Origin of the sequence: Parabacteroides acidifaciens (assembly GCF_003363715.1) — a bacterium.
GTDB lineage: Bacteria > Bacteroidota > Bacteroidia > Bacteroidales > Tannerellaceae > Parabacteroides > Parabacteroides acidifaciens.
The window spans coordinates 57,672-109,593 of the sequence record NZ_QREV01000011.1 but is presented as its reverse complement, the minus strand read 5'-3'; the positions used below and the strand labels follow the sequence as shown (position 1 = coordinate 109,593).

Genomic DNA, 51,922 nt, shown 5'->3' with positions numbered 1-51,922 from the left:
TGTCGGATCTGTCATGAGACAAATGTAAGCATTGTAAGGAAAATGTAAAAGAACTACCCCCAAGAAATATCGGGTGAACCTAAAAATCCGCTGAACGCGTGAAACACTCTGTAAACAAAAAAAGCAATTACAAATTATGTAATTGCTTAGTTTTTCAACGTGGTCCCACTTGGGCTTGAACCAAGGACTCCCTGATTATGAGTCAGGTGCTCTAACCAACTGAGCTATAGGACCTGTTCAGAGCGGTGCTCTGAAATCGGGTGCAATATTACGACTTATAATCGAGATATGCAAGTGTTAACGGGGAAAACTTACTTTTCAGCAGCTTCTTCAGCGCCGAATTCCATCAGGTAAGCCTTGATGAAATCGTCGATTTTACCATCCATCACACCGTTGACATCGGATGTCTGGTAGTTGGTACGATGGTCTTTCACGCGGCGGTCGTCGAAGACATAACTGCGGATCTGCGATCCCCATTCGATCTTCTTCTTGCCGGCTTCCACCTTCGCCTGCTCTTCCATGCGGTGCTGCAATTCTTTGTCATACAAGATTGAACGCAACTGTCGCATGGCATTCTCGCGGTTCTTAGGCTGATCGCGCGTCTCTGTGTTCTCGATCAGAATCTCTTCTTCTTCGCCCGTATAGGGGTCTTTGAACTGATAACGCAGACGTACACCGGATTCCACCTTGTTGACGTTCTGGCCACCGGCACCACCCGAACGGAATGTATCCCAAGAGATAGCAGCCTGATCGATCTTCACTTCAATCGTGTCGTCGACCAACGGGGTTACGAATACAGATGCAAACGAGGTCATTCGCTTACCCTGCGCGTTATAAGGAGAAACACGAACCAGACGGTGCACGCCGTTCTCCCCTTTCAAGTACCCGTAAGCATAATCGCCTTCGATATTGAGAGTTGCCGTTTTGATTCCGGCTTCATCCCCTTCCTGATAGTTGGCAACAGAAATCTTATAGCCGTTCGACTCCGCCCAGCGTGTGTACATACGAAGCAACATCGAAGCCCAGTCCTGGCTTTCCGTACCGCCGGCACCGGAGTTGATCTTCAAAACGCAGCTCATCTGGTCGGCTTCCTGGCGCAACATATTGCGAAATTCCAGGCTTTCCACCAACTGGATTGCTTTGCTGTAGGCCTCATCGACCTCTTCTTCGCTGACAATCCCTTCTTTTACATAATCATAAGCCAACTGCAACTCTTCCGCTGCAGCATTAACCTCGTTGTAAAGCTCAATCCACTTTTTCAGCTCTTTTACTTTCTTCATCTGGACTTCGGCACGTTTGGCGTCTTCCCAGAAACCGGGGTCATGGGTGCGTAATTCTTCTTCTTCTAACTGGATGGTCTTACCATCTATGTCAAAGATACCCCCTCAGCGCTTGCTCGCGCTCCAACACGTTGTGTAGTTGGTCTGATGTGATCATAATCTTTTATCCTTTATTTTGTAATTGGCGACAAAGATACTAAATTATTCCGCATACATCGCTTCGATCTGTTCCGCATATTTCTGCAGGACAACCGGACGGCGCAATTTAAGCGTATCCGTCAGCTCGCAGCCCATCATAAACGGTTCAGGCAACAAGGTGAACCGCTTGATCTTCTCGTAGGAGGCTAAGTTCTTCTGATGTTCCTCCACATGCGTCTCTATCAGACGGAGAATTTCTTTATGGTTTACCAGCTCTTCACGGCTATTAAAGGTTAGCCCCTTCTCCCCGGCATACTCTTCCAGCAATGAATAGGCCGGCACGATCAAAGCGCTGACAAACTTGCGCTGGTCGCCGATAACGGCAATCTGCTCGATAAAGTTATCTCCGCTCATCGCCATCTCGATTGCCTGCGGAGCAATGTATTTACCGTTTGAGGTCTTATATAAGTCCTTGATACGTTCCGTAAAGAACAGCGTATTTCCTTCTAACCGTCCGGCATCTCCGGTACGGAAGAAACCATCTTCGGTAAATGCTTTTTTATTTTCAGCCGGTTTATTATAGTAGCCGGACATCACCGTCTTGCCTTTTACTAAAATCTCACTGTTCTCCGGATCGATCCTCACCTGTACATCCGGCATTACCTCGCCGATAGAGCCGAACTGGAATCCGATCTCCGGATAGAAGCAAACGGTCGCCGTTGTCTCGCTCAATCCATAACCGTAAGCAATCGGGATATTGACCGATTGCAGAAATTCATTGATCGTATCAGAAAGAGGTGCACCCGCCACCGGGAAAAGGCGCCCACGTTCGATACCCAAGACCTTTTTCAGAAGCATAAAGACTGTCCGGTTATAAAACTCAAACTTCAACTTTAATCCGCAAGGAGCCGGAATGCCTTTATTCTTATATTCCAGATTATACCGGCGTCCTGTCTCGATAGCATCCAGGAAAATCTTTTTCATGGCCGGAGAAGACGAATTGATCTTGTCATGCACACCGGCATATACTTTCTCCCAAAAGCGGGGAACATTACACATCAATGTAGGATGCACCTCCGGCAATGTCTTTTGAATCATCTTCGGGTCCTGGTTAATGGCAATCGCCACCCCTTTATGCAGGCAATAGTAAGACCACGCTTTCTCGAAAATATGAGTCAACGGAAGGAAGCACATCGAAAGATCCTTGTCCGTAACCATCGGCAGACGGATATCGTGAATACGCATCGCTTCCAGGTAATTGGAATGATGGAGCATGACGCCTTTCGACTCTCCGGTCGTACCGGAAGTATATATAATAGTTGCCAAGTCCTCCGGAACAGCCTCGTTCATACGGATTTTCACAGTTGTTTCGACATGTGCATTGTCACCCAACCGCAGGAAATCATCAAAATAAATGGAAGTCTTGTCCTCCGGATTCAATTTGACAGCGGGATCAAATATGATCAGACGCTTCAGGAATTGCGAGTCTTTTTGCACCTTAAATGCATTGTTATACTGCAACTGTTCACCGACAAACAGAGTGTGTATGCCGGCATCATTAATTATGTATTCGATTTGTCCCGGAGAATTTGTCGCATACATTGGGATCGAAACCACCCGGTTCGCATAGGCGCCAAAATCAGTGTATAAGCATTGCGGCATATTCTGCGAATAAACCCCGATGTTTTCCTGTACTTCTATTCCAAACTCAGCCATGGCCTTGGCCGTAAGCATTACTTTGTCTGAAAACTCCCTCCAAGATATTTTCAACCATTTCCCGGTCGCATTATCACGATGTTTTAATGCTGTACGGGAACCATATTTCTCCGCTTGACGATGGATCAACTCGGCATAGTGGTAGTAAATCATGATTCTTTGTTTTGATTTGATGCTGCAAAAGTACTCTTTTCTGTTCTATTTACTATGAGAGAGGGCTGTTTTTTACACAAAATCGCCTGATTTGTGCAATAGCAATGTTAAATTAGGATAAACATAGTAGTATGTATTGCATAGTACATAGGCAATACATATATTTGCAACATAAAACAATATAACATGAATGCAGAGAACGTAAAATCACAAATGAGAAAGGGAACACTGGAATACTGTATTCTATTGCTCCTCAAAAAAGAGCCGGCGTACACCTCTGACATTATCCAGAAGTTACAGGAAGCTAAATTGATTGTAGTGGAAGGTACTCTATATCCCCTGTTGACGAGATTAAAAAACAGCGAATTGTTAAGTTACCAGTGGATAGAATCTACTCAAGGGCCGCCTCGCAAATATTACCAGCTCACACCGAAAGGGGAAGAATTCCTCGGAGAACTGGAAATTTCGTGGCAGGAATTGAACGACACAATAAACCACATCAGAAATAATTAAAATCAGACAACAATGAAGAAGACACTTACAGTTAATTTGGGAGGAACAGTATTCCACATTGACGAAGATGCATATCAACTGCTCGATAAATATCTGGCAAACCTCCGCATCCATTTCCGCAAAGAAGAAGGATCGGAAGAGATTATGAACGATTTTGAAATGCGCATATCCGAATTATTCAACGAACGGGTACGTTTGGGGCATGAAGTCATCACAATCGAACACGTCGAGGAAGTAATCAAGCGCATGGGGAAACCGGAAGAGCTGTTTGGCGGCGAGGACGAAAAGGAATACGTCCGGGAAGAGTCCAAAGCACACACCTTCCAGGAAGAAGAAACAACCGGAGGAAGAAAAAAACTGATGCGTGACCCGGACAACCGTGTATTGGGCGGGGTCGCCAGCGGTATTGCAGCTTATATGGGTTGGGATATAACAGCCATACGTCTGATTATGATCGTCTTGCTCTTTATCCCATATGCACCGATTGTCATCCTCTACCTTATATTATGGTTGGTGATGCCGCTTGCACGGACCGCAGCCGATAAACTGATGATGCGCGGGAAAAGCGTGACTCTCGAAAATATAGGCAAAACAGTGACCGACGGATTTGAGAAAGTATCCAGTAATGTGAACGATTATATGAGTTCGGACAAGCCAAGAAGCTTTTTGCAACAATTGGCAGACCTGTTTGTCAATGTAGTCGGCTTTATCCTTAAATTCTTCGCCATATTGATCGGAATTATCCTCTTACCGCCTTTGTTACTTGTTGCCTTTATACTGGTAATCGTTACATTTGCTCTTATTGCGGGAGGAACCGGTGTTCTTTACCACCTCTCTCCGTTCGGGGCCGACCTGCTGGCAGGGACGCCTATTCCATTGGCAATCATGGGGTGCATCGGATTCATCTTACTCATTGGCATTCCAATCTTTGCTTTGGTATATGCAATCTGTATGCAATTGTTCAAAGCAAAGCCATTGCCTAACACAGCTAAATGGACGCTTCTGATCCTGTGGATAATATCTGTTGCACTTAGTGTCATTTATTTCTATCAGACCGGAATAAACGGATGGAGCACATTACCTTGGTACAATTTCTTCAACATCTAATAAAACAACTGATATGAAAAAAGCATATTTATTCATCATATACATAGTAACCTATATCGCAATGGCGGGACTTTTATGCTCTTGCCATATGAACAAGGTTCATGGGGACGGTAACATCGTGAGCCAGGAGATTTCGATCAAGGACTATATAGGACTTCACATCGGAGGAGAGAATATTGATCTCACTTATATACAATCCAATGACGCTCCCTATCTAAAAATAGAAACGGACCGGAACATCATGGACATTCTGAAAGCAGAGGTGGACGACAATGTATTAGTTATACGCCCCAGAAAAAAACATACATGGATCAACCCTACCCGGTTTGTCGTAACAACTAACTCAACCGCCTTAAGGGATATCAAGATGGCAGGCGGAGGCAAATGTAATCTGGGTAAAGGTCTCACTAACGACCGGTTAGGAATTAGTTTAGCCGGAGGCGGAACCATTAAGGCAGATTCCATCACCGTCAACCGTTTGAAATGTGAAATCGCCGGGAGCGGGAAAATCAGCCTAAGTGGAGAAGCTGAGAATATGGACATAAAAAGTGCCGGAAGTTGCAGAATCAAGGCGTTCGACTTACAGACAGACAACTTGACTTGTAAAACAGCCGGAAGTTGCGAGATAGAGATAACAGCCAATAAGGAAATTTCCGCTAAAATAGCCGGAAGTGGAGAGATCCGATACAAAGGTAGCCCGAACATAAGAGGGAAAAGTATTGTCGGAAGTGGTTCCATAACCCAAGTTGAATAGAAGAATGATTGTGTGTTTAAAAAAAGAAGGCCGTCCTTTCACAAGGATGGCCTTTCTTCTAAGGTTAACAAATTTATGAGTAAAAACCACTAATGAATCTTTATAAAAAAACCGCTTCCTCCTTCACAATATTGTCATTATGAGGGAGAAGCGGTCACAAATATACATAAAGTTTTCTATTGTAAAAGACTTCGTCCTATTTATTTAAAGGCATTTCTTATCCGTGTGGCGGTGTCTGCGAGCACGTCCTGCGTAACCTCCATTTTCTTTCCGCCAAAATACATATCAGACTCTTTTTGAATCGGAATTAAGTGAATATGCGCATGAGGCACTTCCAATCCCATCACAGCCAAACCGACCCGTTTGCAGGGGATAGCCGCTTCTTGTGCACGAGCCACACGTTTAGCAAATGCCATCATACGCCCGAGCATAGGATCATCTATGTCAAAAATATAATCGACCTCTTTCTTCGGGATCACCAGCGTATGGCCCGTAGCCACCGGATTGATGTCCAGGAAGGCGAAAAACTCTTCGTCTTCCGCTACCTTATGGCAGGGAATCTCGCCTGCCACAATTCTGCTGAATATTGATGCCATACTATATGATATTAAATAGATATATCCATAATCTCAAAACTCATCACACCGGACGGCACCTTGATCTCCACAATGTCACCAACCTTCTTACCCATCAGTCCCTGTGCAATCGGAGTACTGACTGCGATCTTTCCCTCTTTCAGGTTCGCTTCCGAATCAGAGACCAATGTATATGTCATAACTGCGTTATTCTTGATATTCTTAATCTTGACCTTGTTCAGAATCTGGACTTCGTCTGTCTGCACACGGGTTTCGTCTATCAGGCGGGCATTAGAGATCAGTCCTTTCAACTGAGCAAGTTTCGCCTCCATGATACCTTGCGCTTCTTTTGCAGCGTCATATTCTGCATTTTCAGACAAATCGCCTTTGTCACGGGCTTCTGCAATCTGGGCAGATATTTCCGGACGCTTCACGGTTTCCAGATAATTGATTTCAGCTAAAATCTTATCATAACCATCTTTCGTCATATAGCTTACTGCCATACTAAATCCTCCTATTACTTTAAAATGTTATTATTGATTACCGCACAATAAAAAAAGAATCCCGACCAACTGCTTGGCCGGAACTCCTCTTTCTCTTATTTTCAGACTTTGCAAAGATAAAAGATCTTTTTAAGATCGGCAATCTTTGCAAAATGCTTTATAACATATAAATCTGAATGTTAGCTGTCATACATTAAAGTACAGCTTTCACATCCGCTTCCAGTTTTTTCACGTCTTCAACACGCTTAACCAGGTTTCCTTTACGGTCAAGGATGAAGAGAGCAGGCAACTGCTTCACATTGTACAAACCTGCCACTTGAGAATAAACAGACTGCGGATCACGAACAGAAATCCAGGGCAAATTAGACGCTCCGTTCCTCCAGAAATGAGAATCACTATCCAGGGATACCTGGTAAATCTCAAGTCCCTGACCATGATATTTCGTATATAATTCACCCAATGCCATATTCAAAGCCGGTGACCATTCCGTCTGATAAGCCGTAAAGTTTATCAGGACAACCTTGCCGGGAGCAACGTCGGAGAGTTTCACCACTTCACCCCGAACATCGGGCAATTCGATATCCAAGAATGATATTTCTTTGGTTTCCACATTACTATAATCGACCGGACGTTGGGCGCGGAGCACCTTCATCGACTGCAAAGTCAGGTTATATAAATGTTTGGAACGCGGACTTTCCGGATAATAATGATCGTAGCTGGTGGCAACAGCGCCATATGCTTTCACATCGTTTCGATCATACAAGTCAAAGAACAACAAACCATCGATCTGCTGGAACAAGGCGAAATAAGCGGCCGTAGACATCGGCGCCGCATAGATATACTTACGGGCAATTTCCTTATAAGCATCGGCAGCAGCCAACACTTTGGAACGATAAGTCGTATCCGAAATCATCTTATCTTCATAGTCCTTACGCAAACGGCTGATAGCCTGGTTCGCATCCAATTGCGCCAACGTAATCGCTTTAATGGCTTTTGAATTTTCAGAACCTTCCACGGAATAAGAGGTTGCAAAAGCACCGGCATCTGCAAGAATAGAAACCGTCTCCGTCGAATCTATAGAGAAATTTATCTTCTGGTTATTCAAGCGCAGACGATAAAAATCCGGATATTCAGGACGTTTCTCCGTAAACTTGAACTTCCCTCCGGAAGCCAACTTGATGGAGTCGAGCGTCACGACATTCGAAATTCCTACGTTTTCTAAATACATAAGCTGACCGTCCGCTCCTGAAACAACGCCCTTCACCGTAAATTCGGAAGAGTTGTTACAAGCCGAGAATAAGAACATACACAGTCCTAATGTAGCCAACAATCGTGTGGATATTTGTTTCTTCATTTCTTTACTTCTTGTTTTAATCCGCTGCAAATATACATTAATTTACAATTGTGACACTATTATTCGCTAAATCTTCCCGCTATTTTTCAAAAAAAGAACTTTTCTCATGTTTTTTATTTTCATTTTCACACGTTTACAGATAAACTTTCATTACATTTGCACCAATTTTTACAGATAGAAAAATAAGAAAAAGATTATGCTTAATCCAATTAACAAGACGATCGAATTGGCTGATGGAAGAACCATCACCATCGAAACCGGGAAATTGGCAAAACAGGCGGACGGTTCTGTTACCGTGCGTATGGGCAACACAGTGTTGCTGGCTACTGTTTGCGCCGCTAAAGATGCAAACCCGGGTGTTGACTTCATGCCGTTACAAGTAGAGTACAAAGAAAAATTCTCGGCATTTGGCCGTTTTCCGGGAGGCTTTACAAAAAGAGAAGGTAAAGCTTCTGACTACGAAATCCTGACCTCTCGTTTGGTTGACCGTGCCCTCCGCCCTCTTTTCCCTGACAATTACCACGCAGAAGTATACGTAAACGTTATATTATTCTCTGCAGACGGTGAAGATATGCCGGATGCACTGGCCGGTTTGGCAGCATCTGCCGCATTAGCCGTATCGGATATTCCTTTCAACGGACCGATTTCCGAATGTCGCGTTGCCCGTATCGATGGTAAATATGTAGTTAACCCCACGTTCTCTGAATTGGAAAAAGCAGATATCGATATCATGGTGGGCGCTACTATCGACAACATCATGATGGTGGAAGGCGAAATGGACGAAGTTCAGGAATCCGAAATGCTGGAAGCTATCAAAGTCGCACACGAAGCTATCAAAGTACAGTGCCAGGCACAGCTTGAACTGTCTGAAGCCTGCGGCAAGATGGTAAAACGCGAATACTGCCACGAAGTAAACGATGACGAACTGCGCAAGGATGTACACGAAAAATGTTATGCAAAAGCTTATGCTGTTGCCACTTCCGGAACAGACAAACATCAGCGTGCCGAAGCATTCGAAGCAGTTGTTGAAGAATATAAAGCCCAGTTCTCTGAAGAAGAACTGACTGACGAAAAGGCTGAAATGATCGGCCGTTACTATCACGATGTAGAAAAAGAAGCCATGCGCCGTGCCATCCTCGACGAAGGAAAGCGTCTGGATGGTCGTAAGACAACTGAAATCCGTCCGATCTGGATCGAGACAGACTGCCTGCCCGGCCCTCATGGTTCTGCCATCTTTACACGTGGTGAAACACAATCATTGTCTACCGTTACATTAGGAACGAAGTCTGATGAAAAGATGATCGACGATGTTCTGAATCACGGCAAAGAACGTTTCCTGTTGCACTACAACTTCCCTCCGTTCTCCACTGGCGAAGCAAAAGCATCCCGTGGTGTTGGCCGTCGTGAAATCGGTCACGGAAACCTGGCACACCGCGCTCTGAAACGCATGATCCCGACAGACTATCCTTACGTAGTACGTGTAATCTCCGACATCCTGGAGTCTAACGGCTCTTCTTCAATGGCAACCGTATGCGCCGGTACTCTCGCATTGAGAGATGCAGGTGTTCCGATGAAGAAACCGGTATCCGGTATCGCAATGGGTCTGATTTCCGAAAACAAAGGTCAGAACTACGCGATCCTGTCCGACATCCTGGGCGACGAAGACCACTTGGGTGACATGGACTTCAAGGTAACGGGGACAAAAGACGGTATCACGGCTACCCAGATGGATATCAAGGTAGACGGCCTTTCATACGAAATCCTTGAAAATGCACTGGCCCAGGCAAAAGAAGGCCGTATGCACATCTTGGGCAAGATTATGGAAGCACAGCCTGAAGCTCGCGAAGAATTGAAACCGCATGCTCCGAGAATCGAAACAATGGTTATCGGTAAAGAATTCATCGGTGCTGTTATCGGCCCGGGTGGAAAGATCATCCAGGGTATCCAGGAAAAGACTGGTGCTACAATCACGATTGAAGAAGAAGACGGAGTTGGCAAAATTGAAATCTCCGGAACAAATAAAGATACGATCGATGCTGCAATCCGCGCAATCAAAGGTATCGTAGCAGTACCGGAAGTAGGCGAAGTCTACGAAGGCAAGATCTCATCTGTTATGCCTTACGGTGCATTCGTTGAATTCATGCCGGGCAAAGACGGTTTGCTGCACATTTCCGAAATCGACTGGAAACGTCTGGAAACAGTTGAACAGGCTGGTTTAAAAGAAGGCGATACAATTTCCGTTAAGTTGGTAGATATCGACCAGAAGACCGGAAAATTCAAACTTTCCCGCAAGGTATTGCTGCCGAAGCCGGAAGGTTACGAAGAACGCCCGCCGAGACCGGAAAGAGGCGATCGCGGACCGCGCCAGGATCGTGGTGACCGTGGTGGTGATCGTGGACCCCGCCAGGATCGCGGAGATCGCGGACCGCGCCGGGAATACAGAGACTAAGATAGTTTTCCGATAAAATAAAAGCCTGTCCTCTTATGAGCGACAGGCTTTTTTATGCATCTATAATAGATTCTTACTTTCCGCAAGTGCAACGCGGCTTGATCTGTTTGAAGAAATCATTGCCCTTGTTATCGACCAGGATAAATGCAGGGAAGTCTTCCACTTCGATCTTCCAGATGGCTTCCATACCCAATTCAGGATATTCCACACATTCGATGCTCTTGATATTGTTCTGTGCCAGGATAGCAGCAGGACCACCGATACTTCCTAAATAGAAACCGCCATATTTCTGGCAAGCATCCGTCACCTGCTGGCTACGGTTACCCTTTGCCAACATAACCATGCTACCACCGTGGCTCTGGAACAGGCCGACATACGAGTCCATACGACCGGCAGTCGTCGGGCCCATCGAGCCGCAAGCCATACCAGCCGGAGTCTTAGCCGGACCAGCGTAATAGATAGGATGATCCTTGATATACTGTGGCAGGTCTTCACCACGATCCAAACGTTCTTTCAACTTGGCATGGGCAATGTCGCGACCTACAATGATCGTACCGTTCAATGACAGACGGGTTGCAACCGGATATTTATCCAATTCTTTCAGGATATCAGCCATCGGCTGGTTCAGATTGATCTTAACAGCATCGCCTTCACCTGCCTGGCGCAATTCTTCAGGAATCAGTTCACCGGGATGGCTGTCTAACTTTTCAATCCAGATACCGTCTTTGTTGATCTTACATTTCACGTTACGGTCTGCCGAACAACTTACACCCAGACCAACCGGACAGGAAGCGCCGTGACGGGGCAGGCGGACGATACGGATATCGTGAGCCAGATATTTACCACCGAACTGTGCACCCAAACCGATCTTGTGAACTTCCGCCAAAACCTCTTTTTCCAGTTCGATATCGCGGAAAGCGCGTCCATATTCGTTACCCGTAGTCGGCAGGCTGTCATAATAATGAGTAGAAGCCAATTTCACGGTCAACAGGTTCTTTTCGGCAGAAGTACCGCCGATAACCACTGCGATATGATAAGGAGGACAGGCAGCCGTACCCAACGTCTTGATCTTTTCGATGATGAACGGAACCAAAGTACCCGGATTCAGGATCGCTTTTGTTTCCTGATACAGATACGTCTTGTTAGCGGAACCACCGCCTTTCGTTACACACAGGAAGTGGTATTCCATGCCTTCAGTAGCCTCGATATCGATCTGGGCCGGCAGGTTACACTTCGTGTTCACTTCGTCGTACATATTCAGCGGAGCATTCTGCGAGTAGCGCAGGTTCTCTTCCGTATATGTTTTATAAACGCCCAATGACAGCGCCTCTTCATCGCAATAACCGGTCCATACCTGTTGTCCTTTTTCACCATGAATAATAGCCGTACCGGTATCCTGGCAGAAAGGAAGTACACCTTTAGCAGAAACTTCAGCGTTACGCAGGAAAGTCAACGCTACATACTTATCGTTATCACTTGCTTCCGGATCGCTCAGAATCTTTGCAACCTGTTCGTTGTGTGAACGGCGAAGCATGAAAGAGACATCACGGAAAGCAGCGTTAGCCATTGCCGTAAGACCTTCTTTAGCTACTTTCAGAACCGGCGTTCCTTCAAATTCGGAAACCGAAACATAATCTTTTGTAAGCAGATAATACTCTGTTGTATCCGGGCCCAATGGGAATGGAGCCTGATACTTGAAAGGAGTTGTTGCCATAGCGTTTGTATTTTAATTTATAATATTGGTTTTAGAATCATATCCTTGAACGGACTGGCAAACTTAATTAAAAATCACGAGATTCGGCAGTCGTTTACCTTTATAAAATCAGCATATCCGGTTTATTTTAATATACTTTGCATATCGGAGAGCACAATATGCCAAGAAACGAATCTAAAAAATCAGGTTATCCGTCAAGACATTCATGTAAACCTGCTGCGTTATGCCGTCATAGTCTTTAAGCTGTCCGACCAAGACCAGTTCTGCACCTTTCATCCAGGGCTGGAAAGGGATCTCTTTCCGGTAGGCAATCTCACGAAGCCGGGTCGGTTTGTTTTTAATGACCAGATAAGCGCCGTCATCGGCAACTGTTTTTCCTTTAAAGGCAAGCGTCCTCTCATACATTTTCTGCTTGTTGGCACCGTTCACCACTATCGGTTGGAGCATCAACGAATCGCGTCCATCCCGAAGCATCGGCACCAAGGCCAAGCTCTGATAGCGTCCAACGGGCAATCCCGACAAGTCGATTTCCAAATCCAACAAAAGGTTATCCCCCTGCTGCTCGACGCAATTTTCTTTTACATAGATCATTCCCCGATAATCGGAAGACAACTCCTGCGCCCGGCAGAACAAGACGGCAAAAAGGGAAATCAATATATATAGAGTAGTTCTCATAAGGCTCTTATTTAATAATATAGATAATACTTACCCCCAACTTGGTCGGTCCGAAATAGTTGTTTCGATAACTACCTTCCGACTCCTGGTTTGAAGGGAAAGGTGTTTTGTCATATTTGAACCGGACATATCCGACGCCGGCTGTAAATTCGATATTCCAATGAGGAGAAAGATACAGCTGGTAACCATACGAAAGGCCGCCTCCGTAGGCATTACCATCATAAGCATAGCCGGATTTCATCACATTCAAGAGTGTTTTGCCGGCCACATCATAATCGGCATACAGCCCATGAACACCAAAGAAATGCCCGTTAAACCGTTCGTGCAACCAATAACGCACCTCCGGCTGCACCAGCCAGTGCTTAATGGATTTATCCTCCGAAAAAGTCCAAGGATTATAATTGCCCGATATATCCAGTGAAAAATGTTTATTAAATGCAACCTCTGCCCCTAAATTGAAAGTGGTGGTCGCATCATACAGTAAATTTGTCTTAACAGCAACCACCTGCGACCGGGCACAGAGAGCGCAACACAAACAAAGAAAAACAAAGTATAGCCTCTTCATAGACATATTCTCGTTGATTTACCAATCGTATTAAGAAACAAAGATATGTAAAATCTATTTGTATATAAACACATTTGATATTAAATACACATACCAAACGGATTAATTGTATATCTTTGTCGAAAATAATTTATTCAGTATTGGGGGCATATGAAATTTAAACTTATCGCACTATTTATCACCCTTTGTCTGGGATTTACCGGTTGTTCGGATGACGAAACTCCGGAACCCCGTCCAACACGTACCATTTTAGTTTATATGATGGCAAACAACAGCCTCGACAGTTATGCCGCTAAAAACATTGCAAGCATGGTAGAGGGAGCAACTGCTAAAAACCTCAACGGAGGTAATCTGATCGTTTACTATGCCCCGAAGGGATCGAATCCGGAACTTCTCCAAATCAAGGAAGAGAACGGCATTGTAAATAAATTCCACATCAAAGACTACGAAAAGCAAAACTCGGCGGATCCGTCCGTGATGCTAAGCGTGATCAAAGAAGTGATATCCCTATATCCGGCAGACAGCTATGGCTTGGATTTATGGAGCCACGGGACAGCCTGGCTTCCTTCCGACTACCAGAATATGCTGAAAGCATTTGGCCAGGACGGCAGCAACTGGTTGGAGATAGACGATCTGGCAAAAGGTTTGCCGGATCATGTATTTGACTTCATTCTGTTCGATGCCTGCTATATGGCAAGCGTGGAGTGCACCTATGAGCTTAGAAATAAAGCGGATTATATTTTGGCTTCGCCTACCGAAACGATGGCAGACGGATGGCCTTATGCCCAGATGATGCCACAATTGTTTGCCACAGACTTGCAACTGGAAAAGGTCGGCGAGACATTCTACAACTACTATCTCAATGACTCTTATCCATACGCAACCGTGTCGCTGACAAAGACAAGCGAACTGGAGAATCTGAAAAACGCCGTGCACGACATATTAGCCGACAAGACGGAAAGCGACATCTATGGCATTAACCTTTCCGAGATGCAACAGTTGGAATATTTGTACCGCAGTCCGGGAATGTTATATGATATGGCTGATTATATAAAACAATTGGCAACAGCCGAGCAATACAGCAATTTCACCGATTGTCTGGAAAAAGCTGTTTTATATAAAGCCCATACTCCAAAGGCGTATTATGCCTACGGCTATCCCTCTAACGCCTTACCGGTAAACAGTTATTGCGGCCTGACCGTTTTCGTCCCGCAACCCAAACAGTCCTTCTCTAAGATATTCGACTGGTACAAGGAACGGGTAAGTTGGTATAAGGCGGTTTATGAATAAATCGACAAATTATCACCGTATCAGGAACGCTTTCTTATAGCGTTTCACGACTCCGTCCGGGTGATAGATTTCGGCATAAAAGATATAGATGCCTGGTGGTAGTGCGCTGCCACTGTTGGCAATGCCGCTCCAAGTCAGTTCGCCGGACGTGCCTAACAGTTGATGGTTGGCAATCTCGGCAACACGTATGCCAGATGTGTTGAAAACAAATGCACGACAGTTATAACCCGGGCGATCGAGCAGGTAGGATATGCGGTAACTGCCGGATTCCTCTATCCAGACAGGCGGTTCTATCCCGGTTGAACCTTCGGAAGAAGGATTCCCATATTGGGAGTTCTGATAGCCGGGAGTGCCGAAACCAGCCGTTTCGGAAGCAGAGGTCCAGTTGGACGGATTTTGTGTGGCGGCATCCGGATCGATGCGTTCCAAAGCAACACCCTTCCGGTTCTTAACAGAAGAGGCATGCCATTTGGAGGAATAAGAAACTTCGTCTATCACTTCTCCATCTGCGGTACGAAACAATACTAAAGTAGAAGCCGTATTGGCAAGAATCGGCAATTTGGATAGCTGATGAAGTGCAGACGGTTCAGCGATCTCGTAAAAAGAGGAAACACTTTCCACATCTTTTGTCAGCAAAATATAACTTTTAGCTTCCAGCTTCCGGACAATAGCGGCCAAAGGATAACGCGTACTAAGCGTCCCGTCCGATTTACGGACCGCAAGGGAAAGAGTTGACACAGACAGGGGCTTGCCGGAACGGTTATACAATTCCAGATATTCGCTGCCTCCGGCATAAGGATCTGGCAGCAGTTCATTAAAGACAATCTCACCGGGCAGGATGGGATCTGTAACTACGGGAGTATCCGGTTTATCGGGTTCTTCCGGTTTATCCGGGTCCACAGGCGGTTCCTCTTCGTCCGAAGACGGGGAGGAGTTGACAGAACCGGGCGTTCCGCCGCGAGGATCAGTAGACAGATGCCAACCGGAGGCAGAACGCTCCCAGGATTTACCGGCTGTGGCTTTGGCATAGGTTACTTCATCGATCACATTTCCTGAAGCATCCCATAATTGCAAGTCCTTACCAGCATTAGCCAATTGTGAAGGGAAATCATCCATCGGAACAGCTATGCCTTGATTATCAACTTTCATATCTCTTCCCGATCTGTATAAAACCATATAACCTGCCACTGGAATACTGACATTTCCTATCGACTTTGGCTTTTCCTTACCATATATAAGTTGCCAACCTTTAAGCGACAGCTCTTTCCCTGACATATTATACAACTCTATATATTCCGTTTTTGCTAAATCTTTCAGTCCGTTCGGGTCTGCCATGATTTCGTTAATCAAGATTGTTCCGGGTTTACCCGGTTCCGGCTTTTCCTCTCCATAAGCAGAGATGAACGTTGTATCGCCCTTACACTCATTACCGGACTTATCAAATATTCCGGAATAATATAAAGTATAAGTTTGACCTTTCAACAAAGCTTCCTTCCATACGGCCTTCAGTATTTTACTATCCTCTGAGATATAAACTTCATCAGCATCGCCTACTTCCGATAAAGTAATTTGATATTGGACAGGATCTACAGGATCATGGAATATCAAAAGAAGTTCAGTCGCATTTTCTTGCTCCAAATCCGGCAAAGAAGGAGTCTTTATATCTTCATCCGGTTGATCCGGTTCTTCCGGTCCTTCTTCCGGCTCGAGAGGAGTCGGAGTTATTTGGTCGGAAACGATGATATTATCAAAAGAAGTGATCATATTGTCGGCTGAAGCAGCCTGATATCGGCATTGCAGGTTTAAAGTCCCAGCCTTCCGAATCCCCGATGAAATGATTTTGTATTCCCCCTCTTTATAAAAGCAATCTTCATCCTCCAAACGCGTATATAACGTTAATTTTGAGTTGTTCTCCAAAGTCAATTTTACCCGGACCGAGTTAGTTCCCTTCTTTAACAGATACATCCTGCCTTTTATTTTCCTTTGTGGAGTTTTGGCAGAAAGAGGCCATGAATACAAAGACACATTTCCATCATTATGGCCAACTTGTACGAAATAGGCAATATCCGTAGGCGCTCCCGTCGCATATGCAAAGACCCTTACATTATTATTACTCGTCGGCTTATAAGAAAAATAGACATCAAACATCCATTCCATATTATCCGCATACGGAATATCCAGCATGGCCGTATGAACACCCTTAGCCCTCCGGCTTGCGTCGAACACTAAACGTCCGTCTTTTACAAAGAATCCGGCAGAGTCCACATACCAAGGATTAGCCGAATCAATCTCCGGCCCGTCAAACATCTCATTTACCTGTGAACTTACACAAAAAGGAAGTAATACGAAGAGAAAAAGAATAAATTGTTTCATAGTCTTACAGTTTTGTTTATAATTTGTATATCTTTGCACCCCAAAGCGTTGTAGCATTGGAAGCACTGTGCTTTCATACACGCTGTAAAGTTATACTATTTTTTCGATAAACAAATTAATTAGTGCTCAAAATGAAAGTAGCAATTGTAGGAGTAAGTGGAGCCGTAGGACAAGAATTCCTGCGTGTACTCGACGAGAGAAACTTCCCGATGGATGAGCTGGTGCTTTTTGGCTCATCTCGCAGTGCCGGACGTGTTTATACCTTCCGTGGTAAACAGATTACCGTCAAGGAGCTTAAGCATAACGACGACTTTAAGGGAATCGATGTTGCTTTTGTTTCGGCCGGTGGCGGTACTTCTGTCGAGTTCGCAGAAACCATTACAAAACATGGAACTGTGATGATCGATAATTCCAGCGCATTCCGCATGGATAACGACGTACCTTTGGTAGTTCCCGAAGTAAACCCGGAAGATGCACTGAATCGTCCGCGCGGTATCATTGCCAATCCGAACTGTACTACCATCCAGATGGTCGTTGCATTGAAGGCAATCGAGGGCCTGTCGCACATTAAGCGTGTACACGTATCGACCTATCAGGCAGCCAGCGGTGCCGGCGCGACAGCTATGGCTGAACTGGTAAAACAATATGAACAGCTGTTGAAAGGCGAAGAACCGACAGTGGAAAAGTTCGCTTACCAACTGGCTTACAACGTGATTCCTCACGTAGACGTATTTACGGATAACGGCTACACCAAGGAAGAAATGAAGATGTACAACGAAACACGCAAGATCATGCACTCCGACATCGAAGTGAGCGCTACTTGTGTCCGCGTCCCGGTTATGCGTGCCCACAGCGAAGCAACCTGGGTAGAAACAGAACGTCCCGTAAGCGTGGAAGAAGCCCGCAAGGCTTTTGCCGAAGCCGAAGGCGTTATCCTGCAGGACGAACCAGCAAAGAAAGACTATCCGATGCCGTTGTTCATCGCCGGAAAAGACCCTGTTTACGTTGGCCGCATCCGCAAAGACATTACGAATCCGAACGGTCTGACTTTCTGGACGGTAAGCGACCAGATCAAGAAAGGCGCCGCTTTGAACGCCGTACAGATTGCTGAATACCTGTTGAAGGTGAAGAATATCGGATAAGATAATCCGCTTTATAATAAAAAGGCGGTGTTGAAACATTCTTGTCCCCGCGCTTGACGCGGGGCCGCAAAAGAACAAGCTTTATTCATATCGCCGGTTCTAATGCGATCCCGCGTCAAACGCGGGAACGAGGCACTTTCGACACCGCCTTTTTTATTGCACGCCGGCTGATGCGGCCCTTATGCCTTCCGGGTCATGTTCTTCCTATATTCAGCAGGCGTAATTCCGTATCGATCACGGAAAACACGATGGAAAGTCCGGACATTACTAAAACCGGAATCATCGGAAACAGCCTGGATTGTATAATTCGCCTCATCCCGCAACAAGAGAACGGAATAATCGATCCGCTTATTATTGATATACCCGTTGAAGTTTGTACCAGCATACGTTTGTATAAATTGCGCAAACGAGTTCTTGAGAATGCCGAAACGCTTAATCAGCGCATCCCGGTTGATATCCGGATCCAAGAACATTTTCTCACTATCGATCGTCATATCCATCAACTCGAAAAGTTTCCGCTCAGATTCAGACGTGTCGGCGGGCAGCTCCTCAGAATCAAATGTGCCGGCGGGCAACTCTTCGGATGCAAACGTGGCAGCCGAATCCAGCATAGCCTTCTTTGCCCGGTGCAATTCTTCCTGGTAATCCAGCATTTCGTCAATCTGTTGCACCAATATCCGGTTCTTCCTTCGCGTAGCACGCAGACTATGGACAATAAAAGAGATGACGGCCAGCGACAGGAAAAGTACAACCAAGGAAGCAATCAGGAAGATGCGTTCCCGGTACAGCTTATCAGCCTGTATCCGTATCTGCTCATTCTTTTCATTTGTTTCATAGAGGGTTGACAGCTCCAGAGCCGCATTGGCTTTGTCCCTGCTGTTCAGGCTATCGGTCACGGCAAGCATCTGCTTACGGGTTTCGGCCAGCGCCTTATAGTCTCCCAGTCCGGCCAGTGCCCTTTCCTCATATTCAAGGGCATAACGCAAATATTCGAAGCTGATCGTTTCACCATTGTCGACATAGCGTTGCTTCTCCTTTCCGATATACTGAAGCGCTTCCTTATACTGTCCGCTATTAAGCAAATATTCAATCCGGATGGGTTCTCCTTCGATTGAAGAAGCATAATTTGTTTCGAGATATTTCAAATAATACTTCCGGGCTGTTTCCTGTTCCCCATTCTGTGCATAAATGCAGGCAAACGCAGCATACTCACTGGCATAGCGCAGATCGCAAAGCCCATCCGGCAAGTCCGGCATTTTCTTCAGCTTATCCATCAGCCGTTCATATTCCGGAAGCAGACCGATCGCAGCCTCATACTTCCCATCTTCCTGGTAAGCCGAAATCAACGTCCCGTATGAATAAAGAAGATCGTCTACATCGTGCCAGTCGCGGGTGGAAGCAACGACTTTCTTCTGTATCTCGATCGCCTGCAGAAAATAGGTTTCAGCCTCCGCCTTCAATCCCATTTTCCTTTTAGCCTCTCCATGCATAAGCATCATATTGGCCTCTCCGCTTTTGTCGCCGATCTCCCGTGCCGACTTTGTCCCCTCTACAACATACCGGATGCAAGCTTCATAATCACTAAGCTGCAAGCAGGCATTAGACATCATATCGAGCAGGCTATATTTCCACATAGGGTCATTCTGGATGAAATCGCTGTGGTATGCTTTATTGGCATAATCGAGTGCAATCCGGTATTGCTCCATACCGTTGTGATAGACCAGGCAACGCAGATAGTCAATCCGGTAAGGCGGCATCTTTTTCAGCTGCTCGGCCTCATCCAGCAAAGCGAGTGCCCGTTTGGGTTCATTGAGACAGATACTCTCGATATATTCATCCGTAAACAGACTGTCCGGGCTGTTCGAAGCGCCAAGGCTGCTCATTTGAATAAGAGAAAAGAATACAAATAAAATACATTGTTTCATCTTCATCTTAGGTTAGTGTTATGTATAGGATTTATTTAAGTTCTCCCAATCCTTCCTCCAGCGTATGCGGAGCATATGCCAGTTCGCGTATGGCTTTTTCGATACTTAATCCGCTATTGCGCGGACGCGGTGTCGCCTCGTTCATCTCTTCCGTCGTAACCGGACGGATCAGAGTGCGGTCCAATCCGAAGTAATCGGCTACACGATAAGCCATTTCAGCAATCGAGAGCCGTTCTCCGCCACAGATATGATAAATGCCGTTATTGCCGGTATGCATCAGCCGCTCCACGCCGTCCACAATATCCGCCACCCAAGTCGGCGTACGGTATTGGTCGGAAACGACCCGTATCTCCTGCCCTGCCTCCAGGCGGTTCTTGACCAGTTGCAGGATATTCCCGTGCTGTCCGGGCAACGCCTTTCCATAGACGACAACCACACGGACGACTGCATAATTACGGCTTATCCCGGCAACTGCCTGTTCTCCCTGATACTTGGTCAGTCCATAATAGTTGACCGGAGCAGGAATATCTTCCTCCGTATAAAGCCGGTCGCTTTTCCCGTCGAACACGAAATCGGTCGACAGATGAATCAGGCGGCTTCCCAGATGTTCACAACAATGCGCCAGGTTCCCGACCGCCGAAACATTGGTCGCATAAGCCTCTTCGCGATGTTGCTCGCAGTAATCGGGGACAGAAAGGGCTGAACAGTTGACCACCACATCCGGACAGACATGGTCGAGCAAAGCCTTGACAGCGGGATAGTCGTTTATATCCACCCGGACAAACGTATGCTTTCCTTCCGGCCGGATATCCGGATGAAAGGAACAGCCAACCACCTCATAGGCTTCATTCCCTGAAAAGCAATCCAGGATTCTCCGCCCGGTAAAGCCGTTTGCTCCGACAACCAATATCTTTTTCATCAGAATGTATAAATCATGACACCCAAGACGCGGTGGTTCGTCACCGAATGGGTATTCTCTATTTTACCGTTCTTCGCATTCATATCGCCATACCAGGCAAGCGACGGGCTGTATTCCAGCCCTAACTTCCAGTGAGGCAGATTGTATGAGAGTTGCAGATTGGTTGTAAACACCTGGTCTACATCCAGTCCAACACCGTAAGTCGGCCCGGCGATCGTCTTCCCCGTTCCCAAGTTCTTCAGATAGCCGACAAAAAGTCCCGGCTTCCACTTCTTGCCGTACACCACATTCAGCCAGGTCATGGAATGGCGGTAAGGCGTATATTCCTGTTCACCCGTCCGCGGGTCTATCGATGTCACGGCATAGCCGCCTAACATACAAGCCTGTGTCAGGTTCGACGCCAGCAAAGTCTTGCCGGAAACCAACCAGTCCTGCGTCGTATATTTGGCATGGGCTTCAAAAGACAAGGCGGTCACCCGCTCGCTTACCTTATATATATGGTCGCCTACCGTTGTCTGCTGACGCGGTTTCAAAGACAGCACTTCCATACCGACACCGGCGATCAGTCCGTCCGCTTTATAATCGGCCGAAACATAGATTTCCGGAATGCAGCTGTTCTTTATATATTCCTCACTCTTCCCGTTCGGCCCGGCAGAGAGATATTGCAACTGCCATATCGCTGCCCCGGTCAGCTGTAAGCCTTTACCGGACGTGTACCGGTAACGAATCATCGGGCTACGGTTAAACGGTTGGAAAGGCGCCCCAGTCGACAGGTTCAGCATCTGCGGAAAGACATCTCCGAACAGCGGATGCCAGGTCTGCCCGATCAACACTGCCGACTTCCCCCAATCCAGGTTGACGTAGGCATGCCGGATACGCAGAACCGCCCAGTTACTACCCGAACCGCGAAAATCCGCCTCTAACTTGGCCGTAGCCACAGCCTTCCCGATATTCGGCCCTTTCAAGTCCACACCCAAACGGGAATACAGCAAATAGAAACTGCCGTTTGCCGTAGCATTCAAGTCCTTCCCATCCGCATCCGGATTCTTGTCTTTCGGATACAGATGGAACAATCCATCCACGATTTCACTGTTAGCACGCGAATTATAAAACAAATCTCCGCGCACTTGCCCGTAAAACTTATAAGAGAAATCCTTCTTCTGAGCATATCCGGCCACCGTCACGCACAAGGCCGCAAAAAGTAGTAAATATCTTTTCATTTCTTTTTGTTCGAATCGCCTACAAAGGTAAGGAAGATTCGGTCTTTTCACAAAAATAAAATCACTCTATTCGAAACTAAAGTGTCTGCGGTCGAAACTAAAGTTTCAAGGCAGGAAACTAAATTTTCGTCCCGTGAAACTTTTGTTCCATAGGCATGAAACTTTAGTTTCAAAGGGAAGAACTGTTTGAAACTAAAGTTCCAGCACATCATGACATGTGAAACTTTTATAACAGGAAAATGAGCAAGAACAGATTTGAACAGTTTTTACGCAGATAGAGCAGGGAACGGTACAGCAGATTCTCGACTGTGCGGACAGACAGGTCGAGGCGTTCCGCTATCTCAGCCGCTTTCAGCCCTTCGAGATAAGACATCCGGAAAACTTCCCGGCTTCTTTCGGGCAACTCGGCAACCTTTTTCATCAACAAGTCCAAGAGGTCCTGCCGCATGAAAAGTTCGTCGGAAGCCTCAAAGAAATCGAGTTCTTCCAGTTTGAGCTGGAGGGCGCGATGGTCGATGATATCCTGCTCCATACTCACACGGCGGAGATGATCCAGGCAGGCATTCCGGACGGAGACATAAAGCACGCGCTTCAAATCGTTCTCCGGCAGACGGAATACCTGCTTGTCCCACAGTTTCAGGAACACGTCATGAACAACATCTTCTGCAAAAAAGCCGGAAACAAACTTTTCTGCAAAACGCATCAACATCGGAGCATACTCCATATAGATGTGCTGATACTGATCCATGTTCTGAGACGCGTCACCCATACTTGCAAATATAGACAAAAACCTTTAATTATTCGTTAACAGACACCTCGTGTATGCCTGGCTGATCGAATTTTACAGATTCCACCTTTCCGGTAACAGCATTCATGCATTGAATCACATCCCCTTCTGTATTCTGCACTTTTACAGTCCAGCCGTTGCCATTTCTTTCGATAGACAAGACATCGGTCGTATTGGATGCCGGCATGACTGCCAATCCTTCAGAACAGTGGATTGTCTCAATATGATAACGGCGGACGGAAACAGGGAATTTCCTGCCATTATAGACAAAGGTAGCCGGACGCTGATCCCGGTCGCTCGACCAATCGGCATTCAGCAAATAAATAGTACGGTGGCCGGGACTGTCCCAAGCGGTAAAACCGACGGAAGGAGATGCTTCCATCCAGCCTTTGTCCGCCTCTTCGCCGGCGGTTTTTCCAGCAATCTCTTTCATGGCTGCGACATAACCGGCTTGCAGGTTCGTTTCGGCCGGATAGGCTTTCTGCGGGAAATAGACAATCTTGCCCAGACCGTAAGCGATCTCTGTTTTTGCGGTCAACTGTTGATAGTTGTCACCCAACATCTCGCGGATTACGGCATCATCGGCCGGGAAGCGGACAGGCTGGTCCGGTTGCAGTTCGGCATTCAGATGGGCAGCCGACAGCAGAAGTGTCCCGCCATTGAAGACAAAGTCCCGGATACGCAGGAAATCGCCCGCGTCATAACTGTTCCATCCTAAGAATACCAGCGCCTTATACCGGTTCATCACATCCTGCGGAGCCTCGACGGGCAACAGGTCGACCGTTCCGTAAGGCGTAGAAGTGAACCAACCTTCCGGGCCGCATCCGTCCACGATATTATCCGGATAAAAGACACGGAGCAGGTCGAAGCTTTCACAGGCCTTATCGAACTTCCATTTGTCACCTTTCTGCGACCACAAACTACCGCGCCCGAAAGATTTCCAGGCATCATTGCGCCCCTGGATCACGGCTATGTTACTTTTCAGATCGCCGCGACGGGAATGTGTTTCCACGAAGTTCAGCATCTGATGCTGGGCGAACAGATGCTCCTTGCCGGAAACCGAATAGCGGTCGTTCATGTATTCATCCGTCCACAGCGCCTCTTCCGTATTCATGTGGGAAGAGCCATGCATATAGGCAACAGCCAGCGACATATACAAACGCAGGGAATGCTTCGGATCGGTAAACGGTCCCGAGCCCCATTGCATGGCGTGAAGCGTGCCGTAAAGCGGACGGCTGTATGCACGCGACGCTCCGCGCAACGAAGAGAGGATGATTTCTTCCGGCCCGTACATCTGCTCGGCTCCCAACCAGTTATAGCCGGCCTGATACAGATAGCGAAACAAGGTGGACGGCCCTGTATGGCGGGTGCTTTCTCCTTTCGAATAGCGGAAATTGGAAACGAGTTTGCGGGCGCCGTCGGCCATATCCGTCACGCCTTCCGGATCATAATGGATAAAGATTCCGTGATCGGTATAAATCGGGCGGTGCTTGGCAAAGATCCCGCCGTAAGGGCGGTTGCGGGCTGCCATGTCGGAGAACACTCCCTGATAGAGGAAATGTTGCCAGTAATAATATCCGCCGTCATTCTCATGCGCCTGTTTGCCGCGAAACATCGGAGAGGCGAGGGTTTCCAACGACGGGTTGATCCGGCTGCCTGCGAGTGTACGGCCTTCCACTTGCCAGGCATATGGTATTTTCAGTTGATCCAGCAGCTTGGTATAATGCCCGATCACAGCAGGGTCTGCAATCCGGAAGCCGCTCCATTGGTAAGAAGGGCGGAACTGGTACCAGTTGCCGATCCGGTTGGAGATATACCACTTAAAGAAATAATCGTACGGCGTATATTGCTTGTCGATATAGATTTCATCGCCGGACGAGAGATAAATCTGCTCTGCCTCCTTATCGATCACCTGGCGCACTTCCGCCTGCTCCGTACGGCTGCCGTCGTCAAACACTAACGGGACGGCATGGCCGGCTTCACCGGCACGCAATTCGACGACATGCAAGCCGGGCTCTTCAAACATACATTCCTGTTCGGCCGGCGTAACCGCACCGGCGGCTTTTACTTTCAGGCAGACATTCGGCTTGTTGGTTTCCACCAAAATACCGAAAGAGGCATTCTTCGTCACATATTCGGGCACGGAAATCACTTCGTAGTCGCGGGCAGTCTCTTCGATAATCTCCAACCCGCGCAGTTCATACGCATAGGCGGCACGGTGAGGTTCTTTCAAGAGCGTCAGCCTGATCTCGCCATTCCCTTGCACAGAGGCGGGCAGCGGAATATAGAAGTCTGCAACATCGGAGGCGCGGTCGAAGATATTCCCTTGAAAAACAGTCTTGCCATCAAATTCAAGCTTCCACATCGGCCAACTTCGGGTTGCCAGGTTGCAACCGATCCAGTAATTATAATTGTCCGTCTTCTGAGCGAACTTGGTAAAAGGAATCGAACAAACCACCTTCTTGTTTTGCGTCAGACGGGGCGCTTCCACCCAGCATTCGCCACTGAAACGGGTGCCGCCAACACGGAGGAAAGCACAGGCTACATTCTCCGGCAAGGAGAAGGTCTGCGACACCGCCTGATATTTTCCCGTACCGGCCGGAACCGGCATATAAAGCAAAGAGTCCGGCTTGTCGTAAATATCGTCGGCAGCCCGTCCCGGCTTCCGGTAGAACAACTCGATCGCGACGCCGAAATCACCGTCCGGAGAGAGGGTCAGGTCTTGTTTCTTTACAACCGGAAGCGTAACTGTCAGCTCGCCCGGTTGCAACAATTCGCCGGAAATACGGTAATAGGCATGACGCTCGAAAGGATCGTTTTCACCTTTGAAGTAGAGTGAATAGCGGTCTTTCTTCCGGATAATGGAATCGAGATTGTCATCGATATAGAACTCGGACCTGCGGAACATCTCTTCCCCTCTGCTTTGAAAGGGTGCAGGCATCTGAACACCGCCGATCACGCGCAGGAACTTCCGCACAGGGATTCCGGATTGACCGAAAGATACAGGCTCGGAGAGGCTTTGCCCGGGTTGAAGAAGGTATGCTTTTTCTCCTCCGGAAGGGGTGAAAATGACTGTTCTTGTCTCTTTCCAGGAAGAAACAGCATACACCTGAAGCACGGAAAGGGCTATCAGGCATAAAAGGATACATGTTTTTTTCATACTGACTTAATGGTGATGTTTTTCGTTTAAACTACTTCCCAAAAGTACGATTTATTTCCGTATTATTATAACTCATAGTTTTTATGTACTTTTGTGCATCCTAATTAGAAGTATTAAGGCTGCAGAGATGATAGTTGTTAGAGACACGGAGATATTGAAAGGTAAAAGACTGGTAGCGACTATCGGTTTTTTTGACGGGGTTCATTTGGGACACTGTTTTCTGATTCATGAACTGAAGCAGGTGGCTGAAGCCGCCGGATTGCCTTCCGCCGTCATCACGTTCCCCGAACATCCGCGTGCAGTCTTGCATTCGGACTATCAGCCGAAGCTACTCAATTCGTTCGAAGAGAAGCTGAAACACCTTGATTCCACGGGGATCGACTACTGCATCGTACTGGATTTCACCCTCGCACTGTCGCGCCTGAGTGCCAAAGAGTTTATAATGTCCGTACTGGCAAACCAATTGCAGGTCGGCACGTTGCTGATCGGCTACGACCACCGCTTCGGACATAACCGGGAAGATGGCTTCGAGCAATATGTCGCTTACGGGGAAGCTTGCGGCATCCGGGTCGTAAAAGCCTCACAATACAGCGAAGGGGAAGCGGCAGTCAGTTCTTCCGAAATACGCCGGCTTCTTACGGAATGCAAGGTGGAAGAGGCAGCCCGCCTGCTGGGTTATCCGTACCAGTTGAAGGGGCGCATCGTCAGCGGTTACAAAGTAGGCCGCAAATTAGGCTTTCCGACTGCCAACATACAAGTGGACGAGCCGTTCAAGATCATTCCGGGGATCGGTGTCTATGCGGTCCGGGTCTACCTGAACGGACTGCGTTACAAAGGCATGCTCTACATCGGCAACCGCCCGACATTGGACAACGGAGACAACATCACGTTAGAAGTAAACATCCTGAACTTCTCCGGCGATATCTACAATAACGAAATAACTGTCCAGTTCATCAACCACGTACGAGGCGACATCAAATTCAACTCCCTCGACGAACTGATCGCTCAGTTAGGAAGGGACCGGGAGACGGTGGATAAAATATTAACTCATTAAACAAAGGAGAGCTGTCTATGGACGATCTTAAAAATGATATTGAACAAAAATTCATTGAAGATATAAAGTCTTTATTGGCTCATGCACGTTCCGGTATAGCGAAACAAATCAATGTGACTATGGTTGCGACCTATTATGAAATAGGTAAACGTATTGTAGAACAGGAACAGAACGGACATACAACAGCGAAATATGGGGATTATTTATTATCCAAGCTCTCTGAATCACTATCAAAAAGTTTTGGTAAAGGTTTTTCAAAAAGAAATTTAGAATTAATCCGCCAGTTCTATCTGACTTATAAGAATGCGAAATCAGTGATTTCGCATTCTTTAAGCTGGACACACTATATCCGCCTTATGCGCATAGAAGACGAGGCAGAACGGAATTTTTACGAAATAGAATGTCAAAATAACGGATGGAGTGTCAGAGAACTGAACCGCCAATTCGATTCTGCATTATATCAACGGCTTGTATTAAGCCGGGATAAAGAAAAAGTAATCGAGTTGTCGGAAAAAGGACAAATCATCGAAAAACCAGAAGATGCTTTAAAAGACCCTTACATATTAGAATTTACAGGATTACCAGAATCACCATCATACAGCGAGACTGAACTTGAAGAGGCCTTGATAGACAAGTTACAAAACTTTCTGCTGGAGCTTGGCAAAGGTTTTGCTTTTGTAGGTCGTCAAGTGCGATTCACATTCGAAGAAGAGCACTTTAGGGTCGATTTGGTATTCTATAATCGTTTACTACGATGCTTCGTGCTAATCGATTTGAAAATAGGCCAACTAAAGCATCAGGATTTAGGGCAAATGCAGATGTATGTACATTATTATGACCGCTTTGTCAAATTAGATGAAGAAAATAAAACTATTGGAATTATACTCTGCAGAGATAAAAAAGACACATTGGTTGAGATTACTTTACCTGAAAATAATAATCAAATCTTTGCCAGTCGTTACCGTACTGTACTACCCAGCAAAGAAGAATTGGCTCAACTTATAGAAAGTAAAAATAACTGATAAACACATATTATGTACTACGATGCAATTGACATATTGAAAGGGATGATTGCCCGGCCTTCTTTCAGCAGGGAAGAGACGGATGTTGCTGATTTCTTGCAACAGACCTGGGAAAAGGCAGGGCATAAGGTGAACCGCAAAGGGAATAACCTGTGGCTGACTGCTCCCGGATTCGATCTGGACAAACCGACTTTGCTGCTTAATTCCCATATCGATACCGTCAAACCGGCTTCCGGATGGACGAAGGACCCGTTCACGCCAGAAGAAACGGAGGACGACCGCCTGTACGGACTTGGCAGTAACGATGCCGGAGCAAGCGTCGTATCACTGTATGAAGCGTTCAGGGCATTGTCGGAAAAGGAACAGCCTTACAACCTGATCTTCTTAGCTTCCTGCGAAGAAGAGGTTTCGGGAAAGAACGGACTGGAGAGTGCGCTTGCTAACCTGCCTCCTATCTCTTTTGCCGTTGTCGGCGAACCGACAGGGATGCAACCGGCTGTGGCGGAAAAAGGGCTGATGGTGCTGGACTGTGTCAGTACCGGCAAGTCCGGACATGCCGCCCGCAACGAAGGTATCAACGCCATCACACTCGCCATGAAAGACATCGAATGGTTCAACACATACCAATTCCCGGAAAAGAGCGACTTCCTCGGCCCGGTAAAGATGAGTGTGACAATTATACATGCCGGCACGCAGCACAACGTCGTTCCCGACCGCTGCGAATTTACCGTCGACATCCGCACGAATGAGTTCTACCCGAACGAGAAACTGTTCGAGCTTATCAAGCCGCAAGTCGGCTGTGAGATAAAAGCCCGCAGCTTCCGTCTCAACTCCACCCGTACGGACTTGCAACACCCTTTTGTGCAACGCGCCATTGTGATGGGAAAAGAGCCTTTCGGCTCTCCGACACTAAGCGACCAGGCGTTGATGCCTTTCCCTTCCGTCAAGATAGGGCCGGGAAACTCCGCCCGTTCACACGCCGCCGACGAATATATCGGCCTGATGGAAATCAGGGAAGCCATAGACACGTATATCAAACTGCTTAATCAATTAAAAATTGAAAGTTGAAAACTGAAAATAAACAAGTCTCCTCGTTGCTTATTCCTCTTTCTTTTCAAACTTTCAACTTTTAATTTTCAACTTTCAACTAATATGAAGGATCTCTTTGGAACCATCGGAACCCGTTACCTGATTGCTATCCTGAATCTGGCTTTGATCTTCGTCAATGCCAAGGTGCTGGGAGTGGAAGGTGTCGGACTGGTCGGACTGATCCTGGCGGCAGTAAGCATCTCGACGATGTTTTGCGGGATACTTGCAGGCAACACGATTGTCTATTTCATGAACCGCTATTCCCTGCAAGCCGTCTTCCTGCCTTCCTATTGCTGGACACCAGTCGGGGCAGGAATCGCCTGTTGCGGCATGGCTGTTGCAGGACTACTGCCCGAAGGGTATGCCGCTGATATTTATATTCTTTCCATCCTTACCTCGCTGGTTGCCGCCAACTCCCGTTTTCTGCTCGGGAAGAATCATATAAAAGGATTCAATCTCACTTTCATCCTGCAGGGAGGACTTCTTTTCTTTGTCCTGCTACTCCTCTACTACGGATTAAAGATACAGGATGTTTCCGCTTATCTCTGGGGAATGTATCTCACGAACGGGATTGCCTTCCTTGTCAGCCTTCTGTTGCTGCTTCCTTTCCTCAAACAGAAAAAGGAAGATCCCAGAAAAGGACGTTCGCTTACGGCACTGCTGAAAGAGATGTTTGCTTATGGTCTATGGGGAAGCGCTGACAATATCGCTGAAATCCTGACAACACGCCTTAACTACTTCCTGATCAAACGCTTTGCCGGGTTAGGTAGCGTCGGGTTGCTGGATGCCGGAACCAAGGTTTCGGAAAGCGTCTGGCACATCAACCGCAGCATCGGTTATATTGAATACAGCCGTGTCGCCCAGGCAAACGATCTTGCCGAACAGAAACAGATTACATTGCGCTTCTTCAAGCTCACATTCTGTGTCGTAACATTTGCCACAGGCTGCATCCTCCTGATACCGGAATGGGTGTACACGGATTACCTTTTCAGTGCGGAATTTGCCGGAATACGGAAAGTCATAACCGGGCTTGCAGCTGGAATCATCGCCCTGGCCTGCAACAGCATCCTGAGCCAATACTTCATCGGAAGCGGGAAGATACGTTACAGCGCCGGAAGCTCGTTTGTCGGTTTACTCGGTCTGCTCGTTTCGGGCTACCTGCTTATCCCGGTTTACGGGGTAGTCGGTTCCGCCGTCAGTTCAAGCATTGCCTTCTGCGCCATGTTGACATTCTCTGTCGCTATCTTCTGTCGCAAAACGGATACGCGGTTGAAGGAGTTTCTTATTAACAAGGAAGATATAAGATTTGTGCTACAGAAACTTAAGCAAAAGTAGTCCCTATGTCATTGCGGGCTTGCCCCGCAACCTCATACTAAACTAATACAACAATCAGGATGAGATGGCGGGTGCAGTCATCCCGGACTTGATCCGGGACCGCCAAGACACAGACACTATCAAGATGTATTTGAAGACTACATATCAATCCAGCCAAGGAGCAGGATTGAGTTTCGTTTTTTCCTTCCAAAGCTGGAAATGGAGGATCGTTGCGTTGCCGTCTTCGGTATCGGTAAAGATCTTGCCGATGGCCTGCCGGGTGCTGACCTTATCGCCAGCCTTTACATACACCTGGCTCAGGTTGCTATAAACAGTCAGATAGTTACCATGCCGGATAATGACCGAATTATTATAGCCCGGCACCACGAATACACGCGTCACTTCACCATTAAACACCGCACGGGCATCTGCACCCGGAGAGGTCTGGATGTCGATACCGCTGTTATTCGTACGGACATATTTCAATTCCTGGTGTTGCTGTTCGCCAAAGGTAGCCACAATCGTATGGCGGCCGGAGACGGGATAAGGCAGGCGCCCTTTATTGCCGGCAAAGTTGTCGGACAGTTGTTTCTCGGCTTTCGTCATGGCATATCCGCCCTTCGTATCGGCAACACGCTCTTCGCGCACCGGCTCTGTTTCGGGTTTTGTATCCGGGACTTTCTTACCTGAAGCAGCTGCTTTTTCACGCGCCAGCCGATCCCGTTCGGCACGGGCGGCACGCTCGCGGGCTGCTTTGGCTTCGGCCTCGGCACGGGCTATTTCGGCGGCAATCTGCTTTTCGATCTGGCGGTTCAGGGCATCGGCCTGTTGTTTCTTCTTCTTCAGGTCGGCTTGCAATTGCTTTTGTTTCTTGTTGAGTTGCTGCACTTCGGCCTTCTGGCTGGACTCTTCCGTCTGCAACTTGCGGCTTTCGTCTTCACGTGCACTCAACAAAGCATTCTTTTCGGAACGGGTCTTTTCCAGTTCCTTCTGCTTATAAGCGATTTCCTTCTGTTTGTCGATTATCTCGGAAGCCTGCCTCTTCTGCCAGTCGGCATACTCACGCAGGTAACGCATGCGGCGGAGGGATTGCGCAAAATTGTCGGCCGAAAGGATAAACAGCAGCTTATCTTGCGAACTGCGCCGTTTATACATGCTTTGCACCGATTTCCCGTAATTCTGCCGTTTACCGCCCAACTCCTTTTCCAACTGCGAGATCTCGCGGCGTGAGGCGGCAATCTGTTTGTCGATCTCGCCGATCTCCTGGTTCAGCAGGCTGATCACCTGTTTGCGGGAAAGGATTTGTTTGGAGAGCAGGTTTAGGCGGTTCAACGAGTTACGCGCCGTCTGCCGCGCTTCGTCTAAAAGCTGGTTGGTCATCTCGATCTCGGCAAGCGCAGCCTTACGTTGCTTTTCAAGTTCACGAACCCTTGCGGAGTTCTGTGCACAAGCAGCGCTTACCGACAAGACGAATATGACGAACCAGAGAAATCTCATTTACATTTTAGTATTACTCAATGACTTGATAATCTGTGCCAACGTAATCCGATTATATTTGGCCGGTATGGAGAAGTCCATCTTTACCGGGACATTTGTCTGCACACGCGAGAAATGCATGGTAATGCCGCCTTGTGAAGCGCCTTCCTTCAGCACCTGCACATCCATCTTCATCGGGAACGGTTGGCCGTCCGCCATACGGAAATCGGTATAATTCCATTGCAGGGCGTAACGGTCGGAAGGATCAGAAATACCGGTGGAAAGTATCTTCTCTTCCCCGTCCGCCATAAAGGTGTACAGCAACCCCATGACATCCTTGACCTGTATCTCGGCTGCCGGACCGTCCTGCTTCAATTTGAAGCGGCTATACTGTTTCGGACTGATCGTCTGTTGTCCGGGCAGGAACAACTGGTTGGTGAAAAGAGCCTGGAGATTATAGAAGTTGAAATCGATCGGCATCTGTCCTTTCAGGTTGGCATAGTTGTCGGCTACATAACGCTTATTCATCCGGTCGATCACCTTCACACTGTCCACACTGATCTCGGCACGAAAGACTTCGATCCCTAAAAACGGCTGTACGGAGAGCTGGAAAGCACTGTCTTTCACCATCTTCAGGTCGACACGCGAACTCATGCTGTTTCCCGGCAAGTTCAAATCCACATTCAAGCGGGCAGTCAACGTCTCATAGCGGAATGCCTGTTCCTGCACCAGCTCGAAAAATTCGTTGTGCGCTTTCGCCCCGCCGGCTTCGACGGTCCCTACTTTTTTAGTCGTCTTACAACCCGTCAGAAGCAGAGCTGTAAAAAGGACGAATGCAAGGGCAAGATGAGTCTTATTCATTCGGAACCTCCTCTTCTATATAAGTTTCTTCCGCAATCTTGCGGTCCAGCACGTCGCTTACTTTTCCCATCTCTTTGGCTTTCTTCCACTGCTCGAGGGCCTTTTCCTTATCGCCGCTCATAAAGAGGATGTCGCCGTAGTGGTCTATCAGTTCCGTACTTTTAGTCGTATCGTTAGCCAGCGCATTCTCGATATAGATTTTCGCCAGCGTATAATTGCCCTGTACAAAGAATATCCAGGCATAAGTATCGAGATAAGTCGAGTTGTTCGGTTCCAGTTTCACCGCCAACGCACTCATTCGTTCCGCCTTTTTCAGGTCTTTCTTTTCCAAAGAGAGGAAATAGGCGTAGTTGTTGAGGACGACTACATTCTTATCATTGTATTTCAGAGCGTCATCATAGGCTTTATAGGCTTCCGGCATATTCTTGATCTGATAGTAGATATCGCCGATCTGCCCATAGAAATCAGACTTCAGGCCCACGTTTGTTTCCGGGATAATATCCAGTCCCGCCCTGTAAGTGTCGAGCGCATCCTGGTATTTCTCCTGTTGGAAATAAGCGATTCCGAGGTAGAAATAATATTCCGGAGCATCCGGGAAGAGTTCCTGGCAGCGGGTGCAGATACGGATCACTTCAGGAATATCCTCCGATTTCAACGCCAGATTCAGGAGCTGCTGCCAGGCTGTGGCATCCGACGGCTCCATCTCGGTAATCAGCTGGAACTGGAAACGGGCTTCGTCGTTCTTCCCCTGTGCGATAAGCAAGCTGCCGTACATCTGTTTCAGGTCAATATCTTCGGGATGCTGTTCTAACAAGGTCTGGAACAGGGCGTTCGCACTTTCCGTTCCTTTCTTGGTCTGTTGCAGTTTGAGGATATAGCGGGAAAGGATGCCGACTTTCGTTTCGACGTCCAACTTATCGTTTACCAGCGCATTGCGTATCTGTGTCTCGGCAGCGTCCTTATCGCCCACCACCTCGTAGTAGTTTGCCATCGAGACGATGTAATAGGGACTTTCCGGATCGATAGCGTGCGCCTTTTTGTAATATTCCAACGCTTTAATAGTGTCGTTCTTTTCCAGGTGCAAATCTCCCAAAATGATCTGGTAACGGGATTCCATCGGGAACTTGGCGGCCAGCTTTTCCACCTCTTTGAAGGCGTTGCCGGTTTGCTCCAAAGCATTATAGAGCTTGTATTTCTGCATCGAAAGCGCTTCACTCATACCGATCGACGACTCGAGCGCATCATAGGCATCGATTGCCTCGCCCAACTCGCCTTCCTGCGTGAGTGCATCCGCTAAGTAGTAGTTCAGTTCCGGCTTCCCGGGATAATCCTTTACCAGCTTCTTATACTCTTCAGCTGCTTCGCCGAACATGCCGAGATTACGGCTCATTGTTGCCAGCGCCAGGCGGTAAGTGAAGTTATCGGAACTGTAGGCGACCGCCTTCCGCAGCATATCCAACGACTTCTCCGGACGGTTCAGCTGGGCATAAAAGGAAGATAGTTCGTATAACACGGCCGAAGCGGTCGAGTCGATTGCCAGACAATGGTTAAAAGCATCGTAGGCGGCATCGAACTTTCCTGCCGTCTTCAAGTTTAGTCCTTCATAAAAGAAGTAGTCGAATTTCCGCTGGTCAGCCGCACTGATCCGGGCTGCCTTTTGCGGTGCCTCCGTCGCGGAGTCCTGCGCCATCAGCGGCCGGATGCCTACTGCCAGCAAGATAAAAAGAGATATCGTAATCAGCTGTCTTAGCATCGCTTTTTTAATTTTTAATTCTCAATTCTCAATTATTTCCCCGTGTGTCCGAATCCACCCGCTCCCCGTTCAGTGTCGTCCAGCGCTTCGACGGGTTGCCAGGCCACCTGGCTATGGGTTGTGATAACCATCTGGCAGATACGTTCGCCGTCATTGATGGTGAATGGGTCGGAGGAGAGATTAATCAGGATAATACCGATCTCGCCGCGATAGTCGGCATCGATTGTGCCCGGCGTGTTCAGCAGTGTAATACCATGCTTCAATGCCAAGCCGCTGCGGGGGCGCATTTGGGCTTCGTATCCTTCCGGCAGTGCGATATACAATCCGGTCGGGATCAATTTACGTTCAAGCGGTTTCAACACAACCGGTTCTGTCAGGTTTGCACGGATATCCATTCCGGCCGAGAGCGGAGTTGCATACTGTGGCAACGGATGGTGTGACTTATTTATAATTTTTACTTCCATAAACTCTTTTATTTCCGGGCAAATTTACACAAATATCCCTGATTACCATTCCTAACGGCTTTCATTATTCTTTAAATAATGCTTATCGTTCGTTACCGGGTTAGTCAAGATCGCCTGTAAAATGGTTTTGCAGTACTTCATGGGAGTATAGTGCCGTACAAGAAGGAACAACCCGGCAGATAGAATGAATCATGCGGCACGTGTGGTTCCTCAACACCTGCCCGCTATTCATGTCACAACTGTGAAACAAAAGAAACCCAGCTGTAACACAGAAGGAGGACAGTTGTGACATGAAAAGAATACGGTTGTGACATGCAATAGAAGACCGGAGAAAAGATTGAAAGATTCGGGAGGCAAATTAATTTACCCAATCCCCATTCTCCTTGATCAACTGGATCAGGCGTTCCACCGCTTCCTCTTCCGGGATATTTTTCAGGACACATTCTTTGCCTTTGTAGAGGCTGATGCGGTTCTTGCCGGCACCGACATAGCCGTAATCGGCATCCGCCATCTCGCCGGGACCGTTCACGATGCAGCCCATAATACCGATCTTCAGGCCTTTCAGGTGAGAAGTGGCCTCTTTGATTCGGGCGATTGTCGTTTGCAAGTCGTACAGCGTACGGCCGCAACTCGGACAGGAGATATACTCAGTCTTGCTGATACGGGTACGTGTTGCTTGCAGGATGCCGAACATACAGCTGTCCGTCGTCATGGCTTCGCAGCCTTCGTTGTGCAACATGATACCGTCGCCGAAACCATCCAGAAGCAGCGTTCCGAAATCGGCCGCCGACTTCAGTTGCAACGCTTCGACATCCGTCTCCCTGTAATCGCGATGAAGGATGACAGGCACGTCGCAGCCGGCTGCCAACAAACGGTGCATGGCGGCACGCTGCGCACCGACACCGTTCCGGTGGTATGTGCTCAAAACTACAATTACGGATTTATCCTGTTTCAGGACTTCGATCACCCGGTCGGTCAGATCACTATATGTCAAACGGATAAACTTCAGCGGAGTGGAATAGTTCTTCAACTCTTCGACTTCCGAAGCGATGAAGAAAGGATATGCATTCGGACGTTCTTTCCAGAAATGGGCATCCACCAGGAGGCGGAAGCTGTCGGGCAGGTTGTCCGGGTCTTCCTTACCGATATATATATAGTCAGGCAGAGACGCATAGTCAAATTCAAAATCACCGTTACTGCGATCGGAGATGACAACAGGCGGGAAGTTCCCTCCGATCCCTTCCGTCGCACGGCTACTGCGGCGATCGGCATAGACCGGATCATAGCCGGAAGCAGGGGAAGCCTCAATCGGCTCATGCCCCTCGCGTTCGAGGATATAATCGACTAACTTGCGGGCTACCGGAATCTCGGCTTCCGGGTCTTCACTCAAGGATACGCGGATCGTATCGCCTATCCCGTCGGAAAGCAAGGTTCCGATACCGACAGCGCTCTTGATACGTCCGTCTTCGCCGTCACCGGCTTCCGTCACGCCGAGGTGCAAGGGATAATGCATATCTTCGGCTTCCATTGTCCGGACCAGCAGGCGGACGGTTTTCACCATGACAACCGTGTTGGAGGCTTTAATGGAAATCACCACGTCGGGGAAGTTCTCATCCCGGCAGATACGCAAGAATTCCATACAGGAGGCAACCATGCCTTCGGGAGTATCGCCGTACCGGCTCATAATGCGGTCGGACAGCGAACCATGATTCACGCCAATGCGGATGGCGGTTCCGTGTGCTTTACAGATGTTAAGGAATGGCACGAAACGGTCGCGTATCTTCTGCAACTCTGCAGCATATTCCTCATCGGTATATTCCAGCAGGTCGAATGTCTTTACCTTGTCGACATAGTTTCCGGGATTGATACGGACTTTCTCCACTTCTTCGGCTGCGGCATCGGCTGCACGCGGATTGAAATGGATGTCGGCTACCAGCGGAGTGGTGTATCCGGCTTCATTCAGTTGCTTGCGTATCACGCCCAAGTTGCGGGCTTCGCGTTCTCCCTGGGCGGTAAAACGCACATACTCCGATCCGGCCTCGATCATGCGGATGGCCTGGCGTACGGCGGCATCGGTATCCATCGTAGAAACGTTTGCCATAGACTGGATACGAATCGGATTGTCACCCCCGAGCGGGGTGTTACCGATATGAACGACTGAGGATTTACGACGACTGTAGTTAAAAAAATGTTCCATTCTTTCAATTGACAATTGAAAATGGACAATTGACAATTGGAAAGAGACAAGAAACGCAAAGCGTTAAGATATCGCTTGTCGCAATTGTCAATTGCCAATTGTCAATTGTCAATTAATTAGTTTTATACTTAAAAGAAACCTTCGCCAGCTCTTCGTTGGCTTTCACGATTTTCTTTTTCAAGTTTTCCTTGTAAGCGGCCAGCTTGCCTTCGAGCTGTTCGTCTCCAACGGCAAGCATCTGGACTGCCAGGATACCGGCATTCAGGGCACCGTTGATACCGACAGTGGCAACTGGGATTCCCGGAGGCATCTGTACGATAGCCAACAAAGCGTCCATTCCGTCCAGCGTCGAATTGATAGGCACACCAATTACGGGCACAGTCGTCATGGAAGCAATCACACCACACAGGTGGGCAGCCATTCCGGCAGCCGCAATAATCACTTTGATACCGCGTCCTTTGGCTCCTTTGGCAAAAGCCTCTACTTCAGCGGGTGTGCGATGGGCAGACAAGGCGTGCATCTCGAACGGGATTTCCATCTCGTCGAGCAGTTTGGCTGCTTTTTCCATTACGGGCAGATCCGAAGTACTGCCCATGATAATGCTTACTACAGGTGTCATTTTGCGATCAGTTGTTCATATTCGGCAGCAGACATCAGCGCGTCCAGTTCGGAAGGATCAGAGATCGATATCTTGATCAGCCATCCGTTGCCATAAACATCTTCATTCACCAATTCGGGTTTGTCGTCCAGCTCGGCGTTTGCTTCGATCACTTCACCGCTAACCGGCATAAACAAATCGGATACAGTCTTCACAGCCTCGATAGTACCGAAAACTTCTTCTTTTTCAACTGTTTCTCCTTCTGTTGTAATATCGACGAAAACGATTTCGCCAAGTTCGCCTTGTGCATAATCAGTAATACCGACATAAGCTACATTGCCTTCTACACGGATCCATTCATGATCTTTTGTGTACTTTAAATCTGCAGGAAAATTCATAATCTTAGTGTTTTTATTAGATGAATAAATAGATATAACTTAAAAATGATGCAACAAAGGTACATATAAATCCGAGACAAAACCCGGCATATACCTGCATAGGCGTATGTCTTTTCAAAAAGATGCGCGAAGTGCCGACCAGTCCGGCAATCACGATCACGACAATAAAGGCCCAATAAGGGTTTATCAGGTGGATACGCGCCACTCCCATAATGCCGCCCAGTAGGCCGCCGATACCGATCGCATGGGCGCTGATCTTCCAGAAAAAGTTAATCAGCAATGCCAATATCAACGATACGCAAGCCCCTAAAAGTAAGGATATAAACCAGAACGGCAACATCATCTTATACATGTAGAAGGCGCAGACCATGATCGAAGTGATAAAGATCAGGTAAGGCACCACGCGTTCGTGGCGGTCGGACAGCTCCATATCGACTGCCGCCCCGTTTTTCACCATCAGAAAGATGAAAGCTCCGGGTATGACCGCCGTCGACAGGAAAGCACCGCCGGCCAGCAACAGCTTCATTGTCGGCGGATAGATCGCCAGATAGGTGAAAGACAGTGCCAGCACGACACCATACGTCACCATCAGCAACGGATGAAACATCCCGGATATGATATTTGCAAATAACTTCATAACGCTTCAAATTTATATTTCTTTTCTGAGCCGTGCAACCGGAATGCCCAATTGTTCGCGGTATTTGGCTACCGTACGGCGGGCGATGATGTAACCTTTTTCCTTCAGGATGGAGGCCAGTTCCTCGTCGGTAAGCGGCTTGCGCTTATCTTCGCCGTCGATATGCTCTTTCATAATCTTTTTCACCTCGCGGGTGGATATTTCTTCGCCACTGTCGGTCTGCATCGATTCGGAAAAGAAGTATTTCAGCGGATAGATACCAAAATTCGTCTGCACGTACTTACTGTTGCTCACACGCGAGATGGTCGAAATATCATATCCGGCCCGTTCCGCCACATCTTTGAGGATCATCGGACGCAGGGTCGCTTCGTCGCCGGTCAGGAAGAAGTCGCGTTGCAGGAGAATGATTGTCTCCATCGTGCGCTGCAAGGTTTCCTGGCGTTGGCGGATGGCATCGATAAACCATTGGGCGGAGTCGAGTTTCTGCTTTACGAACTGGACAGCCTCCTTCATCTTGGATGTCTGGTTTGCCTTGTTGCCGGCATAGTCCTGGAACATCTCGGCATATTCGCGGCTGATGCGCATATCGGGAATCCCCCGGTTATTCATGCTCAGGATCAGTTCACCATTGACAGCTTCCACCACAAAGTCGGGAATCACCTGGCTCAAAGCTGTCTCCATAGAACCGCCCCAACTACCGCAAGGTTTAGGATCGAGGGTTGTTATTTCGTGAATGGCTCGTTTCAGGGCAGCTTCGTCTATATCCAATCCGCGGATAATCTTATCGTAATGCTTACGGGTAAACTCATCAAAATAGTCGGTCAGCATACGGATTGCCAATTCCGTATCGGGCGTTTTCTCGCGACGGGCCAGTTGTAGCAAAAGGCATTCCTGCAAGTTGCGGGCAGCCACGCCTGCCGGATCGAAATCCTGTATAATGGTCAGGACTTCGCCGATCTCTTCTTCTGTCACGTCCTGGCCCGCCTGGAATACCAGATCATCTGCAATGGCAGACAGGTCACGGCGCAGATATCCGTCGTCGTCTATGTTTCCGATAATATATTCGCCGATCTTTATCTGTTTCTCCGGCAAATCGCGCAAGCCAAGCTGCTGGAGCAGATATTCATTGAGGGACTCGCTGACTGAAAAGGGTACGTCTTCTTTCCGTTCGACACGCTCGCTCAATTCGCGGAGTTTGTAATCGGGAATATCGTCTTCACTCATATAATCGCCTAAAGAGAGGTCGGTATCACTCTCCGTTCCTCCATCCATATCGTTAGATGCCAACTCATCACCCCCTTCGTCAGTACGGTCAAAGTCGTCAGTAATCTCCTTCCCTTCTTCCAACGCCGGATTATCCTCCAATTCATGCTTCACGCGTTCCTCCAGCTCGATAGCCGGAAGTTCCAGAAGCCGGATCAACTGGATCTGCTGAGGAGAGAGTTTTTGCTGTAACTTTTGCTGTAACTGTTGTTTCAACATAATCAAAATCAATAATGGCAGGTCGACCATCGGGCCACCCAATGTTAGAACATGCAAATATAACTTTTTACCCGGAATGAGCCTGCTATTCTAATTATAATAGTTCTAAAAGGGAACGGTCATCCATTGTGAATCCGAAGCAATAGGAATCTATTCCCGACGTCCTCGAAAATATATTCGACGTCGCCGAAAACTTACATGACAGCGTCAAGAATATACACGACGCCGCCGAAAACAGATTTCCTCCGCTTCAAATAAGAGCGCACACATAGGGAATATTAGATAATAATCGGCGAAAGCCTTTAAAAATCAAAACTATTTTCTACTTTTGCGATTAGCTAAAGATTCTGATATGACTCTCAAAACATCGCCATACGATCTGTTGACCCGGGAAGAATTAATACAATTACTGGAAGTTAGGGATAATGAACCGGATAGATCCAAGGTTCGCACACCCTTTGAAACGCCAACCATCAAACGTATTATTTCCGAAGTTTTGGTTATCCTCTTTAATGAAGAGAAAGATCCGATCGAAAAAGCTATGCGCGTATTGTTGGACTACTTCAATGCGGATTGGGGCTACGTTGCTATTTTCGAAGAAGACGGACAGACCGCCAACTTTATTTGCGAAGCGATGAGCGAATGGGTAAAAGTTCCCAAAGACGATCAGAGCAAGCTGACCTACGATACGATTCCCTGGATTATCGAAACCGTCAGAAGCGGGCATGACATCGTGTTGGGCGATATAGCCATGCTGCCATCCGAAGCTGCCGCAGACAAGGCTTTGCTGACCGAACAACAATTAAAATCCATGCTGATCATACCGCTGACTTTTCATAATAAAGTACAAGGATTCATCGGTTTCGACTCCGTGCGCGCACATCGTTTCTGGACAATAGCAGAAGTCGAGGATATGCATCTTACGGCGAGTATATTCTCCATTATCATCGAACGCTGGCAGACCAACAATAACCTTGAAGAGTCGAGAAAACGTATTTCCGAACTAAGCACGAAGTTCCAGCAGTTTTTCAACAATCTGCCGATCGGCGTGGAATTGTACGACTCGGAAGGTTATCTGATCGACGTAAACGACGCTGATTGCAAAACCTTCGGTACAAGCCGCGACCAATTGATAGGAGTGAATTTATTCAAGGATCCGTCTATCCCAGCCAAAGCTCTCGACCAGATATCAAAAAGGAAAGCGTTCAGTTTTTCGTTCACATACGATTTCAATGCCGTACGAGATTCCGGATATTATTTATCATCTCTAACCGATCAAGTTAAATATCTGATGATAAAAGGGATCGGCTTAACCGATCATGAATTCGGCCATATCGGCTACTTGCTTATCATATCCGACGAAACGGAGAAACGACTGGAAGAGGAGCGTATGCAAAACAACCTGGCAACCCTTAAAGCGGTTCTCCTCTCCGGCCATTCGCTGGTTGCCGAATATGATATAGAGAAAAAAGAATTGTTCATCGACCCCTTACTCAATGAGGCAGGAGAGAGCAATAAACTCTTCAATTACCTGAGAAACAACAAGCACATGACTATCGAAAACGTACAACAGATTGTCCGGAAAACCGATAATGTCAACCAATTGTTCCAGGTAATAAACGGAGTGCAGGATCATTGCAGCTTTATATGCCGAACCAGTATCGAGAACGAAACGATCTGGATACGTATCAATGCACAAGCTTACAAGACAAAGGGAAGCAAGCGGTTGAACAAAATGGTTTGCCACGTCACCGACATAACCGAAGAGAAACTGTTGGAAGAGAAATTGTATCATGCAGAATATGAAACCCGGCAGTCGGAGCTGGAAATACAAAAAGTACGCGAAGCTGATAAACTAAAATCAGCATTCCTTGCCAATATGAGTCATGAGATCCGGACGCCGCTCAACGCCATAATCGGCTTCTCCGGCATCTTGGCTGAGACAGAAAACAAGGAAGAAAAAGAAGAATTTGTCAAGATAATCAACAAAAACAGCGATTTGCTGCTTCGGCTGATAACCGATATTCTGGACTTCTCGAAAATAGAGTCGGGCATCCTGGATTACTCGCTTACCGATGCCAGCCTGAAGGAAATATGTCACGAACAGTATCAAGTCCATTCACTGAAAATGCCCGACGGGGTTGAACTGATCTGTGATTTCGACTCCTTGCCGGATATTATCGTTCATACAGATCCCAAACGTATCACGCAGGTCATTTCAAACCTGATTTCTAATGCAACCAAGTTTACGGAAAAAGGTCGCATTACGCTTTCTTACCGCATTATGGAACGCCGCATCTTAGTCGAAGTAATCGATACGGGCATCGGAATCTCCCCCCAAAACCAGCGTACGATCTTCGAACGCTTTGTAAAAGTTGATTCATTCAAACAAGGTACCGGTTTAGGACTCACCATTTGCAAAACCATCGTCGAAACGCTCAACGGAACAATCGGAGTAGACTCCAAACTCGGAGAAGGATCGCGTTTCTGGTTTACATTGCCTTATAACGGATAGCTTCCCAGGTTTGCAACAGGACGGAAAGGAGGATCAATCCCAACCCTGCATAAAAAGCAAAGCTCAACTCTTTCGCTTCCCCGAAAAAGAGCATGGCAAGGATAATGCTGTAGACAGGCTCCAGATTATAACTCAGATTTACAGTAAACGCGGAAACCTGTTTCAACACCTGTATCTGCAACAGGTAAAGCCCTATCGTACAAACCAACGCAAGCAGCAGCAGATAAAGGAAATTAATCATCCCCGGCAAGATCGTCTCTACCGGAAAGAGATGCAGATAAAACGGCAACAGACAGGTCAGCCCTAAAAAACCGCCAATCATTTCGTAAAGTAACATCATACTGGAAGAATGGCGCACACCCACTTTCTTGTTCGTAATAGTAAACAGAGCTGCCAATGCCGATGAAACCACACCGATAATAATCCCTGTCCGGTAACGTGTATCGAACTGGAAAATCAAAACAATGCCGCATACGGCCACCAGGCTGAACAATATCTCTTTAATCGAAAGACGCCTTCTGATAATCAGCGGTTCCAACAACGCAGTAAAGAAACCGACCAGCGAGAAGCAGACTACACCGATCGAGACATTCGCCGCCTTGATGCTCCCATAGAAAAACACCCAGTGAAGTCCCAACAGCAAGCCTGTCCCGGCTATTTTCAGGACTTCACGAAAAGGGACCCGTTTTAGTTTTCCACTACCCCAAAGAATCAGGAAAAGCATAACTGCAGCCAAAAGCATCCGGTACCAGACGAGCAATCCCTCGTTCAGCGTGACCAGTTTTCCGAACAGGCCGGTAAAGCCTGCCAAAAGAATGGAAATGTGCAGTTTTATAAATGCGTCCCTCATCAGAAATAATACATCACAAGCCCCAGAATACGGTGATTCGTTACCGAATGTGTATCCACCACTTTGCCGGAAGCCATATCCGTTTCGCCATACCAAGCTGTCGACGGCATATATTCAAGACCGATCTGCCAATGCGGCAAGTTGTACGAAAATGCGATATTGGTAGAAAGCAACTGGTCCAGATCCAAGCCCATACCATATTTAACAGGAGAAACCAACGCATCAGACGTTCCCAGATTCTTCGTATAACCGGCAAAGAAATGCCCTTTCCACTTGGTCCCATAGGTGAAATTCACCCAGGAAGTAGAATGGCGGTAAGGAGTATATTCCTGCTCACCGTTGTCCGGATTGATCGCGCTGATACCGTAACCACCGATCAGCGCAGTGTGGTCCAGGCTGGAAGCCATCAGGCTCTTCGCTGCAAAAGTATAATTTCGCCCGGTATATTTGACATGCGCTTCATAAGAAAGGGCTGTCATGCGCTCATTCACTTTATAAGTCTTTTCATTCCAGACAGACGAAGTGCGTGGTTTCAGCGAAATCAAATGAATGCCGGCACCTGCCAACCAGCCATTGCCGGACGTATAATCCGCACCGATATAGAACTCCGGCACGCAACTGTTCTTGATATATTCCTCACTCATCCCGTTCGGTCCGCTCGAAAGGTATTGTAATTGCCAGATAGCGGAAGCCGTCAGCTTCACCTTCCCGGCTTTATACTGATAACGCAATTGGGGACTGCGATTGAAAGGCTGGAAAGGCGCGCCTGTCGAAAGGTTCAACATATCAGGAAAAACACTTCCGAAAAGGGGATGCCAGGTGTGTCCGATCAGCACTTGGCTCCGATCCCAGTCCAATGCCACATACGCCTGCCGGACGCGTAGCATCGTATTACTGGACGAAAAACCGCCAAAGTCAACTTCAATTTTGGCGCTTGTCCGAGCCGTACCCACATTCGGACCGGTCATATCCAAACCCAACCGGGAAGTAAACGTGTAGAAACTGCCGTTAGGACTGGCGTTCAAGTCCTTGCCGTCAGGGTCCGGCTTTTTATCCAATGGAAACAAATAGAAGTTTCCGTCTATCGGAGCCATGTTCGCCCGAGAGTTATAGAAAAGGTCACCACGGACAAAACCGTAAAACTTATAGGTGAAATCTTTCTTCTGCGCTGTTGCCGGAAAGAACATACAGATGCCTGCCAGCAGTAATATCAGCTTTTTCATATTTGTCGTTTGTTATCAGTTTACAGAGTTGGCCGCAAAGATATATATTTTCCGGTATTTCATTTGAAGAATGGAATATTATTTGTTACTTTGCTTCCAAGTTGTAAGCTTTAATGGCTATTTTGGATTAATAATGTAAACGACATAACAATATTATGGAAAGTAAGAAGTTTTTATTGCAGGAGAAAGATATTCCTACTGCTTGGTACAACATTGTAGCAGATATGAAGAATAAACCGCTTCCTCCGTTAAACCCTAAAACAAAGGAACCACTGAATCCGGAAGACCTCTATCCGCTGTTTGCCAAAGAATTGGTTCATCAGGAAGTAAACCAGACAGACCCTTGGATTGAAATCCCGGAAGAAGTGCGCGAGATGTATAAAATCTGGCGTCCGACTCCGCTGGTTCGTGCTTACGGACTGGAAAAAGCATTGGATACGCCGGCCCATATCTATTTTAAAAACGAAAGCGTCAGCCCGGTCGGTTCACACAAGTTGAACTCAGCCATCCCGCAAGCCTACTTCTGTAAAAAAGAAGGTGTGACGAATATCACAACCGAGACGGGTGCCGGACAATGGGGAGCATCTATGGCTATGGCAGCCAAGCATTTCGGCTTGGAATTAGCGGTTTATATGGTTAAGGTAAGCTACAATCAAAAACCTTACCGCCGTTCCATGATGCAAACATTCGGGGCTGAAGTAGTCGCATCACCGAGTATGAGTACACGCGCCGGACGCGACATCATTACCAAACATCCGAACTATCAGGGAAGTCTGGGTACAGCTATCTCCGAAGCAGTCGAACTGGCTATGCAGACACCAAACTGTAAATATGTATTGGGCAGCGTACTGAACCACGTAATGCTCCACCAGACGGTTATCGGTCTGGAAGCAGAGAAGCAGATGGAAATGGCAGGGGAATATCCGGATGTTGTCATCGCTTGCTTCGGTGGCGGTTCAAACTTCTCCGGTATTGCATTCCCGTTCCTGCGCCATAAACTGACACTGGGTAAAGATATCCGCATCGTTGCAGCAGAACCGGCATCTTGCCCGAAACTGACACGCGGACAATTCCAGTACGATTTCGGTGACGAAGCCGGCTATACTCCGCTCCTTCCGATGTTCACGTTGGGACACAACTTTGCTCCGGCCAATATCCATGCAGGAGGTCTGCGCTATCACGGTGCAGGTTCTATCGTCAGCCAACTGAAAAAAGACGGATTAATGGATGCAGTCGACATCCAGCAATTGGAAACATTCCAAGCTGCCACCCTGTTTGCACAGAGCGAAGGCATTATCCCGGCTCCCGAATCATCACACGCGATTGCTGCAGCCATCCGCGAAGCCGAACAAGCCAAACTCGAAGGCAAACCACGTACGATCCTGTTCAACCTCTCCGGTCACGGACTGATCGATATGGCCGCTTACGACCAATATCTGGCAGGTGACCTGACAAACTACGAGGTTACAGATGCAGATGTAGAAAAGAATCTTTCGGAGATAGAAAAGATCATCAAATAAGGACTATAAGTAGTAATCATTTTCGTGAGGTCACGAAAATGATTACTTGTCTTGAAAATCAATAACGCCGACCATTTTCGTGAGGTCACGAAAATGGTCGGCGTTATTAGTTAGAAATACATTATACTTTCGGTAGTTTAGGCGTATTTTTCTCCATTAACTTTTCATCCTTAGCAACTTTACGCTCCAGTTTCTTTATATCTTCCACAACAGGCAGCTCTTCCGGTTTAATACCTCTTGCCCCCAACATTTCCCGCACACTCAAATTATTTTGAACATGTTCCTTCGTTATGGGTGGTTCGCCATATAAATCTTTACTTGCCACATTGTAATTCGTCATTTCCGTCGCCAAGTTTTTCGCAGCAATAGTAAGTGTCGGCAAGAAGTCAGCCAAAGGTCGGCTGGCCTTTACGCCAAGCTTCAATTTCATATCTTCTGTTGTAAATCCGCCAAACAAAGCAGTATCTCCTTTCGAACGAATCCGGGCAAATCCTTTGTCATCGACTCCACGCTCATAAATATTCTGAGATAATTGCTTTTCAGCTGCCCGCAATTTATCCCTTGTCTCCAAACGAGACAACAAATTCAAGCGTTCTTCTATCAATTCAGCTTTACGAGTTTGGATCGCAAAATAACTTTGCGCAAAAGCTATTTCTTCTTTCTTTGGGTCTCCATTTTGGGCTACCAAGTAACAAGCATAACGGGTCAACATAAAATCTTGCACTTCACGTTTTGCTCCACTTCCCAATCGAACCATTTTCGTGACCTCACGAAAATGGTCATCCGCATTGATATCTTGAGCTTTACATGAATCAACAGCTCGAAGAATGGCTACCTCAAAATTCTCCCATCTTGCATATCCCAGAATAGATTGCAACTCACGGGCAAACCAGATTTCAATCTGCTCGCTATTATCTTCGTTATTTACAGAATGGGTAATGCCTTTAAAAGAGGTCAACAATTGTTGTATTCTTACTTTGTCCATAGCTATGGTTATTTAAATGTTTCGAGCAAAGATACAGATAATAAGTAGTAAACAAATATATTTCCGGCTAAATATGAAAATGGCGCTAATAACAGGGACTCACGTCTTTTGTTATTCGCGCCATTTACGATGTGTCTATGAAATATTCTAACTTAGGTATTATGAAAAAATATCATTATAACTTGTTGCCGGAGCAACAAGATTTTGGACATTTAAGCTAAAATCCTTTTTTTTCTGATTCCACATGCCATATGTGGTATTGATCTCCCCTGTTTCTACATTATATGTATAAATTGTCTGATAATAGGGGACCCATGTTTCCTTACTCTCGTTCCAGCGATATGCCGTTTTCTCTGACACTTTGCCGTTTTCGTTATAAGAAAACTCATATTTAAATTCCTTACTCAAAAGTCCATTATCATTTAAAAAAATGACTTTTGAAATAACTTTACCATTCTCTTCCTTCGTATCATACATGTACTCTCTGGGAGAGGCTGCGCTCATTGCAAGATTACACAAAAACATAACTGCAAGAACAAGAATGCTTTTACTTAAAATTGAAGCTTTCATATATTTATTACTTTAAGATTACTTTCAAATTGCGGTGCAAAGGTAGAGAGCAAACCGGAATCAAACAAGAATTCACTTACATATTGTCAGCAAATATAGCTTATTTAACAATATTCAACCTTTTGTCCGCTTTCCAATCACAAATCAACTTACATATTGTAAGGAAAGAACGAATTTCCTTTCTTAAATCAGGATTCATCTTCCTTAAATTCGAGGATATCCGCCGGTTGGCAGTCGAGTTCCTTACAGATTGCTTCAAGAGTAGAAAAGCGTATAGCTTTGGCTTTACCCGTCTTTAAAATCGAAAGATTTGCCGGAGTTATGCCGATACGATCAGCCAAATCGCCCAAAGCAATCTTCCGTTTTGCCATCATCACATCCAAATTCACTATTATAGCCATATCTTACTCCTTTGATTCTTCATTAGTTACGATACTATCTATTTCACCATCCGTCTTTTCCGAGATTTGCCAAGCCGGGGCCTTCAAGCTTCGGTTCAAGAAATAGATACAGACAGCAGACACTATTACACTTAGAGAGAGAAGCCCGGCAAAAGGCATTACGCCTGTCATTTCATACACAGAATGTTTATCCGGGTAATAAATTACAAGCAAAGCCAAGAGAGCAGTCACAATCATATTTGAAAGAACACATAACCCCAAACTGCCGGACCGGTAATAAAGGTATCCCCAAAGCAATCCGAACAAGAAAAAAGAGATATTATGTCCCGGGTGAATAACACCGAATATCAAAGCTGAAATTAAAATCGCATATTTAGGCGCCAAGTCTTTTTTTTCGAGCAACGAGCTAAGTATGGCTCCCCTATGCAACAATTCTTCGGTAACCGGACTAACTAAGATAAGGACACAAAGTCCAAATGGACTCAGACTGATATCCCTCAAGATATTCAAATGCTTATCCAGATCTTTATAACCCAGGAAATTACCCAAGCCATCCAGTCCACTCGCAAAATAGAAAAACACGATATTCAATATAACCGTCAGAAGGATTACTTTCATTGAACGGAATGACCAGGTCAAAGAGTCGAAATGAACATACTTCTTCGACAGTATATACCAGATAAAAAACAAACAGCCCAAAAGCAGCCCCGATATAGCCATATAGGTTATAGCAAGGGATTCCTCCATAAAAAAGAAGAAAGGAATACCCAGGAGAATCCCAAGAAATACAAACCCGATCTGAGCAAGCAGTAGTTTTACAATTCTGTCCATATCACTTACTCCTTTGATTCTTCGTTAATTGACTCTACAGAGGCTGTTTCTTCCGCCAATACAGGATCTTTCCAAAAGGGAAGTTCCCGCATTCGATTCAGATAATATGAACCACCAATCAGCAAAAGCGCACCCACTAACAGGAACCATCCTTCCGGCGCAACACCTGACATCTCCCCAAGACTCTGAGCATCCGGATAACAGATTGTAAGTGCAGTGCTGATTCCATTCAACATCACATGGATAATCATACAAATCAGCAGGCTACCGGTTTTGTAATAAATACGGCCCAACGCCATCCCCAAGAGAAAAGCATAAAGTATCTGAGCCGGATTCATATGGATAATGCCAAATATTAATGCAGAAGTCAAAACCGCATTTCGCCAGGATAGCTTTTTCAGCAAGAACCCCAATATCGCTCCACGAAACAACAATTCCTCTGCAACCGGTCCTAATACAACGATGCCTAAAACACCCAAGGGATTAAAGCTCAAGTCCATAAACTGGTCTTCCATCACATTCGGCAAATCAACCTGCTCGTTCAACCAAGTAGCAAGGAAATAAGCACCCAGTCCATAGGCAACCATCCATGACAGCGCAGAAACCGACCGGATCGACCAAGTGTACTCGTTTATACGTATATAGTCCTTCTTAAACAGATACCAGATCATCATCAAAGAGGCCAAGATCAGCGCAAACGCCAGCATATAGGTTTTATCCAGGAAAAACATCACCGGTAAAGCCAGCAATCCCCCAAGAAATTGAAATCCTATATAAATCAGTACTAACTTAATAATCGTTTTCATATTTCTTCCTCCTAAACCGTTAATTCCTGTTCTTCTTTCAATTTAACTCCCAAGGCAAATATTTCAGCAAAAAGACCGAACAAAAGTGCTATAAAGAATGTCCGGTATTCGAATGCAAAATCAGCAACCGAATAACCAGGAAAAGCAATTCCACTCTGCTTCAACAACAAATAAGAATCAATTCCGGAAAATAAGTTCTCCAAAACACCTACCAAAACCAGTGCCACACAAATAACACGAAGCCTCCGGATATTCGGACGAATAAATATTTGCTGCCGCTGTACATCACGGATAAAATAAGCAAAAGACAACAAAGCCCAAACTCCTAAACCCAAGATAACCGGAGTCCCGATAAAACCCATAAGTGCAGAAACAAGCTGATAGGTGTCAGATGTCTTATGCGCCACGGTAACAGCACTCAACTGATAAGGATACTTATCACCGGACGATAGTTGTAATGTATCCGGAAAGATATTATCAGCCAACGGCTTCAGATCCAGATTCACCCGATGTATCTCCTCACCATCTTTCTGCTCAATCACATCATGTGAAGCCTCCGACCATCCTTCCGCAAACTCCAGAAAACCATTGCCGATAGACAAAATATAACAGACTCCTAACAGGATGCAAAACAACCGAATACTATTTTTCATTTCACACTTCCTTTAAATTGTCAACTCCTGTTCCTCCTTCATCTTCAAACCGATTGCGAAAATACGGCCTACCAACAAAGCGATCAATCCCATAATCAGCGTCATTGACTGGAAGTCACACCAGAAATTATGCTCATAACCTTCCAGTTCGAAAAGGCGGGCGGCAGCCCAATAGTTCATCAACATATAAGCCTGTGTCAGCACAAAGGAGATCAGCAGGTTGCGGCCGATGCAGTTCAAGCGGCGTACATTCACCCAGTCGAATATCACTTCATGGTTAATCGCATTGATCAGTTTATAGAACTGGGTGATTGCTTTCACGATAAAGAACAGGCCGATCAAGACAAGGAAACTACCGAACTGTGTAAACCCAGTATCTTTGGTTTTTGCCCAAACCAACGTTTTGATATGCGAAGCCGGATACCACTCCTGATCCTTCTGATTAAAGACCTTATCAGAAGTGGCAGCCAAAGACTTCGGCCATAAATTAAGAGCCAGCGGACTCATTATTTCCGTCGTGATATTTGTTGCTCCTTGCTTGTGAGCCTCTTCCACTTGCGACATTCCAACCTTGAAACCATCCACAAAAGCGTTGCCCATCGAGTAGATGGTCGGCACTAAAGACAGCCCGACAAAGAAAAATATCAATACACAGATCAGATTCAATTGCTTTTTCATAACCTATAGCTTTTCTTATAAAAAAGGGCGGGCAAACCCCGCCCTTATGTTTTATTATAAACCTTTTATATCAAACGGCATACGGGCAATAACACCGGATTCCGTTTTTGCTCTCTGGATAGTGGAGTAGAGATTGAATTGTTCTTCGCCCATAACAGACTTAACCATCGAAACCTTTACTTCGTCCATCTTCTTCTCCATAAACTTAGTGAAGAAATCTTTCGGACCGTCGG

At 46.7% G+C, this 51,922-nt stretch carries 45 protein-coding genes and 1 tRNA gene (1 of these 46 running past the window's edge); 12 read left to right on the top strand and 34 right to left on the bottom strand.

Annotation, left to right across the window (positions count from 1 at the left end):
* Positions 1–160: 160 nt before the first annotated feature.
* From DWU89_RS07035 to DWU89_RS07025, 3 genes are all read right to left on the bottom strand, one after another.
* Positions 161–234: transfer RNA gene (locus DWU89_RS07035), tRNA-Ile, on the bottom strand.
* A 77-nt stretch (positions 235–311) separates the two neighbouring features.
* Positions 312–1,437 (bottom strand): peptide chain release factor 2 gene (gene prfB, locus DWU89_RS07030; RefSeq protein ID WP_115498930.1). Its coding sequence is split into 2 segments (ribosomal slippage): positions 312–1,373 and positions 1,375–1,437, totalling 1,125 coding nucleotides; the frame shifts between segments, so codons are not numbered across the junction.
* A gap of 44 nt (positions 1,438–1,481) precedes the next feature.
* Positions 1,482–3,287 (bottom strand): AMP-dependent synthetase/ligase, encoded by a 1,806-nt coding sequence (locus DWU89_RS07025; RefSeq protein WP_115498929.1) that lies wholly within the window; start codon positions 3,285–3,287, stop codon positions 1,482–1,484.
* 186 nt (positions 3,288–3,473) lie between these two features.
* Between DWU89_RS07025 and DWU89_RS07020 the strand changes: the two genes are divergently transcribed.
* The 3 genes from DWU89_RS07020 to DWU89_RS07010 are packed head-to-tail and all read left to right on the top strand — an operon-like array spanning position 3,474 to position 5,661.
* Positions 3,474–3,800: a PadR family transcriptional regulator gene (locus tag DWU89_RS07020; protein ID WP_115498928.1), complete on the top strand. Its 327-nt coding sequence runs from the start codon at positions 3,474–3,476 to the stop codon at positions 3,798–3,800.
* Between the two features lie 12 nt (positions 3,801–3,812).
* A complete protein-coding gene (locus DWU89_RS07015; protein ID WP_115498927.1) occupies positions 3,813–4,907 on the top strand; it encodes a PspC domain-containing protein in 1,095 nt (364 codons plus the stop codon).
* 13 nt (positions 4,908–4,920) lie between these two features.
* Positions 4,921–5,661, top strand: coding sequence for a head GIN domain-containing protein (locus DWU89_RS07010; protein WP_115498926.1), 741 nt, complete (start codon positions 4,921–4,923; stop codon positions 5,659–5,661).
* A 200-nt stretch (positions 5,662–5,861) separates the two neighbouring features.
* Here DWU89_RS07010 and DWU89_RS07000 read toward each other — a convergent pair whose 3' ends face one another.
* The 3 genes from DWU89_RS07000 to DWU89_RS06990 form a co-directional block, all read right to left on the bottom strand.
* Positions 5,862–6,257: an HIT family protein gene (locus tag DWU89_RS07000; protein WP_115498925.1), complete on the bottom strand. Its 396-nt coding sequence runs from the start codon at positions 6,255–6,257 to the stop codon at positions 5,862–5,864.
* Positions 6,258–6,268: 11 nt separating this feature from the next.
* Positions 6,269–6,739, bottom strand: coding sequence for a transcription elongation factor GreA (gene greA, locus DWU89_RS06995; RefSeq protein WP_115498924.1), 471 nt, complete (start codon positions 6,737–6,739; stop codon positions 6,269–6,271).
* A 193-nt stretch (positions 6,740–6,932) separates the two neighbouring features.
* A complete protein-coding gene (locus DWU89_RS06990) occupies positions 6,933–8,093 on the bottom strand; it encodes a TlpA disulfide reductase family protein (protein WP_115498923.1) in 1,161 nt (386 codons plus the stop codon).
* Between the two features lie 196 nt (positions 8,094–8,289).
* Here DWU89_RS06990 and pnp point away from each other — a divergent pair, with 196 nt between their 5' ends.
* Complete coding sequence (gene pnp / locus DWU89_RS06985) at positions 8,290–10,542, top strand: polyribonucleotide nucleotidyltransferase (protein WP_115498922.1); 2,253 nt, start codon at positions 8,290–8,292, stop codon at positions 10,540–10,542.
* Between the two features lie 73 nt (positions 10,543–10,615).
* Here pnp and DWU89_RS06980 read toward each other — a convergent pair whose 3' ends face one another.
* The 3 genes from DWU89_RS06980 to DWU89_RS06970 all read right to left on the bottom strand — a co-directional run bounded on the left by DWU89_RS06980 (position 10,616) and on the right by DWU89_RS06970 (position 13,496).
* Positions 10,616–12,256 (bottom strand): fumarate hydratase, encoded by a 1,641-nt coding sequence (locus tag DWU89_RS06980; protein ID WP_115498921.1) that lies wholly within the window; start codon positions 12,254–12,256, stop codon positions 10,616–10,618.
* A 174-nt stretch (positions 12,257–12,430) separates the two neighbouring features.
* Positions 12,431–12,931 (bottom strand): DUF3868 domain-containing protein, encoded by a 501-nt coding sequence (locus tag DWU89_RS06975; protein ID WP_115498920.1) that lies wholly within the window; start codon positions 12,929–12,931, stop codon positions 12,431–12,433.
* Positions 12,932–12,938: 7 nt separating this feature from the next.
* The gene (locus tag DWU89_RS06970) at positions 12,939–13,496 is read right to left on the bottom strand and encodes a DUF3575 domain-containing protein (RefSeq protein ID WP_115498937.1); all 558 of its coding nucleotides are present in this window, start codon (positions 13,494–13,496) and stop codon (positions 12,939–12,941) included.
* A gap of 150 nt (positions 13,497–13,646) precedes the next feature.
* Here DWU89_RS06970 and DWU89_RS06965 point away from each other — a divergent pair, with 150 nt between their 5' ends.
* A complete protein-coding gene (locus DWU89_RS06965) occupies positions 13,647–14,786 on the top strand; it encodes a clostripain-related cysteine peptidase (RefSeq protein WP_115498919.1) in 1,140 nt (379 codons plus the stop codon).
* 12 nt (positions 14,787–14,798) lie between these two features.
* On the opposite strand, the gene DWU89_RS06960 is transcribed toward DWU89_RS06965, so the two are convergent.
* Positions 14,799–17,159: a lamin tail domain-containing protein gene (locus DWU89_RS06960; RefSeq protein ID WP_115498918.1), complete on the bottom strand. Its 2,361-nt coding sequence runs from the start codon at positions 17,157–17,159 to the stop codon at positions 14,799–14,801.
* A gap of 131 nt (positions 17,160–17,290) precedes the next feature.
* Here DWU89_RS06960 and DWU89_RS06955 point away from each other — a divergent pair, with 131 nt between their 5' ends.
* Complete coding sequence (locus tag DWU89_RS06955; RefSeq protein WP_115498917.1) at positions 17,291–18,301, top strand: aspartate-semialdehyde dehydrogenase; 1,011 nt, start codon at positions 17,291–17,293, stop codon at positions 18,299–18,301.
* A 179-nt stretch (positions 18,302–18,480) separates the two neighbouring features.
* Here DWU89_RS06955 and DWU89_RS06950 read toward each other — a convergent pair whose 3' ends face one another.
* From DWU89_RS06950 to DWU89_RS06930, 5 genes are all read right to left on the bottom strand, one after another.
* On the bottom strand, positions 18,481–20,226 hold the full coding sequence (locus DWU89_RS06950) for a helix-turn-helix domain-containing protein (RefSeq protein WP_158543343.1): 1,746 nt from the start codon (positions 20,224–20,226) through the stop codon (positions 18,481–18,483).
* Between the two features lie 31 nt (positions 20,227–20,257).
* Positions 20,258–21,145, bottom strand: coding sequence for an SDR family oxidoreductase (locus DWU89_RS06945; protein WP_115498915.1), 888 nt, complete (start codon positions 21,143–21,145; stop codon positions 20,258–20,260).
* Positions 21,145–22,365: a DcaP family trimeric outer membrane transporter gene (locus tag DWU89_RS06940; RefSeq protein WP_115498914.1), complete on the bottom strand. Its 1,221-nt coding sequence runs from the start codon at positions 22,363–22,365 to the stop codon at positions 21,145–21,147. Before DWU89_RS06940 ends, DWU89_RS06945 begins: the two co-directional genes overlap by 1 nt.
* Positions 22,366–22,591: 226 nt before the next feature.
* Positions 22,592–23,134 carry an RNA polymerase sigma-70 factor gene (locus tag DWU89_RS06935; RefSeq protein ID WP_115498913.1) on the bottom strand — a complete coding sequence of 181 codons (543 nt, stop codon included), beginning with the start codon at positions 23,132–23,134 and terminating at the stop codon, positions 22,592–22,594.
* Positions 23,135–23,162: 28 nt separating this feature from the next.
* Positions 23,163–26,312, bottom strand: a complete 3,150-nt coding sequence (locus DWU89_RS06930) for a hypothetical protein (protein ID WP_115498912.1) — start codon at positions 26,310–26,312, stop codon at positions 23,163–23,165.
* A gap of 127 nt (positions 26,313–26,439) precedes the next feature.
* On the opposite strand from DWU89_RS06930, the gene ribF reads away from it, so the two are divergent.
* The 4 genes from ribF to DWU89_RS06910 all read left to right on the top strand — a co-directional run bounded on the left by ribF (position 26,440) and on the right by DWU89_RS06910 (position 30,812).
* Positions 26,440–27,366, top strand: a complete 927-nt coding sequence (gene ribF / locus DWU89_RS06925; RefSeq protein WP_115498911.1) for a riboflavin biosynthesis protein RibF — start codon at positions 26,440–26,442, stop codon at positions 27,364–27,366.
* A gap of 17 nt (positions 27,367–27,383) precedes the next feature.
* The gene (locus DWU89_RS06920; RefSeq protein ID WP_115498910.1) at positions 27,384–28,388 is read left to right on the top strand and encodes a PDDEXK nuclease domain-containing protein; all 1,005 of its coding nucleotides are present in this window, start codon (positions 27,384–27,386) and stop codon (positions 28,386–28,388) included.
* A 12-nt stretch (positions 28,389–28,400) separates the two neighbouring features.
* Positions 28,401–29,456, top strand: coding sequence for a M20 family metallo-hydrolase (locus tag DWU89_RS06915; protein WP_115498909.1), 1,056 nt, complete (start codon positions 28,401–28,403; stop codon positions 29,454–29,456).
* A gap of 84 nt (positions 29,457–29,540) precedes the next feature.
* A complete protein-coding gene (locus DWU89_RS06910) occupies positions 29,541–30,812 on the top strand; it encodes a lipopolysaccharide biosynthesis protein (protein ID WP_115498908.1) in 1,272 nt (423 codons plus the stop codon).
* Positions 30,813–30,956: 144 nt separating this feature from the next.
* Here the strand turns inward: DWU89_RS06910 and DWU89_RS06905 are convergent, their stop codons facing one another.
* From DWU89_RS06905 to rpoN, 9 genes are all read right to left on the bottom strand, one after another.
* The gene (locus DWU89_RS06905; protein WP_115498907.1) at positions 30,957–32,288 is read right to left on the bottom strand and encodes a murein hydrolase activator EnvC family protein; all 1,332 of its coding nucleotides are present in this window, start codon (positions 32,286–32,288) and stop codon (positions 30,957–30,959) included.
* Complete coding sequence (locus DWU89_RS06900; RefSeq protein WP_115498906.1) at positions 32,289–33,128, bottom strand: DUF4292 domain-containing protein; 840 nt, start codon at positions 33,126–33,128, stop codon at positions 32,289–32,291. It abuts the gene before it with no gap.
* The gene (locus tag DWU89_RS06895; RefSeq protein ID WP_115498905.1) at positions 33,121–34,881 is read right to left on the bottom strand and encodes a tetratricopeptide repeat protein; all 1,761 of its coding nucleotides are present in this window, start codon (positions 34,879–34,881) and stop codon (positions 33,121–33,123) included. Before DWU89_RS06895 ends, DWU89_RS06900 begins: the two co-directional genes overlap by 8 nt.
* Positions 34,882–34,913: 32 nt before the next feature.
* The gene (dut, locus tag DWU89_RS06890) at positions 34,914–35,345 is read right to left on the bottom strand and encodes a dUTP diphosphatase (RefSeq protein WP_115498904.1); all 432 of its coding nucleotides are present in this window, start codon (positions 35,343–35,345) and stop codon (positions 34,914–34,916) included.
* Positions 35,346–35,703: 358 nt separating this feature from the next.
* Complete coding sequence (locus DWU89_RS06880; protein ID WP_115498903.1) at positions 35,704–37,542, bottom strand: 4-hydroxy-3-methylbut-2-en-1-yl diphosphate synthase; 1,839 nt, start codon at positions 37,540–37,542, stop codon at positions 35,704–35,706.
* Between the two features lie 112 nt (positions 37,543–37,654).
* Positions 37,655–38,161: a 5-(carboxyamino)imidazole ribonucleotide mutase gene (gene purE, locus DWU89_RS06875; protein WP_115498902.1), complete on the bottom strand. Its 507-nt coding sequence runs from the start codon at positions 38,159–38,161 to the stop codon at positions 37,655–37,657.
* Positions 38,158–38,538 (bottom strand): glycine cleavage system protein GcvH, encoded by a 381-nt coding sequence (gene gcvH, locus DWU89_RS06870; protein WP_115498901.1) that lies wholly within the window; start codon positions 38,536–38,538, stop codon positions 38,158–38,160. Before gcvH ends, purE begins: the two co-directional genes overlap by 4 nt.
* Positions 38,539–38,554: 16 nt before the next feature.
* Complete coding sequence (locus DWU89_RS06865) at positions 38,555–39,175, bottom strand: hypothetical protein (RefSeq protein ID WP_115498900.1); 621 nt, start codon at positions 39,173–39,175, stop codon at positions 38,555–38,557.
* Positions 39,176–39,187: 12 nt separating this feature from the next.
* Positions 39,188–40,657: an RNA polymerase factor sigma-54 gene (rpoN, locus tag DWU89_RS06860; protein ID WP_115498936.1), complete on the bottom strand. Its 1,470-nt coding sequence runs from the start codon at positions 40,655–40,657 to the stop codon at positions 39,188–39,190.
* 352 nt (positions 40,658–41,009) lie between these two features.
* Here rpoN and DWU89_RS06855 point away from each other — a divergent pair, with 352 nt between their 5' ends.
* A complete protein-coding gene (locus DWU89_RS06855) occupies positions 41,010–43,172 on the top strand; it encodes a sensor histidine kinase (RefSeq protein WP_115498899.1) in 2,163 nt (720 codons plus the stop codon).
* Here the strand turns inward: DWU89_RS06855 and DWU89_RS06850 are convergent.
* Both DWU89_RS06850 and DWU89_RS06845 read right to left on the bottom strand, forming a co-directional pair.
* Positions 43,150–44,022, bottom strand: a complete 873-nt coding sequence (locus DWU89_RS06850) for a DMT family transporter (RefSeq protein ID WP_115498898.1) — start codon at positions 44,020–44,022, stop codon at positions 43,150–43,152. The genes DWU89_RS06855 and DWU89_RS06850 overlap by 23 nt on opposite strands.
* Complete coding sequence (locus DWU89_RS06845) at positions 44,022–45,245, bottom strand: DcaP family trimeric outer membrane transporter (RefSeq protein ID WP_115498897.1); 1,224 nt, start codon at positions 45,243–45,245, stop codon at positions 44,022–44,024. Before DWU89_RS06845 ends, DWU89_RS06850 begins: the two co-directional genes overlap by 1 nt.
* Before the next feature lie 155 nt (positions 45,246–45,400).
* Here DWU89_RS06845 and DWU89_RS06840 point away from each other — a divergent pair, with 155 nt between their 5' ends.
* Positions 45,401–46,765: a TrpB-like pyridoxal phosphate-dependent enzyme gene (locus tag DWU89_RS06840; protein WP_115498896.1), complete on the top strand. Its 1,365-nt coding sequence runs from the start codon at positions 45,401–45,403 to the stop codon at positions 46,763–46,765.
* 121 nt (positions 46,766–46,886) lie between these two features.
* On the opposite strand, the gene dinD is transcribed toward DWU89_RS06840, so the two are convergent.
* The 8 genes from dinD to sppA all read right to left on the bottom strand — a co-directional run.
* Complete coding sequence (gene dinD / locus DWU89_RS06835; RefSeq protein ID WP_115498895.1) at positions 46,887–47,750, bottom strand: DNA damage-inducible protein D; 864 nt, start codon at positions 47,748–47,750, stop codon at positions 46,887–46,889.
* A 159-nt stretch (positions 47,751–47,909) separates the two neighbouring features.
* A complete protein-coding gene (locus tag DWU89_RS06830) occupies positions 47,910–48,320 on the bottom strand; it encodes a DUF3836 domain-containing protein (protein ID WP_115498894.1) in 411 nt (136 codons plus the stop codon).
* A 188-nt stretch (positions 48,321–48,508) separates the two neighbouring features.
* On the bottom strand, positions 48,509–48,721 hold the full coding sequence (locus tag DWU89_RS06825; RefSeq protein WP_115498893.1) for a helix-turn-helix domain-containing protein: 213 nt from the start codon (positions 48,719–48,721) through the stop codon (positions 48,509–48,511).
* A gap of 3 nt (positions 48,722–48,724) precedes the next feature.
* Positions 48,725–49,552, bottom strand: coding sequence for a CPBP family intramembrane glutamic endopeptidase (locus tag DWU89_RS06820; protein WP_115498892.1), 828 nt, complete (start codon positions 49,550–49,552; stop codon positions 48,725–48,727).
* Positions 49,553–49,557: 5 nt separating this feature from the next.
* Entirely contained in the window at positions 49,558–50,358 is an 801-nt protein-coding gene (locus DWU89_RS06815; protein WP_115498891.1) for a CPBP family intramembrane glutamic endopeptidase, read from the bottom strand.
* Between the two features lie 11 nt (positions 50,359–50,369).
* Positions 50,370–51,011 carry a DUF2975 domain-containing protein gene (locus tag DWU89_RS06810; protein WP_115498890.1) on the bottom strand — a complete coding sequence of 214 codons (642 nt, stop codon included), beginning with the start codon at positions 51,009–51,011 and terminating at the stop codon, positions 50,370–50,372.
* A 12-nt stretch (positions 51,012–51,023) separates the two neighbouring features.
* Positions 51,024–51,689 carry a DUF2975 domain-containing protein gene (locus tag DWU89_RS06805; RefSeq protein WP_115498889.1) on the bottom strand — a complete coding sequence of 222 codons (666 nt, stop codon included), beginning with the start codon at positions 51,687–51,689 and terminating at the stop codon, positions 51,024–51,026.
* Between the two features lie 54 nt (positions 51,690–51,743).
* Positions 51,744–51,922: the end of a signal peptide peptidase SppA gene (gene sppA / locus DWU89_RS06800; protein WP_115498888.1), read on the bottom strand. Its footprint extends 1,597 nt past the window's final position; the window shows 179 of its 1,776 coding nt (coding positions 1,598–1,776); its start codon lies off the right edge, out of view; the stop codon is at positions 51,744–51,746.

What these genes read in the sequence shown, in the direction of transcription:
- DWU89_RS06905 (WP_115498907.1), bottom strand. Translation starts at nt 32,288, where the DNA reads ATGAGATTTCTCTGGTTCGTCATATTCGTCTTGTCGGTAAGCGCTGCT.
- DWU89_RS06955 (WP_115498917.1), top strand. Translation starts at nt 17,291, where the DNA reads ATGAAAGTAGCAATTGTAGGAGTAAGTGGAGCCGTAGGACAAGAATTC.
- DWU89_RS07015 (WP_115498927.1), top strand. Translation starts at nt 3,813, where the DNA reads ATGAAGAAGACACTTACAGTTAATTTGGGAGGAACAGTATTCCACATT.
- DWU89_RS06850 (WP_115498898.1), bottom strand. Translation starts at nt 44,022, where the DNA reads ATGAGGGACGCATTTATAAAACTGCACATTTCCATTCTTTTGGCAGGC.
- DWU89_RS06950 (WP_158543343.1), bottom strand. Translation starts at nt 20,226, where the DNA reads ATGAAACAATGTATTTTATTTGTATTCTTTTCTCTTATTCAAATGAGC.
- DWU89_RS06820 (WP_115498892.1), bottom strand. Translation starts at nt 49,552, where the DNA reads ATGGACAGAATTGTAAAACTACTGCTTGCTCAGATCGGGTTTGTATTT.
- DWU89_RS06920 (WP_115498910.1), top strand. Translation starts at nt 27,384, where the DNA reads ATGGACGATCTTAAAAATGATATTGAACAAAAATTCATTGAAGATATA.
- DWU89_RS06855 (WP_115498899.1), top strand. Translation starts at nt 41,010, where the DNA reads ATGACTCTCAAAACATCGCCATACGATCTGTTGACCCGGGAAGAATTA.
- DWU89_RS06945 (WP_115498915.1), bottom strand. Translation starts at nt 21,145, where the DNA reads ATGAAAAAGATATTGGTTGTCGGAGCAAACGGCTTTACCGGGCGGAGA.
- DWU89_RS06960 (WP_115498918.1), bottom strand. Translation starts at nt 17,159, where the DNA reads ATGAAACAATTTATTCTTTTTCTCTTCGTATTACTTCCTTTTTGTGTA.
- gcvH (WP_115498901.1), bottom strand. Translation starts at nt 38,538, where the DNA reads ATGAATTTTCCTGCAGATTTAAAGTACACAAAAGATCATGAATGGATC.
- purE (WP_115498902.1), bottom strand. Translation starts at nt 38,161, where the DNA reads ATGACACCTGTAGTAAGCATTATCATGGGCAGTACTTCGGATCTGCCC.
- DWU89_RS06830 (WP_115498894.1), bottom strand. Translation starts at nt 48,320, where the DNA reads ATGAAAGCTTCAATTTTAAGTAAAAGCATTCTTGTTCTTGCAGTTATG.
- greA (WP_115498924.1), bottom strand. Translation starts at nt 6,739, where the DNA reads ATGGCAGTAAGCTATATGACGAAAGATGGTTATGATAAGATTTTAGCT.
- DWU89_RS06940 (WP_115498914.1), bottom strand. Translation starts at nt 22,365, where the DNA reads ATGAAAAGATATTTACTACTTTTTGCGGCCTTGTGCGTGACGGTGGCC.
- DWU89_RS06935 (WP_115498913.1), bottom strand. Translation starts at nt 23,134, where the DNA reads ATGGGTGACGCGTCTCAGAACATGGATCAGTATCAGCACATCTATATG.
- ribF (WP_115498911.1), top strand. Translation starts at nt 26,440, where the DNA reads ATGATAGTTGTTAGAGACACGGAGATATTGAAAGGTAAAAGACTGGTA.
- pnp (WP_115498922.1), top strand. Translation starts at nt 8,290, where the DNA reads ATGCTTAATCCAATTAACAAGACGATCGAATTGGCTGATGGAAGAACC.
- DWU89_RS06965 (WP_115498919.1), top strand. Translation starts at nt 13,647, where the DNA reads ATGAAATTTAAACTTATCGCACTATTTATCACCCTTTGTCTGGGATTT.
- DWU89_RS07020 (WP_115498928.1), top strand. Translation starts at nt 3,474, where the DNA reads ATGAATGCAGAGAACGTAAAATCACAAATGAGAAAGGGAACACTGGAA.
- DWU89_RS06810 (WP_115498890.1), bottom strand. Translation starts at nt 51,011, where the DNA reads ATGAAAAATAGTATTCGGTTGTTTTGCATCCTGTTAGGAGTCTGTTAT.
- DWU89_RS06880 (WP_115498903.1), bottom strand. Translation starts at nt 37,542, where the DNA reads ATGGAACATTTTTTTAACTACAGTCGTCGTAAATCCTCAGTCGTTCAT.
- DWU89_RS06970 (WP_115498937.1), bottom strand. Translation starts at nt 13,496, where the DNA reads ATGAAGAGGCTATACTTTGTTTTTCTTTGTTTGTGTTGCGCTCTCTGT.
- DWU89_RS06980 (WP_115498921.1), bottom strand. Translation starts at nt 12,256, where the DNA reads ATGGCAACAACTCCTTTCAAGTATCAGGCTCCATTCCCATTGGGCCCG.
- DWU89_RS06990 (WP_115498923.1), bottom strand. Translation starts at nt 8,093, where the DNA reads ATGAAGAAACAAATATCCACACGATTGTTGGCTACATTAGGACTGTGT.
- DWU89_RS06805 (WP_115498889.1), bottom strand. Translation starts at nt 51,689, where the DNA reads ATGAAAAAGCAATTGAATCTGATCTGTGTATTGATATTTTTCTTTGTC.
- DWU89_RS06900 (WP_115498906.1), bottom strand. Translation starts at nt 33,128, where the DNA reads ATGAATAAGACTCATCTTGCCCTTGCATTCGTCCTTTTTACAGCTCTG.
- DWU89_RS06825 (WP_115498893.1), bottom strand. Translation starts at nt 48,721, where the DNA reads ATGGCTATAATAGTGAATTTGGATGTGATGATGGCAAAACGGAAGATT.
- DWU89_RS06865 (WP_115498900.1), bottom strand. Translation starts at nt 39,175, where the DNA reads ATGAAGTTATTTGCAAATATCATATCCGGGATGTTTCATCCGTTGCTG.
- DWU89_RS07025 (WP_115498929.1), bottom strand. Translation starts at nt 3,287, where the DNA reads ATGATTTACTACCACTATGCCGAGTTGATCCATCGTCAAGCGGAGAAA.
- DWU89_RS07000 (WP_115498925.1), bottom strand. Translation starts at nt 6,257, where the DNA reads ATGGCATCAATATTCAGCAGAATTGTGGCAGGCGAGATTCCCTGCCAT.
- DWU89_RS06845 (WP_115498897.1), bottom strand. Translation starts at nt 45,245, where the DNA reads ATGAAAAAGCTGATATTACTGCTGGCAGGCATCTGTATGTTCTTTCCG.
- DWU89_RS06815 (WP_115498891.1), bottom strand. Translation starts at nt 50,358, where the DNA reads ATGAAAACGATTATTAAGTTAGTACTGATTTATATAGGATTTCAATTT.
- DWU89_RS06915 (WP_115498909.1), top strand. Translation starts at nt 28,401, where the DNA reads ATGTACTACGATGCAATTGACATATTGAAAGGGATGATTGCCCGGCCT.
- DWU89_RS06895 (WP_115498905.1), bottom strand. Translation starts at nt 34,881, where the DNA reads ATGCTAAGACAGCTGATTACGATATCTCTTTTTATCTTGCTGGCAGTA.
- DWU89_RS06910 (WP_115498908.1), top strand. Translation starts at nt 29,541, where the DNA reads ATGAAGGATCTCTTTGGAACCATCGGAACCCGTTACCTGATTGCTATC.
- DWU89_RS06930 (WP_115498912.1), bottom strand. Translation starts at nt 26,312, where the DNA reads ATGAAAAAAACATGTATCCTTTTATGCCTGATAGCCCTTTCCGTGCTT.
- DWU89_RS07010 (WP_115498926.1), top strand. Translation starts at nt 4,921, where the DNA reads ATGAAAAAAGCATATTTATTCATCATATACATAGTAACCTATATCGCA.
- DWU89_RS06975 (WP_115498920.1), bottom strand. Translation starts at nt 12,931, where the DNA reads ATGAGAACTACTCTATATATATTGATTTCCCTTTTTGCCGTCTTGTTC.
- rpoN (WP_115498936.1), bottom strand. Translation starts at nt 40,657, where the DNA reads ATGTTGAAACAACAGTTACAGCAAAAGTTACAGCAAAAACTCTCTCCT.
- DWU89_RS06840 (WP_115498896.1), top strand. Translation starts at nt 45,401, where the DNA reads ATGGAAAGTAAGAAGTTTTTATTGCAGGAGAAAGATATTCCTACTGCT.
- dut (WP_115498904.1), bottom strand. Translation starts at nt 35,345, where the DNA reads ATGGAAGTAAAAATTATAAATAAGTCACACCATCCGTTGCCACAGTAT.
- dinD (WP_115498895.1), bottom strand. Translation starts at nt 47,750, where the DNA reads ATGGACAAAGTAAGAATACAACAATTGTTGACCTCTTTTAAAGGCATT.